This window comes from Arthrobacter ruber, assembly GCF_002954225.1.
Lineage (GTDB): Bacteria > Actinomycetota > Actinomycetes > Actinomycetales > Micrococcaceae > Arthrobacter_D > Arthrobacter_D ruber.
Genome location: NZ_PPTH01000014.1, coordinates 1 through 55,639 on the forward strand (window position 1 = coordinate 1; position 55,639 = coordinate 55,639).

54 protein-coding genes and 1 pseudogene (1 of these 55 cut by a window edge) are annotated in these 55,639 nt (G+C 70.8%); 29 read left to right on the plus strand and 26 right to left on the minus strand.

Translation table 11 applies throughout. The annotated features are described in order from the left end of the window. From CI785_RS05140 to purH, 4 genes and pseudogenes are all read right to left on the minus strand, one after another. Positions 1–435 (minus strand): annotated as a pseudogene (locus CI785_RS05140) (hypothetical protein); the annotation flags it as partial. Positions 436–522: 87 nt separating this feature from the next. After that, complete coding sequence (locus CI785_RS05145; RefSeq protein ID WP_105031028.1) at positions 523–1,605, minus strand: hypothetical protein; 1,083 nt, start codon at positions 1,603–1,605, stop codon at positions 523–525. Between the two features lie 164 nt (positions 1,606–1,769). Continuing rightward, positions 1,770–3,992, minus strand: a complete 2,223-nt coding sequence (locus CI785_RS05150; protein ID WP_105031029.1) for an NADP-dependent isocitrate dehydrogenase — start codon at positions 3,990–3,992, stop codon at positions 1,770–1,772. A 186-nt stretch (positions 3,993–4,178) separates the two neighbouring features. Next, complete coding sequence (purH, locus tag CI785_RS05155) at positions 4,179–5,816, minus strand: bifunctional phosphoribosylaminoimidazolecarboxamide formyltransferase/IMP cyclohydrolase (protein ID WP_105031030.1); 1,638 nt, start codon at positions 5,814–5,816, stop codon at positions 4,179–4,181. 129 nt (positions 5,817–5,945) lie between these two features. Here purH and CI785_RS05160 point away from each other — a divergent pair, with 129 nt between their 5' ends. Continuing rightward, positions 5,946–7,298 (plus strand): MFS transporter, encoded by a 1,353-nt coding sequence (locus CI785_RS05160; RefSeq protein WP_105031287.1) that lies wholly within the window; start codon positions 5,946–5,948, stop codon positions 7,296–7,298. Positions 7,299–7,426: 128 nt separating this feature from the next. Here the strand turns inward: CI785_RS05160 and corA are convergent, their stop codons facing one another. Both corA and purN read right to left on the minus strand, forming a co-directional pair. Further along, a complete protein-coding gene (gene corA, locus CI785_RS05165) occupies positions 7,427–8,491 on the minus strand; it encodes a magnesium/cobalt transporter CorA (protein WP_420808210.1) in 1,065 nt (354 codons plus the stop codon). Continuing rightward, positions 8,445–9,053, minus strand: a complete 609-nt coding sequence (purN, locus tag CI785_RS05170; protein ID WP_105031032.1) for a phosphoribosylglycinamide formyltransferase — start codon at positions 9,051–9,053, stop codon at positions 8,445–8,447. Before purN ends, corA begins: the two co-directional genes overlap by 47 nt. Positions 9,054–9,108: 55 nt before the next feature. On the opposite strand from purN, the gene CI785_RS05175 reads away from it, so the two are divergent. Further along, positions 9,109–9,546, plus strand: coding sequence for a hypothetical protein (locus CI785_RS05175; protein WP_105031033.1), 438 nt, complete (start codon positions 9,109–9,111; stop codon positions 9,544–9,546). 17 nt (positions 9,547–9,563) lie between these two features. Here the strand turns inward: CI785_RS05175 and CI785_RS05180 are convergent, their stop codons facing one another. Together CI785_RS05180 and CI785_RS05185 are read right to left on the minus strand one after the other, a co-directional pair. After that, positions 9,564–10,811 (minus strand): cell division protein PerM, encoded by a 1,248-nt coding sequence (locus CI785_RS05180; RefSeq protein ID WP_105031034.1) that lies wholly within the window; start codon positions 10,809–10,811, stop codon positions 9,564–9,566. A gap of 80 nt (positions 10,812–10,891) precedes the next feature. Next, positions 10,892–11,644, minus strand: a complete 753-nt coding sequence (locus tag CI785_RS05185; protein ID WP_105031035.1) for a sulfite exporter TauE/SafE family protein — start codon at positions 11,642–11,644, stop codon at positions 10,892–10,894. 87 nt (positions 11,645–11,731) lie between these two features. Here CI785_RS05185 and CI785_RS05190 point away from each other — a divergent pair, with 87 nt between their 5' ends. The 5 genes from CI785_RS05190 to CI785_RS05210 all read left to right on the plus strand — a co-directional run bounded on the left by CI785_RS05190 (position 11,732) and on the right by CI785_RS05210 (position 17,068). Further along, the gene (locus tag CI785_RS05190; protein WP_105031036.1) at positions 11,732–12,367 is read left to right on the plus strand and encodes a DUF1684 domain-containing protein; all 636 of its coding nucleotides are present in this window, start codon (positions 11,732–11,734) and stop codon (positions 12,365–12,367) included. Positions 12,368–12,468: 101 nt separating this feature from the next. Further along, complete coding sequence (locus CI785_RS05195) at positions 12,469–13,251, plus strand: potassium channel family protein (RefSeq protein ID WP_105031037.1); 783 nt, start codon at positions 12,469–12,471, stop codon at positions 13,249–13,251. Positions 13,252–13,339: 88 nt separating this feature from the next. Continuing rightward, on the plus strand, positions 13,340–14,512 hold the full coding sequence (locus tag CI785_RS05200) for a glycosyltransferase family 4 protein (protein ID WP_105031038.1): 1,173 nt from the start codon (positions 13,340–13,342) through the stop codon (positions 14,510–14,512). Positions 14,513–14,809: 297 nt separating this feature from the next. Further along, a complete protein-coding gene (locus tag CI785_RS05205; RefSeq protein WP_338064879.1) occupies positions 14,810–16,225 on the plus strand; it encodes a stealth family protein in 1,416 nt (471 codons plus the stop codon). 42 nt (positions 16,226–16,267) lie between these two features. After that, positions 16,268–17,068, plus strand: a complete 801-nt coding sequence (locus tag CI785_RS05210; RefSeq protein WP_105031039.1) for an MSMEG_6728 family protein — start codon at positions 16,268–16,270, stop codon at positions 17,066–17,068. 21 nt (positions 17,069–17,089) lie between these two features. On the opposite strand, the gene CI785_RS05215 is transcribed toward CI785_RS05210, so the two are convergent. Further along, positions 17,090–17,956 (minus strand): phosphodiesterase, encoded by an 867-nt coding sequence (locus tag CI785_RS05215; protein WP_420808212.1) that lies wholly within the window; start codon positions 17,954–17,956, stop codon positions 17,090–17,092. Between the two features lie 247 nt (positions 17,957–18,203). Between CI785_RS05215 and CI785_RS05220 the strand changes: the two genes are divergently transcribed. Together CI785_RS05220 and CI785_RS05225 are read left to right on the plus strand one after the other, a co-directional pair. After that, positions 18,204–18,614 carry a DoxX family membrane protein gene (locus CI785_RS05220; protein WP_105031041.1) on the plus strand — a complete coding sequence of 137 codons (411 nt, stop codon included), beginning with the start codon at positions 18,204–18,206 and terminating at the stop codon, positions 18,612–18,614. Between the two features lie 20 nt (positions 18,615–18,634). Beyond that, a complete protein-coding gene (locus CI785_RS05225; protein WP_105031042.1) occupies positions 18,635–19,360 on the plus strand; it encodes an SOS response-associated peptidase in 726 nt (241 codons plus the stop codon). Between the two features lie 46 nt (positions 19,361–19,406). Here CI785_RS05225 and CI785_RS05230 read toward each other — a convergent pair whose 3' ends face one another. Beyond that, positions 19,407–20,147, minus strand: a complete 741-nt coding sequence (locus CI785_RS05230) for an alpha/beta fold hydrolase (protein ID WP_105031043.1) — start codon at positions 20,145–20,147, stop codon at positions 19,407–19,409. A 73-nt stretch (positions 20,148–20,220) separates the two neighbouring features. Here CI785_RS05230 and CI785_RS05235 point away from each other — a divergent pair, with 73 nt between their 5' ends. The 3 genes from CI785_RS05235 (at position 20,221) to CI785_RS05245 (ending at position 23,290) form a co-directional block, all read left to right on the plus strand. Continuing rightward, entirely contained in the window at positions 20,221–20,919 is a 699-nt protein-coding gene (locus tag CI785_RS05235; RefSeq protein WP_105031044.1) for a helix-turn-helix transcriptional regulator, read from the plus strand. Between the two features lie 320 nt (positions 20,920–21,239). Next, complete coding sequence (locus CI785_RS05240; protein WP_105031045.1) at positions 21,240–21,983, plus strand: MBL fold metallo-hydrolase; 744 nt, start codon at positions 21,240–21,242, stop codon at positions 21,981–21,983. Positions 21,984–22,033: 50 nt separating this feature from the next. Then, positions 22,034–23,290 (plus strand): phospholipase D-like domain-containing protein, encoded by a 1,257-nt coding sequence (locus CI785_RS05245; protein ID WP_105031046.1) that lies wholly within the window; start codon positions 22,034–22,036, stop codon positions 23,288–23,290. Here the strand turns inward: CI785_RS05245 and CI785_RS05250 are convergent. Together CI785_RS05250 and CI785_RS05255 are read right to left on the minus strand one after the other, a co-directional pair. Continuing rightward, positions 23,262–23,984: a GntR family transcriptional regulator gene (locus CI785_RS05250; RefSeq protein WP_105031047.1), complete on the minus strand. Its 723-nt coding sequence runs from the start codon at positions 23,982–23,984 to the stop codon at positions 23,262–23,264. The two genes, CI785_RS05245 and CI785_RS05250, sit on opposite strands and share 29 nt — an antisense overlap. Continuing rightward, the gene (locus tag CI785_RS05255) at positions 23,984–25,732 is read right to left on the minus strand and encodes a gamma-glutamyltransferase family protein (RefSeq protein WP_105031289.1); all 1,749 of its coding nucleotides are present in this window, start codon (positions 25,730–25,732) and stop codon (positions 23,984–23,986) included. Before CI785_RS05255 ends, CI785_RS05250 begins: the two co-directional genes overlap by 1 nt. Positions 25,733–25,840: 108 nt before the next feature. Between CI785_RS05255 and CI785_RS05260 the strand changes: the two genes are divergently transcribed. Next, positions 25,841–26,566, plus strand: coding sequence for a YoaK family protein (locus CI785_RS05260; RefSeq protein ID WP_105031048.1), 726 nt, complete (start codon positions 25,841–25,843; stop codon positions 26,564–26,566). Positions 26,567–26,570: 4 nt separating this feature from the next. Beyond that, positions 26,571–27,932, plus strand: coding sequence for a CPBP family intramembrane glutamic endopeptidase (locus tag CI785_RS05265; RefSeq protein ID WP_105031049.1), 1,362 nt, complete (start codon positions 26,571–26,573; stop codon positions 27,930–27,932). A gap of 86 nt (positions 27,933–28,018) precedes the next feature. On the opposite strand, the gene CI785_RS05270 is transcribed toward CI785_RS05265, so the two are convergent. Beyond that, positions 28,019–28,690, minus strand: a complete 672-nt coding sequence (locus tag CI785_RS05270) for a pentapeptide repeat-containing protein (RefSeq protein WP_157940165.1) — start codon at positions 28,688–28,690, stop codon at positions 28,019–28,021. Positions 28,691–28,788: 98 nt separating this feature from the next. Here CI785_RS05270 and CI785_RS05275 point away from each other — a divergent pair, with 98 nt between their 5' ends. The 4 genes from CI785_RS05275 to CI785_RS05290 all read left to right on the plus strand — a co-directional run bounded on the left by CI785_RS05275 (position 28,789) and on the right by CI785_RS05290 (position 33,586). Then, positions 28,789–30,240 (plus strand): APC family permease, encoded by a 1,452-nt coding sequence (locus tag CI785_RS05275; RefSeq protein WP_105031051.1) that lies wholly within the window; start codon positions 28,789–28,791, stop codon positions 30,238–30,240. 75 nt (positions 30,241–30,315) lie between these two features. Continuing rightward, a complete protein-coding gene (locus CI785_RS05280) occupies positions 30,316–30,813 on the plus strand; it encodes a hypothetical protein (protein ID WP_157940166.1) in 498 nt (165 codons plus the stop codon). A gap of 42 nt (positions 30,814–30,855) precedes the next feature. Beyond that, the gene (gene glsA / locus CI785_RS05285) at positions 30,856–32,670 is read left to right on the plus strand and encodes a glutaminase A (RefSeq protein ID WP_105031053.1); all 1,815 of its coding nucleotides are present in this window, start codon (positions 30,856–30,858) and stop codon (positions 32,668–32,670) included. A gap of 70 nt (positions 32,671–32,740) precedes the next feature. Further along, positions 32,741–33,586 (plus strand): NAD-dependent epimerase/dehydratase family protein, encoded by an 846-nt coding sequence (locus tag CI785_RS05290; protein ID WP_105031054.1) that lies wholly within the window; start codon positions 32,741–32,743, stop codon positions 33,584–33,586. On the opposite strand, the gene CI785_RS05295 is transcribed toward CI785_RS05290, so the two are convergent. Beyond that, positions 33,573–34,823, minus strand: a complete 1,251-nt coding sequence (locus CI785_RS05295) for a glycosyltransferase 87 family protein (RefSeq protein ID WP_105031055.1) — start codon at positions 34,821–34,823, stop codon at positions 33,573–33,575. The genes CI785_RS05290 and CI785_RS05295 overlap by 14 nt on opposite strands. A 72-nt stretch (positions 34,824–34,895) precedes the next feature. After that, complete coding sequence (locus CI785_RS05300) at positions 34,896–35,612, minus strand: VOC family protein (protein ID WP_205753566.1); 717 nt, start codon at positions 35,610–35,612, stop codon at positions 34,896–34,898. Positions 35,613–35,665: 53 nt separating this feature from the next. Here CI785_RS05300 and CI785_RS05305 point away from each other — a divergent pair, with 53 nt between their 5' ends. After that, positions 35,666–36,055, plus strand: coding sequence for a VOC family protein (locus CI785_RS05305; RefSeq protein ID WP_105031056.1), 390 nt, complete (start codon positions 35,666–35,668; stop codon positions 36,053–36,055). Positions 36,056–36,060: 5 nt separating this feature from the next. Here CI785_RS05305 and CI785_RS05310 read toward each other — a convergent pair whose 3' ends face one another. Further along, positions 36,061–37,032 carry a D-2-hydroxyacid dehydrogenase gene (locus CI785_RS05310; protein ID WP_105031057.1) on the minus strand — a complete coding sequence of 324 codons (972 nt, stop codon included), beginning with the start codon at positions 37,030–37,032 and terminating at the stop codon, positions 36,061–36,063. Continuing rightward, entirely contained in the window at positions 37,025–38,335 is a 1,311-nt protein-coding gene (locus CI785_RS05315) for an AI-2E family transporter (RefSeq protein ID WP_105031058.1), read from the minus strand. Before CI785_RS05315 ends, CI785_RS05310 begins: the two co-directional genes overlap by 8 nt. A gap of 60 nt (positions 38,336–38,395) precedes the next feature. Between CI785_RS05315 and CI785_RS05320 the strand changes: the two genes are divergently transcribed. From CI785_RS05320 to CI785_RS05340, 5 genes are all read left to right on the plus strand, one after another. Beyond that, positions 38,396–39,040, plus strand: coding sequence for a ScbR family autoregulator-binding transcription factor (locus CI785_RS05320; protein ID WP_105031059.1), 645 nt, complete (start codon positions 38,396–38,398; stop codon positions 39,038–39,040). Positions 39,041–39,237: 197 nt separating this feature from the next. Next, positions 39,238–40,212, plus strand: a complete 975-nt coding sequence (locus tag CI785_RS05325) for an aldo/keto reductase (protein WP_105031060.1) — start codon at positions 39,238–39,240, stop codon at positions 40,210–40,212. 104 nt (positions 40,213–40,316) lie between these two features. Beyond that, positions 40,317–41,627 (plus strand): ABC transporter substrate-binding protein, encoded by a 1,311-nt coding sequence (locus CI785_RS05330; RefSeq protein ID WP_105031061.1) that lies wholly within the window; start codon positions 40,317–40,319, stop codon positions 41,625–41,627. Then, positions 41,627–42,595 carry a carbohydrate ABC transporter permease gene (locus CI785_RS05335; protein WP_105031062.1) on the plus strand — a complete coding sequence of 323 codons (969 nt, stop codon included), beginning with the start codon at positions 41,627–41,629 and terminating at the stop codon, positions 42,593–42,595. Before CI785_RS05330 ends, CI785_RS05335 begins: the two co-directional genes overlap by 1 nt. 49 nt (positions 42,596–42,644) lie before the next feature. Next, entirely contained in the window at positions 42,645–43,520 is an 876-nt protein-coding gene (locus CI785_RS05340; RefSeq protein ID WP_105031063.1) for a carbohydrate ABC transporter permease, read from the plus strand. Between the two features lie 17 nt (positions 43,521–43,537). On the opposite strand, the gene CI785_RS05345 is transcribed toward CI785_RS05340, so the two are convergent. Beyond that, entirely contained in the window at positions 43,538–44,344 is an 807-nt protein-coding gene (locus CI785_RS05345; RefSeq protein ID WP_105031064.1) for an SDR family oxidoreductase, read from the minus strand. A gap of 72 nt (positions 44,345–44,416) precedes the next feature. Here CI785_RS05345 and CI785_RS05350 point away from each other — a divergent pair, with 72 nt between their 5' ends. Both CI785_RS05350 and CI785_RS05355 read left to right on the plus strand, forming a co-directional pair. Continuing rightward, positions 44,417–44,863, plus strand: coding sequence for a hypothetical protein (locus CI785_RS05350; protein ID WP_105031065.1), 447 nt, complete (start codon positions 44,417–44,419; stop codon positions 44,861–44,863). A 33-nt stretch (positions 44,864–44,896) separates the two neighbouring features. Continuing rightward, on the plus strand, positions 44,897–45,124 hold the full coding sequence (locus tag CI785_RS05355; RefSeq protein WP_105031066.1) for a hypothetical protein: 228 nt from the start codon (positions 44,897–44,899) through the stop codon (positions 45,122–45,124). Here CI785_RS05355 and CI785_RS17255 read toward each other — a convergent pair. Together CI785_RS17255 and CI785_RS05360 are read right to left on the minus strand one after the other, a co-directional pair. Further along, positions 45,121–45,276 carry a hypothetical protein gene (locus CI785_RS17255; RefSeq protein WP_170068212.1) on the minus strand — a complete coding sequence of 52 codons (156 nt, stop codon included), beginning with the start codon at positions 45,274–45,276 and terminating at the stop codon, positions 45,121–45,123. The genes CI785_RS05355 and CI785_RS17255 overlap by 4 nt on opposite strands. A 123-nt stretch (positions 45,277–45,399) precedes the next feature. Then, entirely contained in the window at positions 45,400–46,209 is an 810-nt protein-coding gene (locus CI785_RS05360) for a hemerythrin domain-containing protein (protein ID WP_105031067.1), read from the minus strand. Positions 46,210–46,337: 128 nt separating this feature from the next. Here CI785_RS05360 and CI785_RS05365 point away from each other — a divergent pair, with 128 nt between their 5' ends. The 3 genes from CI785_RS05365 to CI785_RS05375 all read left to right on the plus strand — a co-directional run bounded on the left by CI785_RS05365 (position 46,338) and on the right by CI785_RS05375 (position 47,938). After that, a complete protein-coding gene (locus tag CI785_RS05365; RefSeq protein WP_105031068.1) occupies positions 46,338–46,637 on the plus strand; it encodes a hypothetical protein in 300 nt (99 codons plus the stop codon). A 37-nt stretch (positions 46,638–46,674) separates the two neighbouring features. Then, positions 46,675–47,556: a transposase gene (locus tag CI785_RS05370; RefSeq protein ID WP_105031069.1), complete on the plus strand. Its 882-nt coding sequence runs from the start codon at positions 46,675–46,677 to the stop codon at positions 47,554–47,556. Between the two features lie 88 nt (positions 47,557–47,644). Further along, positions 47,645–47,938, plus strand: a complete 294-nt coding sequence (locus tag CI785_RS05375; RefSeq protein ID WP_157940167.1) for a hypothetical protein — start codon at positions 47,645–47,647, stop codon at positions 47,936–47,938. Between the two features lie 2 nt (positions 47,939–47,940). Here CI785_RS05375 and CI785_RS05380 read toward each other — a convergent pair whose 3' ends face one another. The 6 genes from CI785_RS05380 to CI785_RS05415 all read right to left on the minus strand — a co-directional run. Next, the gene (locus CI785_RS05380) at positions 47,941–48,960 is read right to left on the minus strand and encodes an LLM class flavin-dependent oxidoreductase (RefSeq protein ID WP_105031071.1); all 1,020 of its coding nucleotides are present in this window, start codon (positions 48,958–48,960) and stop codon (positions 47,941–47,943) included. Positions 48,961–49,025: 65 nt separating this feature from the next. After that, positions 49,026–50,195 carry a LysM peptidoglycan-binding domain-containing protein gene (locus CI785_RS05385; protein WP_105031072.1) on the minus strand — a complete coding sequence of 390 codons (1,170 nt, stop codon included), beginning with the start codon at positions 50,193–50,195 and terminating at the stop codon, positions 49,026–49,028. A 50-nt stretch (positions 50,196–50,245) separates the two neighbouring features. Then, positions 50,246–50,776 carry a hypothetical protein gene (locus CI785_RS05390; RefSeq protein WP_157940168.1) on the minus strand — a complete coding sequence of 177 codons (531 nt, stop codon included), beginning with the start codon at positions 50,774–50,776 and terminating at the stop codon, positions 50,246–50,248. Further along, positions 50,773–53,529 carry a galactose oxidase early set domain-containing protein gene (locus CI785_RS16995; RefSeq protein ID WP_157940169.1) on the minus strand — a complete coding sequence of 919 codons (2,757 nt, stop codon included), beginning with the start codon at positions 53,527–53,529 and terminating at the stop codon, positions 50,773–50,775. The genes CI785_RS05390 and CI785_RS16995 overlap by 4 nt, the downstream gene beginning before the upstream one ends. 27 nt (positions 53,530–53,556) lie before the next feature. Further along, positions 53,557–55,023, minus strand: coding sequence for an ArnT family glycosyltransferase (locus CI785_RS05410; protein ID WP_105031077.1), 1,467 nt, complete (start codon positions 55,021–55,023; stop codon positions 53,557–53,559). Further along, positions 55,020–55,639: the 3' portion of a polysaccharide deacetylase family protein gene (locus CI785_RS05415; RefSeq protein ID WP_105031078.1), read on the minus strand. Its footprint extends 169 nt past the window's final position; 620 of the gene's 789 nt are visible here — the last part of the coding sequence; the start codon falls outside the window, past its right edge; the stop codon is at positions 55,020–55,022. Before CI785_RS05415 ends, CI785_RS05410 begins: the two co-directional genes overlap by 4 nt.

The window sequence follows — 55,639 nt, forward strand, 5'->3', positions numbered from 1 at the left end:
CCCGTTCAGCAGACCGCCGTCCAGCAGCCCGCCCTGGGCCGGCGCGGGAGCCGGTGCAGGAGCTGTGCCGCCGGTCGAACCGGTCGCACCGGACCCGCCAGTCGAGGACGAATCCCCGATCACCGACACCGAGTTACCTGACACATTCACCGGCACCACGGCCTCGGGCGAGACCACATTCCCGATGAGCAGACCGCCATCCAACAGCCCGCCGTCGAGCAGCCCGCCGTCGAGCGACACCACGGTCTCCTCGATGATCGAACTGCTCGTGGTACCGGACGCCAGGGGTGCGGTGATGATGGTTCCGAGACCCGATCCGAGCTCGATTTCGGCTGCTGCCGACAGGTCCGCGGCTGATGCCGACCCTGCTCCGAGGGCCACGACGCCCCCGGCTAGAAGGACCCCGTAGAGCCCTCGCTGAACGCATGTACGCATGATGTTCTCCTGTAGATCGAAGTGGTGTGGAGGTGCCCTAGGCACCAGAAGCCCTCAGCCGCGCGCAGGAGCGCGGCGGGGCCACCACTAGTCAGGAGACGAGCCGGGATCGAAGCTGGGAGCTGCCGGAAGACCTGCCGCCGCAGCGCGGGCGGCCTGGTCCATGAGAGGGACGAAGAGGAGAAGGGCCGCTGCGCCGAGTGCGGCGAGCGGCGCTGCGGCCCCGCCACTGGTCATGGACGCGAGGGCCGACGACGAGGATGCGAAGGGCGCAGCGGGGGGTTCCGGTGCCTCGGGAGCGAGCTGCGCGAGTGCCGCCGCTGCGGCCGGCGCGAAGGCGTCGAAGAAGGAGTCGGCACGCACCGACAGGAGCGTCACGGCCTCGACCCCAGAACCACGGCCGGCCTCGGACACCCCGCCGAGCGAGGGCACCATGGCATCCTGCGCAGGAACGGCGTCAGCGACGGCGTCCGAAAGGTCGGAGGCGTCGGCGTCGGACCGCACTGCGGGCCGGTCGGAATCCCCTGCCGAGGAAGCGGTGGGCGCCACCTCGACGCCGGGAGCGGCGTCGGCCACGGTCGGCGGAACCGGCACGGCCACAGGAACAACCACCTCAGGAGCAGCGACCTCAGGAGCAGCGGCTTCCGGAGCGACGAGCTCCGGAAGGGGGACGACGACGTCGACCACGGGATCGACGACGTTCGTCACGGGCTCCACGACCTCGAGCACAGGCGCCGTGACGACGCCCGCGGCTCCATCGACGACGCCGACGACCGGTGCGGTCACTCCTGTGACGGTCCCCTCGGGCACGACTGAGCGGACGATCGGCACCTGCGCGACCAGCCCGTCGACCGCGGAGGTCACCGGGACGAGAACCGTCCCGGCCGGCTGCGCCACGAGCTGGGGCACCTGGGCCACCAGGTCGGGAACGACGGGGAGCTGGAGGGACGGGGGCGCGACCGACGCCGACGAGGCGGGGAGGATCGCGGCCGGAAGCGGATCGGCGACGGCACCCACCGCGGACACCGCGGGTGCGCTCACTGAGCTGACGATGCCCACCGCCGAATCGAGAAGACCGGCCTCACGGGGTGTTTCCGCAGCTGAGGCGCCTGTCGCGCCCAGCGCCATCCAGCCGAGGGCGCCGGCACCGGCGAGGAAGGAAAGGCGCACTGAAGTGGCGAGAGACCGATGCATTGGCATCTTCATCGCGAAACCACCCCCAGGCTGAGACCTGGGGCAACCATAATCCGGCGCGAGCGCGGATGTAAAGAGCAATCCTTAAATGGAGGAACCGGTGTACCGCCGCGGCGGTACACCGGTTCCTCCATGCGGTGCTAGACGGCGAGGATCGCGAGGACCTCGGAGAGCTTCGCGGAGGGCCGCATCACCTGCGTCACCTTGGCGACGTCGGGGTGGAAATAGCCCCCGATGTCCGCGGGTGAACCCTGCACGGCGAGCAGCTCGGACACGATGGTGTCCTCGTTGCCCGTCAGGGCCTCCGCAACCCGGGCGAAGGCGGCGGCGAGCTCGGCGTCCTGCTCCTGCTTGGCCAGCTCCTCCGCCCAGTAGCGGGCGAGGAAGTAGTGGCTGCCACGGTTGTCGATCTCACCCACGCGGCGGCTGGGCGACTTGTTCTCGAGGAGGAACGTCCCGGTGGCGCGATCGAGCGTGGTGGCGAGGATCTGCGCCCGGGCGTTGCCGGTCGACGTCGCCAGGTGCTCGAAGCTGACCGCGAGGGCGAGGAATTCACCCAGGCTGTCCCACCGGAGATGGTTCTCCTTGACCAGCTGCTGCACGTGCTTCGGCGCTGACCCGCCGGCACCGGTCTCGAAGAGCCCGCCACCGTTCATCAGCGGGACCACCGAGAGCATCTTGGCGCTCGTGCCGAGTTCGAGGATCGGGAAGAGATCGGTCAGGTAGTCGCGCAGTACGTTGCCGGTCACCGAGATGGTGTCGGCGCCCTCGCGGATGCGCTTGAGCGTGAAGGCCGTGGCATCGACGGGCGTCATGATCTCGAGCTCGACATCGTCCGTGGCGTTCTCGGCCAGGTACGTCTTGACCTTCGCGATCAGGTGCGCGTCGTGGGCGCGGCTCTCGTCGAGCCAGAAGACGGCGGGCGTTGCCGAGGCGCGGGCACGCGTGACCGCGAGCTTCACCCAGTCGGTGATGGCGGCGTCCTTGGTCTGGCATGCGCGCCAGATGTCGCCCGGCGCGACGTCGTGCTCGATCAACACGGTGCCGTCGGCGTCGACCACCTGCACCTTGCCCTCGGTCTGGATCTCGAAGGTCTTGTCGTGGCTGCCGTACTCCTCGGCCGCCTGGGCCATCAGGCCGACGTTCGGGACGGTACCCATGGTGGTCGGGTCGAAGGCGCCGTTGGCGCGGCAGTCGTCGAGGACCACCTGGTAGATGCCGGCGTAGCTGCTGTCCGGGATGACGGCGAGCGTGTCGGCTTCCTTGCCGTCCGGTCCCCACATGTGGCCGGAGGAACGGATCATCGCAGGCATCGACGCGTCCACGATGACGTCGCTCGGGACGTGCAGGTTGGTGATGCCCTTGTCGGAATCGACCATGGCGATCGCCGGACCGTCCTCCATGCCCTTGGCGATGGCTGCCTGGACGCCCTCGCGGACGTCCTCGGACAGCTTGTCCAGGCCGCCGAGGATCGATGCGAGGCCGTTGTTCGGGCTCAGGCCCGCGGCGGTGAGCTGCTCGCCGTAGGTCTCGAAGAGCTCGGGCAGGAACGCCCGCACCACGTGGCCGAAGATGATCGGGTCGGAGACCTTCATCATGGTGGCCTTGAGGTGCGCGGAGAAGAGCACGCCCTCCTCCTTGGCACGAGCCACCTGCGCCTTCAGGAACGCGTTCAGCGCGTCGGCGCGCATCACGGTGCCGTCGACGACCTCACCCGCGAGGACGGGGATCGATTCCTTGAGCACGGTGACGGAGCCGTCGGCCCCAACCTGCTGGATGGTGACGGTCCCGCCCGCCGGGATGACGACGGACTGCTCGTTCGAGCGGAAGTCGTCGCTCGTCATGTGCGCCACGTTCGTCTTCGACTCAGGCGTCCATGCACCCATGCTGTGCGGGTTCTGGCGTGCGTAGTTCTTGACCGAGGCCGGTGCGCGGCGGTCCGAGTTGCCCTCGCGGAGGACGGGGTTCACCGCGCTGCCCTTGACCTTGTCGTACCGGGCGCGGATCTCCCTCTCCTCGTCCGTGGACGGGTGGTCGGGGTAGTCCGGGAGGGCATAGCCCTGGGCCTGGAGCTCGGCGACGGCCGCCTTGAGCTGCGGGATGGATGCGCTGATGTTGGGCAGCTTGATGATGTTCGCTTCCGGCGTCTTCGCCAGGGCGCCGAGTTCCGCGAGGGCGTCGGCCATCTGCTGGTCCTCGGTCAGGTGGTCGCCGAACAGGGCGATGATGCGCCCCGACAGCGAGATGTCCCGAACCTCCACCTCGACGCCCGCCGTGGACGCGAACGCCTCGATGATCGGCAGGAACGAGTAGGTGGCCAGCATCGGCGCTTCGTCGGTATGGGTGTAGATGATCTTGGCCATGGGTGGCGTCTCCCTGGTGCTCTGCGGTGGTCTATTGGGGGTTGCCCATCGGCTCCAACATACCGAGGTCTCAGGTCTTCGCCTAACGGCGGACACCGGAGGAACAACGGCGTTGACGGGCGGCGTGCGCCGAGGGCCGCGGGCTCCGACAGCGGGGCGGCGCCAGGTACCGCCCCCGGCGCTGCCTCAGTGGAAGAAGTGCCGCGCGCCCGTCAGGTACAGGGTCACGCCGGCGGCGTTCGCGGCGTCGATGACCTCCTGGTCGCGCACCGACCCGCCCGGCTGGACGACGGCGCGCACACCGGCGTCGAGCAGGATCTGCAGTCCGTCGGCGAAGGGGAAGAAGGCGTCCGACGCCGCGACGGACCCGCGGGCCCGCTCTGTGTCGGCGAGCGTGTTGGCCCGCTCCACGGCGAGGCGGCACGAGTCCACGCGGTTGACCTGGCCCATGCCCACGCCCACCGACGCACCGTCCTTCGCCAGGAGGATCGCGTTCGACTTCGCGGCCCGGCAGGCCGTCCAGGCGAACCGGAGGTCGGCGAGCGTGGCGTCGTCGGCGGCGTCACCCGCGGCGAGTGTCCAGCCCGCCGGGTCGTCCCCGTCGGCGTCGAGCGTGTCCGCGACCTGCATGAGCACTCCCCCGGACACCTGGCGGAGCTCCACCGGGTTCCGCCCGTAGCCCTCGGGGAGGGTCAGGAGCCGGATGTTCTTCTTCTGCGAGAGGATCTCCACCGCCTCGGCGGAGAACGACGGCGCGATCACCACCTCCGTGAAGATGTCCTTCACGGTCCCCGCCATGCGGGCGGTGACCTCGCGGTTCGCGGCGATCACCCCGCCGAAGGCGGAGACGGGGTCGCAGGCGTGCGCCTTGGCGTGGGCGTCGGCGATCGGGTCCTCGGCGTCGGCCGATCCGACGGCGACGCCGCACGGGTTGGCGTGCTTGATGATCGCGACGGCGGGCTCGTCGAAGTCGAAGGCCGCGCGGAGGGCGGCATCGGCGTCGACGAAGTTGTTGTAGCTCATGGCCTTGCCGTGGAGCTGGTCCGCCTGGGCTATGCCCGGCGTGGCGCTCTTGTCCACGTAGAGGGCCGCCTGCTGGTGCGGGTTCTCGCCGTAGCGGAGCACCTCGGAGCGCTCGAGCGCGAGGCCCGCGTACCCGGGCCAGGAGAAGTCGTCGTCGGTGTCGAACTGCTCGGCGGTCCAGGAGGCGACGGCGGCGTCGTACGCAGCGGTGTGCGCGAAGGCGAGCGCGGCGAGGCGTCGTCGTGCGGTGAGGTCGAATCCGCCCTCGGCCGCAGCCGTGACGACGTCCCCGTAGCGGGCCGGATCGACGACGACGGCGACCGACGGGTGGTTCTTGGCGGCGGACCGGACCATCGCGGGGCCACCGATGTCGATCTGCTCGACGACGGCGTCCGGCTCCGCACCGGAACGCACCGTCTCGACGAACGGGTAGAGGTTCACGACCACGAGGTCGAAGGCCTCGATGTCGAGTTCGGCCAGCTGGTCCACGTGCTCCTGGCGGCGGCGGTCGGCGAGGATGCCGGCGTGGACCTTCGGGTGCAGGGTCTTGACGCGTCCGTCGAGGGTCTCCTGGAAGCCGGTCACCTCGGAGACCTCGGTGACGGGGACGCCGGTGGCGGCGATGCGCTGCGCCGTCGACCCGGTGGAGACGATCGAGACGCCCGCGCTGTGCAGGCCCTGCGCCAACTCCTCCAGCCCGGTCTTGTCGAACACCGAGATCAGTGCTCGGCGGAGGGGGACACGGTCGAGGTGGGGGCTCACGCAGTTCTCCGTCGGTTCAGGGGTGGGGTCGCGCACCATTCTATAGGGGCGGGACGCGGCGCCCCTCGGCGGGCGACGACGCACCCCGGCGGACACCTGCCGCAGGGATCCGGCGGGGTGCCTGCCGTAAAGTTCTCCCAGTACCCGGTCCCCTTCCACGAAGGCATCATGAGCATCGACACGCAACTCCCCACCGGCGACCAGGTGGTGCAGGACCTCCCCTGGCGCTGGAAGGTGCAGGGGAAGATCTTCCTCATCGGCGGCCTCGGCTTCATGTTCGACGCCTGGGACGTCACCCTCAACGCGTACCTGATCCCCCTCCTGATCGACGACTGGAGCCTCTCCTCCGGCCAGGCGGCATGGGTCGCGACGTCGAACCTGATCGGCATGGCCGTCGGGGCGTTCGCCTGGGGCTCGGTGGCGGACATCATCGGCCGCAAGCGGGCGTTCACCCTCACCCTGCTCGTCTTCTCGCTCTTCACGGTGCTGGGGGCGTTCTCCCCCGACATCGTCTGGTTCTGCGTGTTCCGCTTCCTCGCCGGCTTCGGACTGGGCGGGTGCATCCCCGTGGACTACGCCCTCGTGGGCGAGTTCACCCCCCGCCGCCAGCGCGGCCGCGTGCTCACGGCGATGGATGCCTGGTGGCCCATCGGCGCGTTCCTGTGCGGGGTGGTCACGACGGCGATCGTGGCGCAGACCGGCAGTTGGCGCTTGACCATGCTCGTCATGGTGCTCCCGGCGCTCCTCGTGTTCTGGGTGCGGCGCGGTGTCCCCGAGTCGCCGCTCTACCTCGTGCAGCGCGGACGCCGAGAGGAGGCGCGTGCGGTCATCGACAGCCTGGTGGAGCGCACCGGCGCAACGCGGCGGCAGTGGCGCCTGCCGGTCCCCGAAGAGACCCCGCGCCTGTCCCTCGGCAGCATCTCGGGGCAGCTCACAGGGCTGTGGCGCTACAACTGGCGGATCACGCTGACCGCGTGGAGCCTCTTCCTCACCATCCTGCTCGTGTACTACGGCGCACTGACGTGGATGCCGCGCATCCTCATCGCCTCCGGCTACGGGCAGTCGGTCGCGTTCATCACCACCACGTTCATGACCGGCGTCGGCTTCCTCGGCGTGATCGCCGCCGCCCTGCTCGTGGAGCGCGTGGGCCGCAAGTGGCTCCTCGCGATCACGGGACCAGGGTCCGCCGTGCTCCTCGTGGTCTTCGCCCTGACCCTGGACCTTCCCGCGGTCGCCACGGCCTGGCTGCTGGGCTTCGGCTTCGTGGTGCAGGTGGCCATCCCCGTGCTCTACACGTACGTCTCCGAGCTGTACCCCACGGAGCTCCGGGGCAGCGGCTTCGGCTGGGCGTCGACCATCTCCCGGGTGGGCGCGGGCCTGGTGCCGCTCATCTTCGGCACCCTGCTGTGGCCCCTCCTCGGCCTGCCGCTCACCTTCGCCCTTACGGGCGGACTCGTGGTCCTCGCCGTCGTCTTCATGGCCTTCAACGCACCCGAGACGAGGAACGCCCGGCTGCACTGACGGTGGGGGTCCCGTGACGTCCGCCTTACGACCATCGGGCGCGTGGATCGCCTCGCGCCGGGCTCGGGCCGAGCGTCCGCACGCCACGGCGACCGATGTACCCCGGCCGCCGTCGTGTCGTGCGCGTCCTACAGCCAGCCCTTGCGCTTGAACGCCAGGTACAGGCCGAACCCCATACCGACCATGAGGAACAGGGCGAACGGGTACCCGAGGTGCCAGTGCAGCTCCGGCATGGCGTCGAAGTTCATGCCGTAGATCGAGGCGATCAGGGTCGGTGCGAAGAGGATCGCCGCCCAGGAGGAGATGCGCTTGACCTCCTCGCCCTGCGTCAGCGATGTCTCGGTGAGCCGCGTCATCTCCTCGTTCTGCCGCTGCGCCACGAGCGTCGCGTGCACCGTCAGGGCGTTCTCCAGCAGGGTGCGGAACGTATTGACGCGCTCGACGACGCGGATCACGTGGTCCTGCACGTCGCGGAGGTTCCGGGACAGCTCGGGATCCATCCGGTACTTCTCGGAGCCGCGCAGGAGGTCGTCCATCATGGCTTCCAGGGGGTGCGTGGCGCGCTGGAACTCGATGACCTCGCGGTGCAGTTCGTAGATCCGCCGCGAGACGTCGGGGGCGCCGCTGAACAGCTCGTCCTCGATCTCGTCGATGTCGTTCTCGAGCCCCCGCACCACGGGACCGTACTCGTCCACCACCTGGTCCAGCAGGGCGTAGAGCACGGCCTGCGGCCCGGTGCAGAGCAGCGCGGGGTCTGCCTCGAGCCTGCGCCGTACGATCCCGAGGTCGGGCGACTCGGCGTGCCGGATGGTCACCACGAAGTCGTGCCCGATGAAGATGTGGACCTCGCCGAACTCCACCTTCTCCTCGACGTCGACATAGCGGGCGGGCCGCAGCACCACGAAGAGGGTGTCTCCGTACCGCTCGAGCTTCGCGCGCTGGTGCCCGTTCGTGGCGTCCTCGACGGCGAGGGGGTGCAGCCCGAACTCCGTCTCGACGGCGCCGAGCTCCGCGTGGTCGGGCCGGTACAGGCCGATCCAGCCCATACCGCCGCTCTCACGCATGAGTTCGAACGTCCGGTCCAGGTTCTCGGGGTTGATGCGCTTCTTGCCGTCGACATAGACGGCGTTCGCCACGAGGGGCACGTCAGGCACCCGCCCGTGTGCCGTCGGCCCTGGACCCGGCGCCGGCATCCGCCGACGCGAGCCCCGCGAGGGTCTCGATCAGCAGCCGGCGTTCCTCGACCTTGACGCGTTCGTGCAGGGTCTCCTCGGTGTCTCCGGGCAGGACGACGACCGGAGCCTGAGCGAGGATGGGCCCGGTGTCCACACCGGCGTCGGCGATCATCACGGTGCAGCCGGTGACCTTCACGCCGTGGGCCAGGGCGTCGCGGACGCCGTGGGCGCCGGGGAAGCTCGGCAGCAGCGCCGGATGGGTGTTGAGGTAGCGGCCGGGGAAGCGGTCGAGGAAGTGCTGGTCGACGATGCGCATGAAGCCGGAGGACACCACCCAGTCCGGCTCGTGGGCGGCGACGGCGTCGGTCAGCGCTGCGTTCCACACGGCCCGGTCCGGGTACTGCCGGAAGTCCACCTCGAAGGTGGCGATCCCGGCCTCGGCCGCGCGCCGCACCCCTCCGGTGCCGGGGCGGTCCGCACCGACGGCGGCGATGGTCAGGGGCAGGGTGCCGTCGGCGACGGCGTCCATCACGGCCTGGAGGTTGGACCCGGTCCCGGACACGAGTACTACGATGCGCATGAATCCACCTTAGGTCGCTCCTCGCCTAGGGTTGAACCATGCCGAAGGAGAAGCGATGAGCCAGCAGGGCGCCGGACGGGGTGGGCCGGCCACCGCCGGGACCGGGCGGAACGGGCCGGATGACACCGCCGCGCGGGCCGCCTCGGCGCGTACGTGGCTGCGCCTGTTCCTGCTGGGGCTGCTCTTCGCCCTGCTGACGAGCAGCCTGGTGCTGCCGTGGAAGGTGCTCACGCTCGTGCTGGGGCTCCTCGCGCTGGCGGCCGGCGTCGTCGCGCTCGTGAAGGCGATCAGCGCGAAGCTCCCCCGGCTCGTGCTGCTCGCCACCGCACTGGGCCTCGCGGCGACGCTCTTCCTCGTGACGGGCACGGCCGCGTCGGTGCTGCTCTGGGGCGTCACCCGGACCTACGAGGACTGCATGTCCCGCGCCCTGACCCTGCAGGCGCAGGGCGAGTGCGAGGAGGGGCTCCGGCAGCTGGAGGGACTGGGCGGCTGATCCGGTCGGGCCGCTGCTCAGCGGCGGCGCGGCTCCCGCTCGATCAGCGGTCCGACGGCGTGCCCGAGGAGTGCCCCGACGGCTACCTCGGCGGCCAGCCACAGCCCCACCGCGAGTGGGTCCGGCCCGAGGTCGGTGAACCGGCCCAGGCCCAGCGAGGCACGCGAGACGAGGGCGACGGCGGCGCCGGCGAGACCCGCGGTGATGCCGATCAGCCCCGCGAGCGCGAGCGTCGACGCCGTCGAGGTGAGCCACCGCCGCGGGCTGTGCAGGACGAGCCACTCGTCGAAGTGGTTCTCCCCCTCGCGGAAGAACCACCAGCCGGCGAGGAGCCCGGCGAGGACGGGGATGGCCAGCGCGGCGTAGCCGTACTCGAGCGTGCCGGCCGGCAGGGCACCGAGGACGGGCAGGGCGGGCAGGGGGCCCACGGTGCTGGCCAGCGGAGTCAGGGAACTGCCCGTGCCGAGTGCGAAACCGGCGCCCGTGGACCAGGCCATGGTCCAGACCGCGAGATTGGGCAGGAATCCGAGCTGGAGCAGGGTCACCACGGAGGCACCGGCGATCCCGCCGTCGATCCGCTCGTAGATCGCACTGATGCCGGCCCAGTTGAGCCCGATCGCCACGGCGAGCAGCGCGGCCGAGAGGCACAGGGCCACCATCACGGCGAGGAAGCCCGAGCGGAGGATCGACCACGCGTAGGACCCAGCCCAGCGGGAGTGCTGGCTCGTACGGCCCACCCAGGCGGCGAAGTCCACCCCGACCAGGCGGCTCCAGGCCCCTGCCTCCCGGTAGGCGCCAGTGATGAGCCCGATGCCGGCCGAGACCGGGGGGATCAGCGCCCCCGCCACGAGGGGCGCCGCGGTATCGGGGCCCGTGGAGAGGTAGGCCACGGCCGCGCCGATCAGCGCGTAGGTGAGCAGGGCTCCGAGCAGGGCCTGCCACAGCTGGTCGGTGTAGGAGGCGCGCGCGAGGCGCCTACCCGCACGCCACGCGAGCAGCAGCGGGACGAGGATCAGCCCGAGCGGGATCCCGTGCAGCAGGCCCGTGCCGTGCGCCACCGGGACCCCGTGCATGACGAGCCACCCCTGACCGGCGAGCCGGGCCGCCGATTCCGGCGAGCCGTCCGCGAATCCGCCCGTGAGCCAGACCGCCGCAACCGGCAGGACCACGAGCAACGCCGAGATCAGGGCGGCCTGGCCGAGTTCGAACACCCCCTGCAGCCACAGGGGCATGGGAAGGGCACGGGGTTTGGTGGGGAGTTTCATCCCTTCCATGGTGCCACCGGCGGCGGCCGCGGGAACCGAGCGACGCGGACGCGCGGGCCGTCGGTGTGCCGTGGCGCGCGTCACCCCAGGAGGTCGAGCACACCCTTCACGACGGCGAACGTCGCGCCGACGAACGCGATCACGATGACGAACAGCCGCGCCTGGTCGTCGCGGACGAACCGGCCGAGCTTCTCACCCGCGTAGATGCCGGCGACGATGGCCAGCCCGATCGCGATCCACATCCACGGCGCGAGGACCGGGGCCTGGGACGGGTCGAGGAGCAGCTTGGCCACCAGCGTCACGAGACCGATGCAGACGAAGAACGGCTGGAGGGTCGCGGCGAACGGGCGTTGCGGCCAGCGGGACAGTACGGCGTACGCGCTGACCGCCGGGCCGCCCACCCCTGCCATGGAATTGGTGAGACCCGCGGTGAAGCCCGCGATCACCTTCGGCGGGTTGCCACGCACCACGACGTCGGACCGCTGGAGCACGAGGGAGACGGTCAGGGCCACGAGGACGATGCCGCCGACCGTCACCGACAGGGGCGCTGACGGCACCACCACGGCGAGGAAGGATCCGGGGATGGAGCCGAAGACCGAGGGCACCACGAGCCAGCGGAACGCGCTCCAGTCGATGTCCTTCCACACGCGGCCCACGATGATGGCCGAGGACACCACGCCGCAGATGTTCACGAGCAGCACGCCGGCGTGGGGGCCGAGGATGATCACGAGGAACGGCGCGATCAGCAGCGCGAACCCGAGGCCCGCGATACGCTGCGCGACGGCCCCCACGAGGATGGAGGCCAGCACGATGCAGAAGATGCCGAGGGTCACCCCGCTACAGTACGCCGGGGCAACCAGCGCGTCCTGCCCGTCCTGCCCGTCCTGCGGGAGGACGCGCGCCGGAGGTAGCCTGACTCCATGACGGCCCTCACCACCGCCCTAGCCACGGCTGACTGGCGCCGGCGCGTCTTCGGCCTCTACGACGACGTGCGCGGGTCCGCCGCCGCGGAGTCGCCCGAAGCCGCCCACGGTCTGTGGCGGCGCGGCCGCGACGAACTCTTCCGCACCCACCCCGCGTCGGCGCTCGCCGACCGCGCGAAGGCGTCCTTCCCCGGACTCGCCGTCGCCCCCTACGATCCGGCCTTCCGCTTCGAGGCGCTGCTGGACGACGACGGCGCGGGCCAGGTGATGGATGTCGAGACCGGGACCGACGGCGTCGTGCCGTTCCGGCGCCTGGGCACCCTCGCGCTGCCGGGACTCGGGAAGCTCGCGCTGTGGAAGCTCGCCTCCTACGGCGGCGGCCTCTTCCTGCCGCTGAGGGACGGCACGGCGGGAACACCGGGCGGCACCTACGGCGGCGGTCGCTACGTCCTGGACACCGTCAAGGGTGCGCACCTCGGCGAGGGGCGCGCGCCCGGCAGCCTCGTGGTGGATCTCAACTTCGCGTACAACCCGTCCTGCGCCTACGACGAGGCGTGGGCGTGCCCCCTGCCCGGGCCCGACAACCGGCTCGCCGGCGACGTCCCCGTGGGCGAGCTCTACCGCGAGTACTGAGCGGTCGGGCATGCGGCCTGCGCCGACGCGCGATAGTACGTAGGCTTATGAAATCCGGGGCCCGCCGGACCAGGAAGCCTACGGAAGATACGGACGTGCCGATGGAGCCCATGGAGCCGACGAAGCAGGCGCAGTGGCGCCGCCGCTCCGAGATACCGCTCATGGTCGCCGCCGTCGTGTACCTCGCGGCGTACTCGGTCCAGGTCACGAGCGAACCCGATCCGATGACGGCCCGGCTCCTCGAGGCCGTCATCTGGGCCGTGTGGGCGCTCTTCCTCCTCGACTACCTCGTGAGCCTGGTGCTGGCGCCGGCCCGGGGCCGCTGGTTCGTCCGGCACCTGCACGAACTCGTCATCCTCCTGCTGCCCATGCTGCGCCCGCTCCGGCTGCTGCGGCTCATCCCCCTGCTGCGCGTCCTCAACCGGTCCGGCGGGGACGCCCTGCGCGGGCACATCGTCCTCTACGTAATCTCGGCCATGACGGTGCTCGGCTATGCCGGGGCGCTCGCAGTGCTCGACGTCGAACAGGACGCCCCGGACGCCACCATCCTCACCCTCCCGGACGCCCTCTGGTGGGCCCTGACCACCGTCACCTCGGTGGGCTACGGCGACTACTACCCCGTCACCGCCGCCGGACGGCTCGTGGCGGCCGGCCTCATGCTCGGCGGGATCGGGGTGCTCAGCGCGGTCACGGCGGCGTTCGCCTCCTGGCTCGTGGAGAACGTGGCGACGGCGCGAGCGGCGGAGGAGCAGGCGGCCGGGGCGGGATCGGAGAGTCAGGTCCAGGACCAGCTGAGGAGCGTCAGCCTGCAGATCGACACCCTGACCCGTCAGCTCGCCCACGGTTCCCACAGCGGACAGGGCGGGCACAGCGGGCAGGAGTAGCCGCGGCCGGCGGCGAGTTCTCCCGCCGTTCACCCGGGTTCCATGCGGTGGTGGCCCGCTCTCCGCCTCCGCGCGCGACGGTTGAGGGGTGAGGATCGCCGTAGTCGCAGAATCTTTCCTGCCCCACATGAACGGGGTCACCCACTCGCTGCTCAAGGTGCTCGCGCATCTGCGCAGCCGCGGGGACGAGGTGCTGGTGATCGCGCCGTCGTCGTCCTGGCTCGACGACGAGGCACCCGCCTCGGTGGAGGGCTTCCCCGTCCACTGCCTGCCGTCCATGCCGCTCTCCGGCTACTCCTCCGTGCGCCTGGCCGCGGGGACCGTGGCCCGCGTGCGCCGGATCCTCGCGGAGTTCGAACCTGACGTCGTCCACATCGCCTCCCCGTTCGTGCTCGGCTGGCGGGCCGTGCAGGCCTCCGCCCAGCTCGGTGTCCCCACGGTGTCCGTCTACCAGACGGAGGTGCCCGCGTACGCCTCCCGCTACGGGTTCCCCTGGCTGGAGTCCCTGCTGTGGCAGCGCGTGGAGAACATCCACGACGCCTCGACGCTCACGCTGGTCCCCTCCTCCTTCGCCCTGGCGCAGCTGCGCTCCCACGGCATCCAGCGGCTCAACCTGTGGCGTCGGGGCGTGGACACGTCACGCTTCTCCCCCACCCGGTACGACGCGGGCTGGCGGGCCACCGTCGCGGAGCCCGGCGAGCGCATCATCGGCTACGTGGGCCGCCTCGCAGCGGAGAAGCAGGTCGAGGACCTCGCCGTCCTCGATGCCCTCCCGGGGACGCGGCTCGTGATCATCGGCTCCGGACCGCAGAAGGAGAGCCTGCGCGCACGGTTGCCCCGGGCGCACTTCGCGGGCTTCCAGACCGGGCTGGACCTCGCGCGCATGGTCGCGACGTTCGACGTCTTCGTGCATCCGGGCGAGTCCGAGACCTTCTGCCAGACCATCCAGGAGGCCATGGCCTCCGGGGTCCCCGTGGTCGCCGTCGGCCGGGGCGGGCCCCTGGACCTCGTGGACTCCTCGCGGACGGGATGGCTCTACGAGCCCGGCGACCTCGAGGGACTGCGTGCAGCCGTCGCGGACCTGGCCGGCGACGACGCCAAGCGCCGCGCGTTCGGCCGCGCCGCCCACGCCTCGGTGCAGGGGCGCACCTGGCCGGTGCTGTGCGAGCAGCTCGTCGCCTACTACGCGAAGGCCATCGCGGTACAGGCGCGCCGGGCCGAGGTGGCCTCGGGCGTGCGTCAGGTCCCGCCGCAATCCTGAACCGACCGGCCAGGGCTCTGGACCGCGGCACCGGAAGGCGGTAGGGTGCGCGATCGCACCTGTGCCGCCCGGCAGGCCCTATCATGGGAGCAATCCCACCCACCTCCGGAGGTTCCGATTACAGACACGGCTGCCCAACACGACGTCTACTTCGGCGCGCCGGAGCCGGAGAACGAGGCCGAGATCCTCGAGTCGGCGTCCCGGGCGGCGGTAGCCCGGTTCGACGGCCGCTCCGACATCACCACGGTCAAGCGGCGCTTCACCCTCATCAACCAGGACCGCACCCCGCATCAGGCCATGGTGGAGGACCTGCTCTTCATCCGCGAGGCCCTCGATCGTGCGGGCATCGAGTTCCTCCTGGTGCGCGGCAACGACGAGCGGCCCGTCATCGCCGTCGACCTCGCCGACCGCGGCAGGCTGCGCGCCGCGCTCGTCGAGGCCTGCCGTGACGAGCCCTTCTACTCCCGGACGGTCGACACCAAGCGCCGCACCACACTCCTGGTCGGCGACGGCGAGCTGTCCAAGAGCAGGAACGCGCGCATCTTCCGCCTGTTCCGCCCGCGCATCGAACCCCTCGGGGGTCTGGCCTACGGTCCGTCCGCCGGCGTGCAGATCGAGCTCTGGACCCTCGGCGAGACGGCGATCGAACTGCCCGTCGAGAACTCCCTGACGCGCCGCACCCTGCCTGCCGCCGAGGTGGTGCGTGGCGAGGTCAAGCGCCACGGCCTCGTCTGGCCCACCATCGACAACATGTTCGCGGACCACGCGACGGACATCGACTTCGAGATCGACCTCGTCTTCTCCTGGGTGGACGGCAGCAGCCCCGAGTTCCAGGCGGCCCGGGCGGCCCGCATGCAGGGCGTCGTCGTGGGTGAGGGCGACGACCACGAGGCCCGCTTCCGCCAGATCGACGAGCTCAAGTACGCGCTGCGCTCGGTCTACATGTTCGCGCCGTGGGTGCGCCGCATCTTCATCGCCACCGACTCCGACCGACCCGCCTGGCTCGCCGAGCACCCCTCCGTGACGCTCGTGCGCTCGGAGGAGCACTTCAGGGACCCTTCCGTCCTGCCGACGCACAACTCGCAGGCCGTCGAGTCCCAGCTGCAGCACATCCCCGGCCTGTCCGAGTACTTCCTCTACTCCAACGACGACATGTTCTTCGGGCGCCCCGTGGCACCCGACATGTTCTTCTCCCCCGGCGGGATCACCAAGTTCATCCAGGCGGACACGCGCATCGGGCTCGGCGAGAACGACGCCGAGCGCAGCGGGTTCGAGAACGCGGCCCGCGTCAACCGGCGCCTGCTGCACGAACGCTTCGGCCGTATCACCACGAGGCACCTCGAGCACACCGCCGCTCCCCTGCGCAAGAGCGTCCTGCACGAGATGGAGGCGGAGTTCGCCGCGGAGTTCCAGGCCACCGCGGCATCGCGCTTCCGTGCGAAGGACAACATCTCCGTCACCAACTCGCTCTACCACTACTACGCGCTGCTGACCGGCCGGGCCGTGACGCAGGAGATGGCCCGCGTGAAGTACGTGGACACCACCATGCGCTCGGGGCTCAAGAGTCTCAACAAGATGCTCGACAAGCGCAACCAGGACTTCTTCTGCCTCAACGACGGCAGCTTCCCCGAGGTCCCGGCGGACGAGCGGGCGCGGCTCGTGACGGACTTCCTCGAGAAGTACTTCCCGGTCAAGGCTCCCTGGGAGATCTAGGGCGCCCCGTGGCGCGTCGGCGCCGCGTGCAAGACTGGCGCCATGCAGACCTTCCTGCCGTATCCCGACTTCGCGGCCAGTGCCCGCGTGCTCGACCAGGCGCGGCTGGGCAAGCAGCGCGTCGAGACCCTGCAGGCCCTGCGCGCCCTCGTGATTCCCGACTACGGGTGGCGGCAGCACCCGGCCATCCGGATGTGGATGGGCTACGTCCCGGCCCTGACCGTGTACGGCCTGGCGATGGTCTCCGAGTGGGTGTCACGCGGCCACGCCGACTCGACGCATCGACAGATCCTGGAGTTCGCCCCGCACGTGCTCGATGACCCGGACGTGCCCATGCCGCCGTGGCTGGGGAAGTCCGAGTTCCATGTGAGCCACCGGTCCAACCTGATCCAGAAGGCGCCGGAGATCTACCGCAGCAGGTTCCCCGGAATCCCCGAGGACCTCCCCTACTACTGGCCGGAACCCGAGCAGGAGCGGATCCCCACGGAGCCGACGGGTCGGCGCCTGTGGGTGTGGCGGGCCGCGTCCCAGCCTCCCGCGGGGGACGCGGTGCTGCTCATGCCGCCCGAGCCGCCCGGTGGCAAGGCGGCACCGAAGTGGGAGCGGCAGCTCCACGTGTTCGAGGAGGCCGTGGCCGACGGCGACGCCGTGGCGATCGCCGATCCCGACGGCGAGCACTTCCGTACCGGCCGGGTGGGCCCCGTCCTCATGCACGAGGACGGGCTGATGCGGCCGGCGGACCTGCACGGCTGGCTGCGCAGATCCGACTTCGATCCGCCCGCGCTGCTGCAGGACCCCCGGACGCTGTTCAGCGTGGGCCTGCCGGACGCCCTGACCGCCTGAGCCTGCCGGGACCTTCCCCTGTCAGGCGGATGCGAGCGCTCGCGCGTGACGCCCGTCCGCGATCGTCACCCCCGAGGCCTCGAGCCGGCGCCGGGTCTCCTCGCGCGGCACCACCTCGCCCACGGACGCGTGGCGGCCCGCCGGCACCACCGAGTGCACGATCGTCTCCTCGTACACGTGCACGAGGTTGTAGGACTGCGCGCCGTCCCGTCCCCGGGCGCCGCCGTCGTACAGCAGGTCCTGCGTGTAGCAGGTGGCGCTCGCCACCGAGACCGGCACGCCGGCGAACATCGCCGTCGTCGAGTAGTGCAGGTGCCCGGCGAGGATGGTGCGGACCTCGGAGCCGCGGACGACGTCGGCGAGTGAGCGCTGGTCGCGCAGCTCCACGAGCACCGCGAGGTCCTGGACGCTGGGTACGGGCGGGTGGTGAAGGGCGAGGATGGTCCCGTGGGGAGCCGGGACGCTCAGCTCGCGGGCGAGCCAGTGGAGCTGCCCGGGCGTGAACTCCCCGTGATGATGGCCCGGCACGGTGGAATCCAGGGTGATGATCCTCAGCCCGTCCACGAAGTGCACGGCGTCGACCGGCGCCTGGGGTCCGTCCGCGGCAGGGTCATCGAGCAGGCCGGCCCGGAAGGCGGCGCGGTCGTCGTGGTTGCCCATGGCCCAGATGACCTCGGCGCCCAGCCGGGCGGCGGCCGGGTCGACGATCGCCCGGAGCTTCGCGTACGCCCCGGGCTCCCCCTTGTCGGCGAGGTCGCCGGTGAAGACGATGGCCTGCGGCCGCGCACCGGAGGCCTCGAGATCGTCGAACACCTCACGGAGCCGCTGTTCGCTGTCCACGGCGCCGTACAGCGGACCGTCGCCGGCGAGGAGGTGGGTGTCGCTCATGTGCAGGATGAAGTGCTGCGGCCGAGGGTGTTCTGCTGTCCGGGGGACCATGGAACCTACTCCGATAGCTGATGGGACTTCGCTGGCGTGCCCCCATCCAATCAGGGGCTCCTGCGGACTTCGTGAACGCGCCACGGCACGTCGAGAAACATTGAGGAAACAGGCCCGCCGGCGGAGGGGCTGGCGGGGCGGCACCACGCGCCGTAGGCTCACAGGCGACGACGTTCCCCCACCGAAAGGCACGACCATGGGATTCCGCCTCAGTCACATCCCCCTCCGCCTCGCCACGGGGGCGTTCATCCTCAACTCCGGTCTGGGGAAGACCGCCCTGGACGAGGGCTCGGCGGCCTACCTGCAGGCGATGGCCTCCAGGGCCTTCCCGCAGATCAGCCAGCTCGAGCCGCAGCAGTTCGGCAAGGCCCTGGCGGCCTGCGAGATCACCCTCGGCTCGGCCCTGCTGGCACCCTTCGTCCCGAGCAGGGTCGCCGCCCTCGGCCTCCTCGCGTTCTCGGCGGGGATGATGACCATGTACCTGCGGACCCCGGAGCTCACCATGGAGGACGGCATCCGCCCCACCCAGGACGGCGTGGCCACCGCGAAGGACAGCTGGATGCTGGGGATCGCCCTGTCGCTCCTGCTCGACCGCAAGAAGAAGTAGGAGCCGGAGGACCCTGCCCCATGTGCGGACGCTTCGTCATCGCCGGCAACAAGGCCGACCTCATCGACGCCTTCGAGGTGGACGAGTCCGTCGAGGACGAGGTGGAACCCTCGTGGAACGTGGCTCCCACCAGCACCGTGCAGATCGTCGTCGAGCGGGTGGACCCGGAGACCGGGGAGCTGACGCGGCGGCTCGAGCTCGCCCGCTGGGGCCTCATCCCGTCGTGGGCGAAGTCGGCGTCCGTCGGCGCCCGCATGATCAACGCCCGAAGCGAGACCGTGCTGGAGAAGCCGTCCTTCCGGGCCGCCGCCCTCAAGCGCCGCGCGATCGTGCCTGCTGACGGGTACTACGAGTGGCGGAAGAACGCGGACGGGTCCAAGACCCCCATCTACCTGCACGGCCCCGACGGCTCGCACCTGGGCTTCGCCGGGCTGTACGAGTTCTGGCGCGACCCCTCGACGGCGTCCGGCGAGAACCCGCCGGGATCCTGGGTGGTCAGCTGCACCATCATCACGCGGACGGCGAGCGACGCCCTCGGGGAGATCCATGACCGCACGCCCGTGATCGTGCCACCGGACCTGCGCGGGGACTGGCTCGATCCGCGGAACGACACCCGCCCGGCCGTCCAGGGACTGCTCGACGCCATCCCCGACCCGGAGCTGGTCCCGCGCCTGGTCGGTAGCCGCGTGGGCTCGGTGCGCAACGACGGACCGGACCTCATCGAGCCCCTGCCGGAGCACGCCTAGGTGTACTGGCCGGATCCGGCTGCTCCCTTCCGGTCGTCCCTGCAGTTCAATCGGTTCGAGAAGCCGCTGACCGGATGGCCTCGGCGAGGTCGCGGGGGCGGCTCCACATCGGCCAGTGCCCCGTCGGGAGGTCGATGACGTCGAGGTGCTCGAGATGCGCGACTTCGGCGAACACGGCATGGCCTGCATGGGCCAGCTCCAGCACCTGCGCGCTCGGGATCGAGCAGCACACCAGGGTGGTCCGGACCTTACGGCGGGCATCGTTCGTGAGCTCGACGGGCTGACGGAGCACGGGGCCGGGCTCAGGGACGGCCCGGGCGCGGAAACGCTCGAGAACCTCTGCGCTCAGGCCCTCGAGACTCGCCTGCTGGGCGAGGACGTCGAAGGACGGCAGCGGGAACTCCCCCGATCCCTCGGGGAGGCCCGGTGCGACGACGCTTCCCGTCGCCACAGGGCCGGAGTCGATCCAGACCACCCGATCCACAAGCTCGGGGTGCCGGTCGAGGACGAGGCTGACGGGTGCATTCGCCCCACTGTGAGCGACGAGAGTCGCGGTCCGACCCTCCGGGACTCCGAGTCGGGCGAGGACGTCCAGGACCGCTGCGGCTTGATCGTCGAGAGTCCGCGCCGCACGCTCAGGATCGTTTCCGTCGAGACCAGGGAGCGTCATCGCGATTGTCCGGGAGCGGTCGGTTCCGAGGTGTTCGAGGACTTCATCCCATGCCCAGGCACCCAGCCAGTGGCCGGCGATGAGAAGAATGGTCGGGCTGCTCGTCGTGGTTGTCATGTCACCACCTTCCTGGGCGCTGCGGGCAGCTGTGTGTCACCATTTATGTCATGAATTCGATGCGTGCTGAACGGTGAAGCGAGCAGAACGGCTTCATGCCCTGTCCGAGATGCTGCGCCGCAGCGGCTCCCGGGGCTCCTCCGCCGAGCGGCTGGCCAGGGAGTTCGGCGTGTCCGTGCGCACGGTCAAGAGAGACCTCGCTGCGCTCGAGAACAGCGGCGCGCCTATTTGGTCGCGGCCCGGTCCTGGCGGTGGCTACGGCTTGGCCGCGGGCGCGTCCCTGCCGCCCGTGAGCCTGTCCCCGGCGCAGGCCGTCGCGCTCCTGGCGGCGGTGTCGGCTGCACCCGATGCACCCTATGGCGATCTGGCAGCAGCTGGGATCCGGAAGATCCTGGACGTCCTCGATCCCAGGACCCGTGCACGAGCCGATGAGCTGGCCGGCCGCGTCTGGGTCGACGCGCTCCCGTCCTCGTCGCGCGTGATCAGGTCGGCACTGGAGGAGGCGATGGCCGAGCAGCGGGTGATCCGCATCCGCTACACATCGGGAGACGGGGTCACGACCACCCGCGACGTCGAACCCGTGCTGTTCGCCTCCAGGAACGGCCAGTGGTACCTCGTCGGGTGGTGCCGACTGCGCGATGCGATCCGATGGTTCGCCGTGTCGCGGATCGAGCGAGCCGGCGTCACCAGGACGGCATGCGGCGGCCATACCGTCCACGAGGTCGGAGAACCCCCGGTGAATGCCAGGCCCGTGCACGGTCGGGACGAGTGAGTACCTCGATCAACCACTCCGTTCGTCGCCCCTGGGCCTCGGGCTACTCCGTGTCGCCGTATGGGGCGCGCGGGGCGGGCGGCGACTCCGCGCACGTACGGCGCTGCTGCTCCTGCTGGTTCACGCCCATCGAGGATCCGTGCCTTCCGGGGACCACCGGCGCCTGCCGGAGGGGTACGCCGTCGATCCCTGTCCCCGTGACCGTCCACCGTAACGGTGCCCGATGCCGATGGGAAGCCGCCGGGAGGTACGCCCGGCCCCTTGTCCCGGCGCACTCCGGGTGCCTAGGGTCGGTGCAGGTCACGAGCGCAGGGAGAGGCATGATCAGGACGGACATCGCCCCGGGGATCCACTTCATCGAACACGCCAGGACCAACGTCTACCTCGTCGAGGACGACGACGGCCTGCTGCTGGTGGACACGGGCCTGCCCCGGTCCAAGACCCTGCTGCTCGAGGCGCTCAGCCGGATCGGCCGGTCCGTGCAGGACATCCGCGCCGTGATCCTCACGCACGGGCACTTCGACCACGTGGGCACCGCCGAGCATCTGCGCTCGCGCTACGGCATCCCCGTGTACTGCCACCCCGACGACGCCTTCATCGCGGCGCACCCCTACCGCTACGAGCGGGAACGGACCCCCTTCGTCTACCCGCTGCGCCACGCGCGGTCCGTCCCGGGCCTGCTGCACATGGCCGTCGCCGGCGCCGTCGCCGTCAAGGGTGTGGAGGACACGCTCCCGCTGACGCCCGAGGCCGCCGCGGCCCTGCCCGGCGCACCCCTGCTGGTCCCGACGCCGGGCCACACCAAGGGCCACTGCGGCCTGCACTTCCCGGACCGCGATGCCGTGATCAGCGGCGACGCCCTCGTGACGCGCGACCCCTACACGGGCCGCCCCGGACCGCAGGTCGTGGCGATGGCCGCGACCGCGGACTTCGACACGGCCCTGCGTTCGCTCGAGGCGCTGCGTTCCACCGCCGCGGGCACGGTCCTGCCGGGGCACGGTTTCCCCTGGCTCGCCGGCGTGGACTCAGCGGTGGCCCAGGCCGCCGAGGTGGGCCGCCACTAGGACCAGCACGGGTCGCCGGCCGGGTGCACACGGGGCGATACGCTGGGCTCATGAGCTGGAGCAAGCGTCGGACCGTCATGGGATTCGCCCGCGTCACGGTGAAGCGGGCGGTGATCTCGGTGGTCGCGGCGCAGGCCGTGGTGATCGGCGGGCTCGTGGGCGTGGACACCTACCAGAAGCGCCGGCGCACCCGGCGTCCCGGCTTCCCCCAGCCGGGGACCTTCTCCACCAGGATCGGCACCACGGACACCACGGTGTACACGTTCGGTGAGGACCTCTTCGAGGCGATGATCGCCGCCATCGACGGCGCCCGGCACCAGGTGCTGCTCGAGACGTACATCTGGAAGGGCGACGACGTCGGTGCACGGTTCCGCGATGCGGTGAACCGGGCCGCCGAGCGGGGCGTGAAGGTCTTCGTCATCTACGACGGCTTCGCGAACCTCGTGGTCAACCCGTTCTTCTACTCCTTCCACCCCCTCGTCAACGTCTACCGCTTCCCCGTCCTCCGCCCCTCGATCATCTTCACCAACATCCGCGGCACGGGCTTCGACCACCGCAAGGTACTCGTGGTCGACGACGAGGTGGGCTTCGTGGGCGGGTACAACATCGGCTCGCTCTACGCGACGAAGTGGCGTGACACGCACCTCGAGCTCCGCGGCCCGTCGGTCTGGGAGCTCCGCGAGGCGTTCGTCAGCCTCTGGAACCTGCGCAGCTTCCCGCGCCGGCCGGAGCTGCCCGACCTCAGCGCGTCGTTCTGGGAACCCCGCATCCGCGCGGTCAACAACATCCCGGCCAACCTGGTGTTCCCCATCCGGGGCGTGTACCTCGATGCGATCAACCGTGCCCAGAAGCACATCTTCATCACCACCGCGTACTTCATCCCCGACCGGCAGATCCACGAGGCCCTGCTGCGGGCGAGCCGCCGGGGTGTGGACGTCCGCGTGATCCTCCCCGAGGACTCCAACCACGTGGTCTCCGACTGGCTGTCCCGCGGGTTCTACTCCTCGCTGATCGGCGCCGGTGTGCAGATCCTGCTGTACCAGAACTCGATGATCCACGCGAAGACCGCGACGATCGACGGCGAGTGGAGCACGGTGGGCACGGCCAACATCGACCGTCTGAGCCTCACCGGCAACTACGAGATCAACCTCGAGATCTTCGACCGCGACCTCGCGGCCACGATGGAGAGGATCTTCGAGGTGGACTCCTCCAACAGCCGCGTGCTGACCCGGGAGGAATGGGACAGCCGACACCTCGTGGCCCGCGCCAGCGAGGCGATCATCGCGCCGCTGCGTCCGTTCCTGTAGGGCCCGGGGTGAAGCGCTCGAGGTAGCCACGCTGCGAGGAGAGCACGTGCCCGGCCATCAGGCGCTCGGCCTCGGCCTCGTCCCCGGCGTCGATCGCCCCGAGGATCAGGCGGTGCTCGCCCCACGAGTGCCTGCCGCGGCTGTCCACGTCGGCCGCGTAGAGCCACTCGATCTTGCCGGAGATCTGCCGCAGCAGGGCTGCGAGGGACGCGCTGCCGCTGAGCGACGCGACGCCCAGATGGAAGCGGTTGTTCAGCTCGGGCAGGTCCGCGAGGGCGTCCGCCGCTACGGCGCGATCGCCGTCGTCCAGGACGCCGGCCAGGGTCCTGCGCGCCTCCCACCACCCGCGTCCGGGCGGCTGGCCGGCGGAGTGCGTCGCCGCCCGCCGGGCCGCGCGGCGGGCGATGGTGGCCTCGATGATGCCGCGGACGGCGAAGAGGTCCTCGGCGTCGTCGAGCGGGATCTCCGCCACGGTGGAGCCGGCGTAGGGCCTGGACTCGACGAACCCCTCCGCCTCCAGCGCACGCAGCGCCTCCCGCACCGGCACGCGCGAGACACCGTACGCGGTGGACAGCGCCGCCTCCGTCACGCGGGCGCCGGGCCGCAGGGCACCGAGGATGATGTCCCGCCGGATGGCGTCGAGGACGCGCTGCGGCGCCGGGTCCTGTCCGGGCTGCGGCGCCGGGTCAGCCATCAGCGTCCCGCAGCATAGCCCTGTGCTCCTCGCGGGTTGGCGGCCGCGGAGAGCACGCCGGTCCCGTGGTCCTTCGTCACCGAGGACAGCCTTCCGAGCGACCAGTCCCCCGCGCGCGTGACGACATGGCCCCGGCGTTCGAGCTCCGCGATGACGTCCTCGCCGAGCCGGTCCTCCACCACGGCGCCCCCGGGCTCCCAGGTGCGCGGCCAGAAGGAGCCGGGGATGGAGGTGGTGTGCAGTGACGGCGCGTCGATGGCCTGCTGCGGCGTGTATCCGCCCACGATGGTGCGGAGGATGTAGAGCAGCTGCCACTGGTCCTGCTGGTCGCCGCCCGGCGAGCCGAGAGCCACGACGGTCTTGCCGTCCTCGAGGATCAGCGTGGGCGTGAGGGTGGTGCGGGGGCGCTTGCCGGCCGTCAGGGTGGACGGGCCGCCGTCCTCCAGCCAGGTCATCTGCAGCCGCGAGCCGAGGCAGAAGCCCAGCTCGGGGATGGTCGGGGAGGACTGCAGCCACCCGCCGCTGGGCGTCGCGGACACCATGTTGCCGTGCGCGTCGACCACGTCGATGTGGCACGTGTCGCCGCGCGTCTCGCCGCTGCTGGACACCGTGGGCTCACCCACTCCGGCGAAACCGCCGCCGCCCACGAGGGCGGGCGGCGTGTACTCGGTGCGCAGCGGCGGGATGAACGGCTCGACGCCGGGCACGGTCCCGGGCCGGAAGTCCAGGGACGCCTCGTCGGTGATCAGGGCGCGGCGCTCGGCGGCGTACTCGGCCGAGAGCAGGTACTCCAGGGGCACCTCGGCGTCACCGTAGTACGCCTCGCGGTCCGCGATGGCGAGTTTCTGCGCCTCGAGGATGGTGTGTGCGCCGAGGGCGGTGGACGGGTCGAGCCGTTCGTCGTCGAACCCGTCGAGGATCGCGAGGGTCTGCAGCAGCGCCGGTCCCTGGCCCCACGGGCCCGTCTTGGCGATGGTGTGACCACGGAACTCGAGGGTGGCCGCTTCCTCGTAACCCGCCTCGAAGGCGGCGAAGTCCTCGACCGTGATGACGCCGGCGTGGTCGAGCCCGGAGGAGTGCCGGTGCGGCACGGCCACGAACGCGGCGGAGGCCTGCGCCACGAGCCCCGTGCGCCACTCGCGCCGTGCGGCGTCGATGCGCTCCTCGCGGCTGGCACCGTCGGCGGCCGCGCCGACGAGTGACTCGAGGACGCGCGCGTAGGCCTCGTTGCGGATCACCTCGCCCTCGCGCGGCGGCCTGCCCTCGGGCATCCAGAGGGCCGCCGACGTAGGCCAGTGCTCCGTGAAGAGGTCCGCGACTGCGGCGATGGTCGCCCCGACGCGCCCCACGACCGGGTGGCCGTCCCGCGCGTACCCGATCGCGAAGTCGAGCACCTCCCCCACCTCCCACGTCCCGTGGTCACGCAGCAGGAGGAGCCAGGCGTCCACGGCGGCGGGGACGGCGGCGGCGAGGGCGCCGGCACCCGGGACGAGCTCGAGACCCTCGGCGAGGTAGTGCTCCCGCGTGGCGGCGGCCGGTGCCGGGCCCTGGCCCATGAGGACGGTCGCCCGGCCGGGATCCGCGGCGGTCGCGAACACGCCGGTCATGTCGCCCCCGGGTCCGTTGAGGTGCGGTTCGACGACGTGCAGCACGAACGCCCCGGCGACGGCGGCGTCGAAGGCGTTGCCGTCGCGCTCGAGCACGGCCTGGGCGGAGGCGGTGGCCAGCCAGTGCGTGGACGCGCTCATGCCGAAGGTGCCCTGGAGCGTGGGCCGTGTGGTGAAGGTGGGAGGGGGGGTATACACGGTACGACGATATGCTTCGTATACATTCGCGGCAAGGGACCGAGGGAGATCATGGCGAAGAAGAACCGGGTGGACACGGACCGCCTCCACCTGTGGCTCATGCTCGTGCTGACGTTCTCGACGGGGGTGATCGACGCCGTCGGCTACCTGGGGCTCGACCGCGTCTTCACGGGCAACATGACCGGCAACGTGGTGCTCCTCGGCATGGCGTTCGCAGGCGGCGACGGACTCCCGATCCTCCGGCCGGCGCTCGCCCTCGTGTTCTTCATGGTGGGGGCGGCCCTCGCCGGACGGGTGCTGCGGAAGGGTCCCGAGGGCTGGTCCGGGCGTACCTCGAGCACCCTCCTCGCGGTGACCGCGGGTCTGACGGCCCTCGCCGTCTACGTCGCGCTGGTCGACGTGCACGCCGACGAGGTGCTGGGCAGCATCACGACGTCGGTGCTCGCCACGGTGATGGGCATCCAGGCCGCGACGGCCAAGCGCCTGAAGGTCGCCGAGATCACCACGGTGGTGGTGACGTCGACCATCACGGGCCTCGCCTCGGACTCGCGCCTCGCCGGCGGCACGAGCATCCACTGGGCCCGCCGCGCCTCGGCCATCGCGCTCATCATGGCCGGCGCCGTCGTGGGCGCCCTGGCCCTGACGGTGGGGCTCTGGCTCGGGGTGGCGGTCTCCGCGGCGCTGTCCGCCGTCGTCACCCTCCTCGGGCACCTGCGCCACCGCCGGGACAAGGAGGAGATGATCGCAGGGAGCGCCAAGGTAGCCGCACTACGGTAGGACCATGGAACAGGTCGACCGGCAGTACGAATTCCACCGCCTCGCTCTTGCGTGGCCGCAGCACCGCTGGTGGAGGCCGCTGCTCACGGCGCTGCTCGGGTTCGTGTTCTACACCGTCTTCGTGCTGGTGGTCCTGGTGACCGGCGTGGTCCTCGCCGCCCTCTCCCCCACCGGCATCGAGCCCTATTCCGACGCCCTGACCGTGCTGGACCTCGGCAACCCGGTGACGTTCGCCTTCACCCTGGTGTCGCTGATCCTGATGATCCCGGCCCTGGCGCTCGCCGTGCTGATCACGGGACCGCGGCCCATCGGCCTGCTCTCCTCCGTGGCCGGGCGCATCCGCTGGCGCTGGCTCGCCGTCTGTGCCGGCGCCGCGCTGGCGGTGTCCCTGGCGGGTCTCGCGGTCTCGGTCGGGATCGGTCTCCTGTTCCCTGCGGAGGCGGCGCCCGAACCCGTCCAGCAGGACACCACGTATCTGCCCCTCATGCTGGCCCTGACCCTTCTGGCCGTTCCGTTCCAGGCTGCCGCGGAGGAGTACGTGTTCCGGGGCTTCCTCATGCAGGCCATCGGCACCTGGCTGCGGCACCCCGCCTTCGCGATCCTGCTCCCGGTGCCGCTCTTCGTCCTCGGCCACACCTACGATCCGTTCGGCCAGATCACCGTCGCGCTCTTCGCCGTCGTCTTCGGATGGCTCAGCTGGCGCACCGGGGGGTTGGAGGCGGCGATCGCAGCCCACGCGATCAACAACATGACCGTCTTCGGGCTCGGCGCCCTGGGACTGGTGGACGTGAACTCCTCCGAGGGCTCGGTGGGCGGGCTCGTCGTGTCGGCACTCACCATGGGTGCGACGGCCGCCGTCATCGTGCGGCTCGCGGACCGCCGCGGGATCGAGCGCACGCGCACGGTGGCACCGCAGCCGCTGCTGCAGCCGGTCGGTCCGTCGCCGGTGTACGCACAGGCCGGGGTGGGAGGCCAGGGACCGGCATGGGCCCCGTTCCAGGTCCCGGCCACGTCTTGGTCCGGTGCCTACGATTCGTCGCAGTACGACTCCTCACGCTATGCGCCCGCACCAGGAACGGCACCGGCACCGTCGTACGCACGCCCGACGGCGCCGCCGGAACCGCAACCGGAACCGCAACCGCAACCGCAACCGCAACCGCAACCGCAACCGCAACCATATCGCCAGCCGAAGCCCCAGCCGACCGCAGGTGCGCACGCACCCGCTGCGCCCGGGACCGGACGGGACCACAGCACCGACCGCCACCCCTCCGGTCCGGCGCACCCGGCGGGTCCCGGCCATCCCTCCGGCACCCCACACCCCGCCGGACCGGGCCACCCCGGGGCTGCGGGCCACCGGGCGGACTGACCGGCACCCCGCACCCCGCCGGACCGAGCCACCCCGGGGCTGCGGGCCACCGGGCGGACTGACCGGCACCCGGACACGCCGGGCGTTCAGCCCTCGACCCGCAGGCCCATGCTCTCCGCGAGGAAGGGCGCCAGCAGCTGCAGCTGGTACTCGTCGACCGTCACACCCCGCAGGCCGTCGATCCCCTGGATACCCCGGAAGCTGCTGGTACGCAGGTCGGTGTCCCTGAGCTGCGCACCGTCGAGGGTGAGCGTCCCGATGGTGCAGTCCGTCAGGGCCAGGCGCGTAGCGCGTACGCCCGTGAGGTCCAGCTCGCCGATGATGCAGCCGCTCACCAGGACATCCGTGAGCCGGGCAGCGCGGAGATTGACGTAGTCGAGCTTCCCGCCGTCGAGGTGGACGCCGTCGAGCGTGCTGTCGTACAGCTCCGCGGAGCCCCACCGCGTACTGCGCAGCGACGTCTCGCGCCAGCTGCTGCGCGGGGCCCGGAAGACCGGGGCGAAGAGGTCCTGGAACGCGCACTCGATGAAGCGGGCTCCGCGCAGGTCCGTGTCGTTCAGGGACACGCCCTCGAGGACGCACTCCTGCAGAGTGATGCCGGCGAGCTCCCCACCGTCCAGATCCGCGCGCTCGTAGCGCTCACCTTCGCGATGGTCGCCGTCGAGCAGGCGGGGCTCCGCCACGAGGGTCGCACCCCGCGGAGCCCTGAGGGACAGGCGCGGTGCGGTGGTCGTGCTGCGTGCTGGTGGCCGTGGCATTACTTCATCAAACCATCCGCCGGAGTCGAACGGTTCACCTTCCATCATCCATCCCCTACAGTGGGCACCCCCTGTACCGCACGAGGATGGGAGTCGCCATGAAGACATCGGACAGCACGCCGGGCCCCGAGGGCGGACAGGAGGCCTCCCTCCTCAAGGTCCTGGGGAACTGGGATGCCCTCGCCCTCGGGTTCGGAGCGATGATCGGCTTCGGGTGGGTGGTCCTCACCGGCGGCTGGATCGCTTCCGCGGGTACCGGCGGCGCCGTCCTCGCGATGATCACCGGCGGCGTGATCATGGGCGTCGTCGGCCTGACCTACGCGGAGCTGACGGCGGCGATGCCGAAGGCGGGCGGTGAGCACAACTTCCTGCTCAGGGGCATGGGCCCGCACTGGTCCTTCATCGGATCCTGGGCCATCACCGGCGGCTACGTGACGATCGTCGCCTTCGAGGCCGTGGCGCTGCCGCGAACCGCCGAATACATCTTCCCGGGCCTCAGCCGCATTCCCCTCTGGACCGTCGCCGGGGACGAGGTACACCTCACCTGGGCGCTCATCGGCGCCGTCGCGGCCGTCGTGATCACGCTGATCAACATCCGCGGCGTCAAGATCGCCGGCACCGCGCAGACCTTCGTGGTCGTGTTCCTGCTGGTCATCGGGCTGATCCTGGTCGTCGGCAGCTTCACGGGTGGTTCGACGGCGAACATGCAGCCCTTCTTCACGGGCGGGTCCGCGGGCTTCTTCGCCGTCCTCGTGGTGGTGCCGTTCCTGTTCGTCGGTTTCGACGTCATCCCGCAGTCCGCGGAGGAGGTGGACATCCCCGCCCGGCAGATCGGCCGGCTCGTGGTCGTCGCCGTCGTCCTCGCGACCATCTGGTACGTGATGACCATTCTGACGACGTCCTCCGCCATGCCCGCGGACGAGCTCGCCACCGCGGACATCGCGACCGCGGACGCCATGGGTGCTATGTTCGGCACCGACATCATGGCGAACATCCTCATAGCAGGCGGGATCGCGGGAATCCTCACCTCCTGGAACTCGCTGCTGCTGGGCGCGTCCCGCCTCATGTACTCCATGTCCCGCTCCGGGATGCTCCCCCGCTGGTTCGGTGTGCTGCACCCCCGTTACCGGACGCCGGTGAACGCCCTGATCTTCATCGGCGCCCTGTCGTTCGCGGCCCCGTTCTTCGGCACGCAGATGCTCGGCTGGCTGGTGGACTCCGGCGCACCGAGCATCGTGCTCGCCTACATCCTCGTGGCGCTCGTCTTCGTGATCCTCCGCCGGCGCGAACCGAACATGGACCGTCCCCTGCGCGTCGGCGGAGCAGGCAGCGGAGGGACCGTGATCGGCTGGATCGCCGTGGTTCTCTGCGTGGGGCTGCTGAGCCTCTACCTGCCGGGGATGCCCGCGGCCCTGACACCGCCCCCGTGGATCCTGTTCGGCCTGTGGTGGGTCCTCGGGATCGTGTTCCTGCTGCGCATCCCGCGCGGGGTGGCACCGGGGCACGACGCCGAGGAGCGGCTGCTCGACCGTCTCGCGCAGCGCCGCTGACGGCCCGACCATCGGAGGATCGCCCCGGACACCGTGGTTTACTGGGGAGCAGTTCAGCCAGGGGGAGGAGAACCGATGAGCAGTGATCGCCTGCAGTCCACCTACGACCCGCGCTACGACGGCATCTACCAGCGCGGCGGCGGCGCGGAGACGTCCCCGGCGTCCCCGGCGTCCCCGGCGTCCCCGGCGTCGCACCGGGTGGAGCCTGCGGCACCGCAGGCTCCCGCCCTGCCGGTGCCGGAGGCGGCCGCGGACCCCTCGGCGATCCGCGAGGTGGTCCCGGAAACCCCCACGAGGCAGGATCACCGGGCTCCGCGCAACCCCTACGACCGGTGGGTATGGATCCTCGCAGGCGTCCTCGTGGCGTCCGGGATGTTCTTCCTCCTGGCTCCCATCCTGTACGAGCGGCAGTACCTGGAAGCCATGAACACCGCGCAGACGGGTGGCGGCTACGTCAACCCCTGGTACAACTACACGAGCCTGGCCGCCCCGGTCCTGCTGCTCCTCGGCGTCTCCACCGCCGTCGCCCAGCTCTTCGTGCTGTCGATCCGCCACACGCTCGGCCACCGCTGACCGACGATTCCCGCCACCCTCCCGCCCCGTAGGGTGGAGAGCATGGAATCACCGATCGAGAGCTACCTGCGGACCATCCACCGGGAGATCTCCGATCTCAGGGACGGCAAGCCCTACAGCACCATCCCCGCCATGGCGAACGTCGACCCCGACAACTTCGGCATCTGCCTGACTACCGTGGACGGATACATGTACGAGGTGGGTGACACGCGCGAGGAATTCACCATCCAGTCCATCTCCAAGCCCTTCACGTACGGGCTGGCGCTCGCCGATCTCGGCATGGAGGCCGTGGACGCGAAGGTGGACGTGGAACCCTCCGGGGACACCTTCAACGAGATCTCGCTCGCACCCGGCAGCGGCCGTCCCTCCAACGCGATGATCAACGCCGGCGCGCTCACGGCCACCTCCCTCGTCCGGTCGCGCGGCGGCAACACGCGCTTCAAGCGCATCCTCGGCACCTACTCGCAGTTCGCGGGACGCCAGCTCGGCGTCGACGAGGAGATCTTCCGCTCGGAACTGGAGCACGGGCACCGCAACCGCGCACTGGCGTACCTGCTGCGGTCCTTCGACATCATCGAGGACGATCCCACCCCGGTGATCGAGGACTACTTCCGGCAGTGCTCCGTGAAGGTCAACTGCATCGACCTCTCGGTCATGGCGGCCACGCTCGCGAACTCCGGGCGCAACCCGCTCACCGGCGTGGAGGTGATGGACCTGCTCGCCGTCGAACGGGTGCTGTCCGTGATGACCACGTGCGGGATGTACGACGACGCCGGCTCCTGGATCAGCACCGTGGGCATGCCCGCCAAGAGCGGCGTGGGCGGCGGGACCATCGCGGTCCTGCCGGGCCAGGTGGGCCTCGCCATCTACTCGCCGCCCCTGGACGAGCACGGCAGCAGCGTGCGCGGGATGGCCGCGAGCCAGCGCCTGTCCCGGGACATGGAGCTGCACTTCGTGCGGGCCGCCCGGGCCGGGAAGTCGGCCATCCGCGCCACCTACGACATCCTCGCGGCGCCGTCGGGCATCCGGCGGACCGACGAGGCCATGGACGTCCTGCGTGAGCACGGGCACCAGGCCATGGTGATCGAGCTCAACGGCGACCTCCTGTTCGCGGGCACCGAGTCCATGGTGCGCGAGCTGAGCGGGCTCGACGACGACGTCGACTTCGTGATCCTCGACCTGCGCCGCGTCGACGAGGTGGCCGACGTCTCCCTGCGACTGCTGGGCGAGGTGCGCGAGAACCTGTCCGTCGTGGACTGCGACCTCGTGCTCATCGACGGCGAGGGCACCCTCGCGGAGACCTTCAAGGACGTCGACCGGCCCGTGCCCACCTTCGACACGCGCACCGCCGCCGTCGAATGGTGCGAGAACGAACTCATCACCCGCTACGGCGGGGACATCATGCTCCCCGCGGAGGTCGAGGTGGCGCAGTGCCCGGCCCTCGGCCCCCTCACGGACGAGGACGTGGCAGCCCTGACGCTGCGGATGGAGGACCGCAGCTACGAGAAGGGTCACGTGGTGCGGCGCGTGGGGCAGAGCTTCGGCGGCGTGTACTTCATCCTCTCCGGCAGGATCGTCACGTCGGTGCCCGGGCCCACCGGCGAGCGCCTCAAGCTGACCACCCTGAGCGCCGGCATGACGTTCGGCGAGCTGGCCCTCGGCAGCGACAACCGCCAGGAGACCACGGTGAAGGCCCTCGAGGACGTGCACGTGAAGGTGCTGACGGCGCGGGCCATCGAGACGATCGAGCGGGAGGACCCGCGGCTCGGCGTCGAACTGTGGAAGGCGCTGACGCGGGATGCCTACACGCGCGTGGACCTGTACCTGCGGGAGACCGCGGTGCGGATCCGCGACTAGCGGGGACCCCGCCGCCCATAGACTGGCGACGGACGTGGCCGATCGGGCCGCCGGGAGGACGGGAGCCGCGATGACGGTGCTGATAGCGGGCTGCGGCGACCTCGGGACCGAGGTGGGACTGCGGCTGGCCGCCCGCGGCGAGCGCGTGGTCGGTTGGCGCCGCTCCCCCGGGCGCCTGCCGGAGGGCATCGAGGGCGTGGCCGCGGACCTGACGCAGCAGCTGCCGGCCGTGCCGCGGGACACCGACGTCGTCGTGATCGCCACCGCGGCCGGGGAGCGCAGCGAGGCCGCGTACCGCAGCGCCTACGTGGACGCGACACGCAACGTGCTCGACGCCCTCGAGCGCGACGGCGTCTCCCCGCGGCGGGTCCTGTTCGTCTCCTCCACCGCGGTGTACGGCGACTTCGGCGGCGCCCTCGTCACCGAGGGGTCACCGGCGGAGAGCAGCGCACCGACCGCGCGCCTGATCCGCGAGGCCGAGCAGGTGCTCCTGGACCGCTCGGAGCACGGCATCGTCCTGAGGCTCTCCGGGATCTACGGGCCGGGACGGACGCGCCTGATCGACCAGGTGACCTCCGGTACCGCGGTGCTGCCGGCGGCTCCGCAGTGGACCAACAGGATCCATCGCGACGATGCCGCGGCGGCGATCGTGCATCTCGTGACCGCGGTCGGGTCCCCCGCCCCCATCTACCTCGGCAGCGACGAACTGCCGGTGGACCTCGCGGAGGTGCTGGCGTTCCTCGCCGCCGAACTCGGGCTGCCCGAGCCGCCGCGTGGCGAGGCCGGCTCCACGCGCGGCGGCGCGCGCCGCATGGACAGCGGCCTGCTGCGCTCCACGGGGTTCTCCTTCACCTACCCGACGTACCGGGAGGGGTACCGGGCCGTCCTCGCGGGGAAGGGCGTCAGGCACCCGTAGCTGCGACGGCGGTGCGGGCCCGGGCCGTCAGGCGCCCCAGCCGCACGAGCGACCAGACGAAGATGCTCACCACGAGCAGGTTGCGCAGCGTGAGCAGGACGGCGACGGCGGGGCTGAGCTCGTAGCGCAGGGCGTCGTAGAACACGGGGTACACGAGGGTGGTGAGGCCGGCGGTCGCCAGCATCGCGAGCGCCGGGTAGCGCCACTCGGCTGCCCGGTCGAGCACGAGGCCCGCGGCGATCACGGCCGCGATCCACAGCATGAACTGCGGGGAGCCCACCTTGTTGAACACCACGAGGGTGCTCACGAGGGCGAGTGATCCCGCGGCCAGCAGGGCGCCGGCCTGCGCGCCGCGATGCAGCGCGATCGCGAGGAACGCGGCGACCAGCACCACGGTGAGCACCAGTAGCGGCGTCATCAGGTCCCCCACGAGCCCGCTCAGCGCACCCCGGACCTCCATGGTGTTGATGACCTCGTCCTCGAAGAAGTAGGCGCCCGACTTCCCCGTGATCGCCTGCCACACCCCCGGTGTGCTGAGCGGCGCCTCGAGCTGCATGCCGCGCGCCCCCTGGGCGCTGAGGAAACCCGTGAGGTTGCGGAGGTCGCCGAAGACCGCGACCACGCCTGCGATCCCGGCGGTGAGGGCTGCCCCGGCGCCGAGGATGCGCAGTCTCCCCGTCCGGACGACCACGAGCGCCGCGAGCACGACGGCGGCCGGCCACACCTTCATCCACGTGGCGGCGCTGAGGAGGAGGGACGCGGCGAACGGGCGCGCGCCGACCAGCAGCAGCGCCGTGATGACCAGCGGCGCCGTCAGGCCGTCGATCCTGCCCACGGCCACCGGCCCGAGCAGCGCCGTGGCCGCCAGCCACCAGTAGGCGGCGGTGAACGACGACGGCGTCCCGCGCCGCACCAGGGCGGCCGTGCCGACGGCGTTGAGCCCGGCGAAGAGCAGGAACCAGGTGAACTGGTAGAGGGAGGGGCCGAACACGGTGGCGAGGACCATGGGGGCCAGCGCACCCACCGGGTACACCCAGGCCGTGTCGATGCCTTGCCAGGTGCCGCCGTCGAGGGCGAGGTACGCCCATTCCCGGTAGAAGCGGACGTCGCTGAGCACGCCGCCGCCGAGGATGAAGGGCACCAGCCGCGCGAGGAACCCGACGTGGACGAGGCCGTAGAACAACCAGACCGAGCGGGCAGTGTTGCGCGTCTCCGGTCGGGGCAGGCGGATGCGCACGGGTGGCTCCTGGTCGGCGTGGATGGCGGCAGCCGCCAGTGTCTCACCCGTCGCGCGGCGGGCGCCAATTCCCTAGGGTGCCCCGGGCTCCGCGCCGGCCAGGACCTCCCGGGCGTGAGCGACGTCCTCGGCGAGCGCTGCGGCCTCCGTCGCGCCGACCAGGGACTCGGCGCGCTCGAGGGCGGCCCGGGCGAGTGCGTGGTCGCCGAGTCGGGCCAGGAGCTCCGCGCGGTACAGCCCGGCCCGTACCCGATCGGCGGCGGGCGCCTCGGGGTGGCGGGCGAGACCGCGGTCGAGGACGTCGAGGGCCACGCGATGGTCCCCGCGGGCGTCCCCCTGCCGGGCGGCCACCTCCAGGACCCGGGCCAGGCCCGTGACCCGCTCGGGTCCGTCGTCCTCGGTGTCGCCGATCCGTGAGATGCGCAGCCAGTTGCCGCCGACGTCGACCACGCTGAACCCGCTCGTGGTCCCCTGTTTGCGCCGGGGGCGCAGCAGGCGCGGGATGCCCGCGGAGGGGATCCGCCCGCGGGTGCGTCGGAGCCCGTCGGCGAACGTCCGATACAGGGCCTCCGCGTCCGGGACGGTGATGATCACGCTGCCCAGGGACGCGGCGGGGTCGATGCCGGGCACCGCGGAGAGGTGGATGCCGATGTCCTCGAGTTCGACGACGGCGTGCGGATTCGGGCGCACCTGCCGGTAGGTGCGCCGGAAGCCCAGGTCCTCGTAGAACCGGATGGCCTCGTCGAGGTCGGGGACCGTCAGGATCGGGTACATGCGTTCGCCGGCCACGCATCAATGCTGCACCCCGAGGGGCCCGCGGTCCATGGGCGTAGCCTGAAGCGATGCTGCGACGCGAGGTGTTCCCGATCATCAACTGCAGCGGGCTGGCGCGGACGGTCGCCTTCTACGAGCGCGTGTTCTCGGCCACCGAGCTCTACCGCTTCCCCGAGGAGGGAGAAGCGGTGTACGTGACGCTGCGGATCGGGGACGGCCAGCTCGCCCTGGGCTCCGGCACCGAGCCGGCGCTGTACGGCGCGACGCCCCGGCCCGCCACCGGCCACGCAGTGGACGTGTGCCTGTACGTGGACGACCTCCCCGCCGTCGTCTCCGCAGCCCGGGAGGCGGGTGCGGAGGTACCGTTGCAGCCGGCGCCGATGCCGTGGGGCGAGACCGTGGCGTACGTCCGCGACCCCGAGGGCACGATGCTGCTCGTCATCCAGGCTCCCGCGTAGGCGGATCAGCCGTTCGAGGGTACGTACCCCAGCGCCTTGTCGACGACGCCGGGCAGCGGCCGCCCGTCCAGCCACAGCAGGAGGTTCCGCTCGAACTGGGCCGCGAGGTCGTCCGGCCAGGAGTCGGCGTTGCTGGCCATGTGGGGCGTGACGAGCACCGAGGGCAGCGACCACAGCGGGTGCTCCCGCGGCAGCGGCTCGACGGCGAACGTGTCCAGCACCGCCCCGGCGAGCGTCCCGGCGCTGAGGCGGGCCACGAGGGCGGCCTCGTCCACGAGCCGCCCGCGCCCGGCGTTGATGAGCACGGCCCCGGCCTTCAGCGCGCCGATGACCTCGGCGCTCACGAGGTTCTCGGTGGCGGGCGTCAGCGGGGCCAGGAGGATGACGTAGTCGAACGCGCCGGCCACGCGTGCCAGGTCCGCGGCCGCGTGCACCCGCCCGAAGTCGTCGTCGTCCTCCCGTGCAGTGCGCCCGGCGCCCTCCACGCGCACCCCGACGGCCCGCAGGAGCCGCGCCGTGCAGCGGCCGATGCTGCCGGTCCCCACCACCAGGGCGGTGCTGCCGGCGATGTTGCGGCCCTCCCGCCAGGCCCAGCGCGCCTCGAGCTGCTGGTCCCTCAAGGGGCCGAACCCCTTGGCGGAGTACAGCATGGCGCCCAGCACGTACTCGGCCATCGGCCGGTCGAAGACACCGTGCGCGTTGGTCACGACGACGTCGGAGGCCGCCAGCGCGGGGAACAGCAGTTTGTCCACGCCCGCGGCGGCGACGTGGAGCCAGCGCAGTGAGCCGGCGGCGTGCCACGCGGCGGGCAGTGCGCCGGAGAAGTAGTCCCACAGGTAAAGGACCTCCGCGCCGTCGAGCGCCGCGGCGAGCCCGTCCGCCTGCGTCACCCGCACCTCGGCCAGTTCCTCGATCCGCTCGAGCCCCCGCACGGGCCGGGTCCCCTCGAGCACGGCGATCACGGGGCGCCTAGTCACCGGGCTGCTCCGCCCGGTGGCCCACGGGTCCGGGTTCGGCAGGTGCGTCCGTGGCCGCTCCGTCGGTTCCCCCGGCAGCGGCGGCCCCGGCCGGTACCGCCTCGGGGTTGCCGGAGGCCACGCCGGTCTCCGGGCGGTTCTCGATGGACAGGTCCCGCAGGTAGCGCAGGAGCACGATCGCCACGGCCGTCGTCGGCACGGCGAGGAACGCTCCGATGACGCCGAAGAGCGTACCGCCCACGGTGACGGATGCCAGGACGACGGCGGGGTGGATCTCGAGCGTGCGGCCCACGAGCAGGGGCTGGATGAAGTTGCTCTCGAGCTGTTGCACGAGCACCACCAGGCCGAGGACGATCAGAGCCGTCACCCAGCCGTAGGCGAGGAACGCGACGAGCGTCGCCACGAGCCCGGACACGATGGCCCCGACCACGGGGATGAATGCGGAGAAGAACACGAGCACGGCCAGGGGGATGGCGAGCGGGATGTCCAGCAGCACGAGGCCCAGACCGATGAACACGGCGTCCACGAGCGCCACGGTGGCCTGCGCGAAGATGTAGGAGGACAGCGTCTTCCAGGTGCCCCCGGCGATCGTCGAGGCGTGGGCGAACGCGGCGGAGTTGGTCCAGCGGGACGCCCACGGCAGGAAGCGGTCGCCGTCCTTCAGGCAGAAGAACGTGAAGACCAGTGCGAGCAGCACCACGACGGTCCCCGAGGTCAGCTCGCCCAGTCCCGCCGTGATACCGGAGACGACGTTCCCGACGTTCGCCTGCAGCTGGGCCAGGCCCGTATCCACGATGCCGTCGAGGTTCGCCGCGTCGAGGTTCAGCGGCGGACCGGCCACGAAGGCCGCCAGGTCCGCGACGTTGTCCCGTGCCAGGCTCGAGAGGTCTGCGACGCCGCTCGCGATGGCCGGGACGGTCAGCGCGCCGATCCCGGCGACGGCTCCGAGGAATCCGAACAGCGTCACGAGGGCGGCGAGCACCTTCGGCAGCCCTCTGCGCAGGAACCGGTTGACCGGCCAGAGGACCGAGGCGAGGAGCAGCGCGAACAGCGTGGGCAGGACGATGGACCACAGCATCCCGGTCACGTACCAGAGGATGACGAGCCCTGCGAGGACGATGATGCTGCGGGCCGTCCACACCGCGCTCACCCTGAGTCCGTCGGCGAAGGCGTGCGGCCGGAACCGGCGGGCCACCGAGGAGCCGTGCGGCTGCGCGGCCGGGACCGCCCGGGGCCGCCACCGCTTCCCGGGACGTGCGGCGGAGGTCTGGTCGTCCGGATTGCCGGACTCTTCGCGTGTCACACAGCCATCCTGCCCTAGTCTTCAGGGCATGAGTTGCGCATCCCGACCCGGGGGACACTGATGGTGCAGCAGGAGCGCGCCCGGTCCACACGCGCGGCCATCATCGGCGCCGCCTCACGGATCTTCGAGGAGAACGGCTACGGAGGAACCGCGCTGGCGGCGGTCGCCACGAGTGCGGGGGTCACCAAGGGTGCGCTGTACTTCCATTTCCCGGCCAAGGACGCCCTCGCCGTGGCCGTCATCGAGGAACAGCACGCCATCGCCTCCGCGGACGGCGAGCGGGTGCTGGCCCTGGGCCGGCCCGCCCTGGAGACACTGGTCCTCATCAGCCGGGGCTTCGCCGTGCAGCTCGTCGAGCAGCCCGTCACGCGGGCCGGCATCCGCCTGACCTTCGAGGCCTCCGCCTTCGGGCATGACGTCCGGAAGCCCTACCTCGACTGGTCGGAGCGCTCCGCCGCGCTCGCGCGGTCGGCGCAGGACGACGGCGACCTGCGCCCGGACCTGGATCCCGAGGCGTTCGCCCGCCTGGTCGTGGGCTGCTACACGGGCGTCCAGATGGTCTCCGGGATCCTCACGGGCCGGCAGGACGTGCTCGCCCGGCTCGGTGACTTGTGGGCGATGCTGCTGCCCGGCGTGGTGGCCGCGGACCGGCAGGAGCTCGCGCCCCGCCTCTCGCACCTCTTCCTGCACGGGACGACGACATGAGGGGGTGAAACCGGTCGTGTGGTTTGTTTTTGCCGCCGGCCCGGCTACTGTGATTCCTGGCACTGCAGGGGCTCCGTGGGGGAAGCCCTCTGCCTGACCTGCGAGGGTCGTGCCTGCGGGCGCCCGCGGTTGCGAACGGCCCGGCGGGGCGCCCGCTCCTCCTCCGCTCGAGGCCGGCCCTGACTAGAGTGGCACCCATGCACTACGTGAAACTCGGATCCACAGGCCTCGACATCTCGCCGATCGCCCTCGGCTGCATGAGCTACGGCACCCCGGACCGGGGGAACCACGCCTGGACGCTGCCCGAGGAGGAGAGCCGCCCCCTGATCCGCGCCGCCGTGGACGCCGGTATCAACTTCTTCGACACCGCGAACGTCTACTCGGACGGCTCGAGCGAGGAGATCGTGGGCCGGGCGTTGGCCGAGTTCACGCGGCGCGAGGAGACGGTGATCGCCACGAAGGTCCACGGGCGCATGCACGAGGGGCCCAACGGGGCGGGCCTGTCCCGCAAGGTGATCCTCGCGGAACTCGACAACAGCCTCCGCCGGCTCGGCACGGACTACGTCGACCTCTACCAGATCCACCGCTTCGACCCGGTGACCCCGTTCGAGGAGACCCTCGAGGCGCTGCACGACGTCGTGAAGGCCGGCAAGGTCCGCTACATCGGTGCGTCGTCCATGTACGCCTGGCAGTTCTCGAAGGCGCTCTACCTGCAGCGCATGAACGGCTGGACCCGCTTCGTGACGATGCAGGATCACTACAACCTCATCAACCGCGAGGAGGAACGCGAGATGTACGGCCTCTGCGCGGACCAGGGCGTCGGCGTCCTCCCCTGGAGCCCGCTCGCCCGCGGCAAGCTCGCCCGCGCCTGGGACGAGACGACGTCGCGCTCCGAGACCGACCAGTTCGGCAAGACCCTCTACGGCACCCTCGACGCCGACCGGCGCGTCTCCGAGGCCGTCGGCGTCGTGGCGGAGTCCCGGGGCGTGACCCGCGCCCAGGTGGCCCTCGCCTGGGTGTCCCGCAACCCCGTGGTGTCGGCGCCCATCGTCGGGGTCGGCAAGCCGCACCACCTCGAGGACGCCCTCGCCTCCCTGGACCTCGAGCTGACGCCGGACGAGATCGCCGCCCTCGAGGAGCACTACGTGCCGCACGCCGTCGTCGGCTTCTGACGCCCGCGGAGCGCCCTACCGTCATCGCCGCCGGGTAGCAAGGGCCTTCGCCCTGTGGGCGGTGTGTTGTACGTTGTGACCACCCTCACCCGGAAGGCACAACCATGACCATCTCCAGACGGCAGATCCTCGGCGGCGCAGGCTTCCTCGCAGCGGCAGCAGCACTCAACGGCTGTGCCGGTTTCTCGGGCAGCGGCGGTAACGACAGCGGCGGCGACGGCGACCAGAACACCCTCACGTTCACCACCTGGGGCAGCCCGGCCGAGGAGGAGGGCTTCCGGAAGGGCATCGCCGCCTTCGAAGCCGCCAATTCCGGCACGAAGGTGGAGCTCAACCTCGTCCCGTACGAACAGATCTTCACGAACATCGACGCGCAGCTGCAGGCCGGCACCGCACCGGATCTCTTCCGCGTGGACTACGGCACCATCGGCGCCTACAGCAGCCAGGACCAGCTCCTCGACCTCAGCAGCTACTTCGACACCGCGGCCGCCGAGGAGTTCCTCCCCGCGATGTGGCAGGCGGTGCAGTTCGACGGCAAGCCGTACGGCGTCCCCCACCAGACCGACACCTCGGCCCTGGTGTACCGCACCGATCTCTTCGAACAGGCCGGGATCACGAGCGTCCCCGACAGCCTCGACTCCGCCTGGACATGGGACGAGTTCCGACAGGTGGCCGAGCAGCTGCGCGGCTCCATCCCCGGCGACCTCTACCCCTTCGTGTACAACTGGCAGCTCGGCGGCTCCACCCGGTGGCTGAGCTGGCTGTTCCAGGCGGGCGGACGACTCTTCGACGAGGACCTCACCGGCTCGGCCATCGAGTCCGACGCCGGCAGGAAGGCGCTCGAGTTCACGCAGGGCTTCTTCACCGACGGCCTCGTGCCGCCGAGCAGTTCGGTGAAGTCCTCGACCTACGCCGACGACGCCTTCTCCGCGGGCACGACGGCGATGGCCTTCGTCGGGAACTTCGTGCTGCCCGGTCTCGAGGAGAACATCAAGGGCTTCGAGTGGGGCGCCACCTACCTCCCGCGCGACGAGCGCGGCGCGTGCGACCTCGGCGGGAATGCCCTCGTCGCCACCAAGAGCGCCCGCAATCCCGAGCTCGCGGCCGACTTCCTGAAGTTCATGACGCAGCCCGACCAGATGTCCGACTTCTGCGCCCGCGCCATGGAGCTGCCCACCCTGAACAGCCTCGTCGGCACCGAGCTGGACTACCAGACGCGGCCCGACATCGCGGGCATCTTCGTGGAGCAGGCCACCACCCTGGAGCCGGGCGACGTCCAGCAGCTCACCTCGCCGGCCATGGCGGCCATCAACCCGAAGCTGCGGGACGAGCTCGAGCTCGCCTTCACCCAGGGCCAGCCGGTGGAGCAGACACTCGCGAACATCGCCGCCGCCGTCGACGCAGCAGCCGGCTGATGTCCGCCGACACCTCGGCCCGCGAGGAGTCGACCGGCAGCACCGGCCCGCCACCGTCCCCCGCGGCGACCTATGCGGCGGGACCGGCCAGGGCCTCGCGGCAGCAGCGCTCCACCGGCGCCGCCGCGGGGTTCCTCGGCCCCAACATGATCCTGCTCGGCCTCTTCCTCTTCCTCCCGCTGGGCTGGGCGTTCCTCATCAGCTTCCAGGAGTCCAACGGCTTCGGGGCCAGCGGCTGGGTGGGCCTCGAGAACTACCGGCGCCTCGTCACGGACCCCACGTTCTGGCAGTCGGCGCTCAACACGGCCGTCTTCACCCTCATCACCGTGCCGTTGAGCCTGGCCCTCGGGCTCGGCCTCGCGGTGCTCATGAACTCGGTCCTGCCGGGCCGGAAGCTGTTCCGCACCCTGATCTACCTGCCGATGGTCATCTCCGGGATCGCCACAGCCCTCATGGGGGTCCTCCTGTTCGACGAGGCCACGGGCATCGTCAACAAGCTTCTCCGCGAGGGCGGGCTCGCCACCATCCCGTGGCAGTCGCAGGGCACGGCGGCCTTCGCCTCGATCGTCCTCGTGACCCTGTGGATCCGGGTGGGCTTCAACATGGTCATCTACCTGGCCGGCCTGCAGGGCATCTCCCCCGAGCTGTACGAGGCAGCCCGCCTCGAGGGGGCCAGCTCCTGGCAGCAGTTCCGCTACCTCACCGTGCCACTCGTCGGCCCGTCCACGTTCTTCCTGCTGATCATGGACGTCATCTACTCGTTCCAGGTCTTCGACACCATCTTCGTGATGACGGGCGGGGGCCCCGGCCGGTCAACGTCGGTCCTCGTCACCTACGCCTACGAGAACGGCTTCGTGACCCGCGACCAGAGCTACGCCGCGGCCATCGGGATCGTGATCTTCCTGATCACGCTCGTCTTCACGGCGATCCAGTGGAAGGGCAACCGGTCGAGGGACACGGTCGGCTAGTGGCAGGACCATCGGACGGTTCCCGGAACCCCATCAGACAAGGATCACCATGGCTCATCCACTGACCACCCAGGGCGGCGCGGCGACCCGCGTCCGGCGCGTGTCACCGGCCGAACGCGTGTCCACGATCGTCCGGCTGGTGACCGCCGTCGTCGTCGGCCTGGTGATGATGTTCCCGCTGTACTGGATGATCACCATCGCCTTCTCGCCGAGCGCCGACGTCGTCAGCCGTGAGCTGCACATCTGGCCGTCGGAGTGGACCCTCGAGAACTTCCGGACCATCTTCGGGAACTTCCCCACGGTCACCTGGTTCGGCAACTCCGTCGTGGTCACGGCGATCATCACGGCGCTCACCGTCTCGGTGAACCTGCTCGCCGGCTATGCCTTCGCCAAGCTCGACTTCAAGGGGAAGGGGTTCGTGTTCCTGCTGGTGCTCAGCACCATGATGGTGCCCGTCCAGGTGCTGATGGTGGCTCAGTTCCGCCTCGTGACCCAGCTCGGGATCTACGGCACGTTCTGGGCGGTCATCTTCCCGTCGGCGGCGTCGGCCTTCGGGATCTTCCTCGCCCGGCAGTTCATCATCGCCATCCCCGACGAACTCCTGGAAGCGGCCAAGATGGACGGCGCGGGGACCATCCGCATCTTCCTGCAGATCATCCTTCCCCTCTGCAAACCGCTCATCGCGGTTCTGGTGCTGCTCACCGTGATGTACCAGTGGAACGACTTCGCGTGGCCGCTCATCGCCCTGAAGGACGCCGAACTGTTCACCCTGCCCATCGGGCTGCTGTACCTGCAGGGTCAGTACGGGGCCGACTACGGCGCCATCATGGCACTGGCCCTGCTCTCCATCACGCCGATCATCATCATGTTCCTCGCGTTCCAGAAGTACTTCGTGCAGGGCCTCGCGCGCAGCGGCATCCGCTGACCATGGAGGAGGAAGCCTCACCAGCGGCGGAAGCCGCCCTCCGTGCTCAGCACCTGGCCCACCATCCACCGGCCCTCGTCGCCCAGCAGCCATGTGATGAGCCGTGCAGGGTCGTCGGGTTCACCGAAGCGCCCCGACGGGCAGTGCGCGAGAACGTCCTGCAGGGTCTCGAGCCGGCGGTCCGCCGTGGCGTCGTCGAGGTACCCCGTGTTCACAGGCCCGGGGTTCACGGTGTTGAGCAGGATGCGCCGGTCCACGAGGTGGTCGGCGACCGACGCCGTCAACCCGGCGAGCGCCGCCTTGGACGCGGCGTAGGCGATCTCCCCTGTCATCGGGCCGGCGACCTGCCCGGACGTCATCCAGATCACGCGCCCGCCCTCCCGTCCGTCGTGCTGCTCGGCGAAGTGTTTCGTCGCCAGGATGGTGGAACGCGTATTGACCTGCCAGTGGGCGTCCAGGTCCTTCCAGGAGATCTCGTCGAGCCGCCCGTCGCCCCCGCTCCTCGCGTGGTTGCAGACCAGTCCGTCGAGATGGCCGAGCGCGGAGCGCGCCTCGACGACGAGCCGCTCTGCACCGTCGTGCTGCGCGAGGTCGATGCTCGCATCGGCGAGTGGGGCGCCGTCCCGCAGCCGACCGCGGAGGGAGGCGACGACGTCGTCGACGCTGTCCGCGCCCCACGGCTGGTCGGCGTCGTGCGGGGCGTAGTGGTGCAGGAAGAGGCCGGCACCGAGGTCGGCGAGGCGCGCGGCGACGGCGTAACCGATGCCCCTGCGCCGGCTGACCCCGGTGACCACGAACGTGCGCCCTGCCAGGGAGGGTTCCATGCCCACCACCCTAGGACGCCGCACCTCGCTGGGCTGGAACCGCCACCGACCGTCCGCCTCCCGAGGAGATCCGTGCGCCGCCCGACGTCCCGCGTCCTCCTCCTGGCGGCCTGGAGCAGCGCGGTCCTCGCGCTCACGGCGTGCGCGGGTCCGGTGCTCGGCGTGCTCGATGAGGAGCAGGCGCAACAGGACGTCCTGACCATCCAGACGGACCTCGACGGCATCGACCTCGCCAGCACCCGTTTCCTGGCCGAGCGCGACGGCGTCGAGTACTTCGCGGCCACCCCTCTGGACGGCACGGGCGCTCAGGGCACCGTCTGCCTCCTCGTCGAGGAGGGTATCGGGGTGGGGCTGGAATGCACTCCGCTCGTGCGCGGTGCGGCCGGCGCCACGATCCGCGACAGCAGGGTCACCGCGGTGCTGCTCCCGGACGAGTTCGACAGGGACGCCCTGACGGCGGACGGCTTCGAACTGCCGCACCCCAATCTCGCGCTGCGCCCGGCGGATGCCGGCGCCTAGCATGGGAGATGCAGGAGGACTCTAGGAGGAGCCATGGCCATTGCAGAGGACGACGGCGGCGAACTGATCGTCGGGGACGTCACGCGGACCGGGGGGCGGGCGCTCGCCGTCGGGCTGTCCCACACCGCGGACGGGCAGGGACGGCCGATGGTCAGCGTCGGCTGGGTGGAGCAGGACCAGCACCTCGAGATCACGGTGGACGAGGCCCGGGCGCTGCGGGACGAGCTGTCGCGCATCATCGAGGATGCGGACGACGCCTAGGCCGAGACCTGCGTCTGTCCCACGGTGACGCGGTGGTTCTGCTCGCACTGGAAGACGGCGATCGTCCCGGCCGGGACAGGCCCTTCGGCCGGCCACTGGTCCTCGTCGAGTTCGATCAGGGCCGACCCGCAGCTGGGGCATCGGGTTTCCATCGGGTACGTCCTCTCCTGGCAGGGCGGCGGCTGGAGGCCGCTGCGTCCAGTACACACCGCACCGCCGTCACGGACCACCCGGCACCGTCCTGACCTGCAGCTGGACCGGCGCCCTCCCCCGCGCTAGTCGGCGCGGTGCGCCGTCCACCGTGCGCCCACGACCACGAGGCCTGCGCCCGCCGCGCACAGTGCAGCCGTCCCCCAGGGGAACGGCTGCGCACCGGCGATCAGGCGCGTGGAGGGGTCCTCGCCGGAGCGCATGATGGGTAGCAGTTCGACGGCGTGCGAGGCGTCGGCGAGCACCGAGCTGATCCGGTGGAGTGCGGGCACTGCCGGGCCGTCGGCGCCGAGGAGCGCCCGGTCCACGAGGTCGCGGCACCGATCGAGGACCGACAGCGGGAGGGCTGCTGCGACATTGCCCGGGGGCCGTCGCGTGACGACGGGGTGGGCGCGCGTCGGGGCGATCCGCCGCACCAGTTCCCACAGCACGCCCAGGACCTGCAGCTCCCGGCGGCCGACACGAGCCTGGAGCCGAGGGAAGAGGGCGTCCTCCTCGTCGCGGACGTCGTCGTCGAGCACCTCCGTGAGGCGGCCGAGCACCTGGGCGCGCTCGGGTGATCCGCCGTCGAGCCCTTCGAGCTTCTTCACCAGCTCGTTGACCTCCTGGTGCTCGCGCTCCACCTCGAGGGTCAGCTCCTCGCCGTCGGGCAGGACACGACGCAGCACGGGCCACAGCACGGACTCCTCCGCGAAGGCATGGGGGAACACCAGACGGTAGATGTCCAGCAGGACCGCGGCCTGGTCCTCGCCGGTGCTCCCCTTAAGCCGCTCCATGAGCGCACTCAGCCTCACGTGGTCCCGCTTCTGCCGCACGAGCACGCTGAGGGGGCCGCCGAGCTGATCGGTGGTCTGGTCTGCTACCGAGGTGTACAAGAGATCTCCTGGAACGGGTGGGACATCGGAACGGTGCCGGGCGCCTCTTCCATCTGTACCCGTCGGCGGACGATCCACACAGGCCGGATTGTTGTGGTCCCCCGAGGCATCGGTGCCTATAATCGGGCGTGCTCACCGCAGGAGTGGACCTTGCCGCCGCGTCGAAGGGCACAGCCCTTGCCGTCCTGGACCGGGAGATCACCGGGCGGTGGCCGCTGAGCGTCGCCACGGACCGGCTGGGGCTGACCGCGATGCACTGCGCTGTCCTGCTCGACACGATCGGCGACGAACTGGGAATCCCTGTGGATCGCTCGGGAGGCGGTACCGCCATCGAGGTGGACGAGCCCGCCCGACACCACGACCAGGCGCGCCGGGAGGGATGGATCGCACTGCCCGTGGGACGGTTGGGGGACCTCGCTCCCCGGTGAGGAGTGCCGAGCATGCCGACGGAAGGACACAGCACCCATGGACCTCGCGGAACAGGCGGCTACCCTCTACGTCCTGCCGCTCGACGAGTTCACCGACGCCCGGAACGCCGCCGCGAAGGAGGCAGCCCAGGCGGGTGACAGGGACCTCGCCGCCGCGCTGCGCAAGCTCCCCAAACCGGCGTCGGCCGCGTGGCTCGTCAACCTGCTCGTCAGCCGCCGCCGGGACGAGGTGCAGCAGGTCCTGGAACTCGGCGCCTCCCTCAAGGAGGCGCAGGCCGGTCTGGACAGGGCGCAGCTCCACGCGCTCGGCCAGCAGCGCCAGCGGCTCCTGGCCGCCGTCGCCCGGCAGTCCCTCGAGGCGGCGGCGGAAGTGGGGTACGACGTCGGATCCGGTGCCCTGCCCGGCGTCGAACAGACGCTGCGTGCCGCCCTCGCGGACCCGGCGGCAGCCGCGGCGGTGCTGACAGGGCGGCTCGTCCGCACCCTGGAGGCGTCGGGCTGGGACCCGGTGGACCTGACGGGCGCCGTGGGTGGCCCGTTCACCGCGCCCGGGCAGGAGGGCGACGGCGGGGACGACGCGACCTCGGACCGCGGGCGGAGCCCGAGGAAGCCGGGGGCCCACGAGCGCAGGGAGGCCGAGGCACGTGTTGCAGCGGCACGTGACGCACTCGCGGAGGCCGAGGACTCCGCCGCGGACCTGCGGCGGAGGTCGCAGCGTCTGGCGGTGCGGCGTGACGGGGTGGCCGCGTCGATCGAGGATCTCGAGGAGAGGCTGGAGGCGCTGCGCAGGGAACACGCCGACATCGACTCGGAGGCGGCCGATCTGGAACGGGCAGCCCGCGAGGCGGACGCAATTGTCCAGGGGGCGCAGGAGGAAATGGACCACGCCGCGGCGGACCGCGCAACCCTCGGTGACTGAGCCGGGCGGGGCACGCGCAGGACCCGCACTGGCCCACCTATCTCGGCAGGCTCGACACGGGCGCGTCCGGTCGATCCTCGGGGTCCCCATGAACCTCGGGGACGAAAGGCAGGCGGCGTTGAACGTCCATGCGGCCCAGCCCCGTGCCTTCGACCGCGCGGGTATCGAGGCGGCCGAGGCGCGCGCAGGGTCCGCCTCAGCCTCCCTGCGGTTCGCCGTGCGCGCAGCGTACCTGGACGACCGGCAGAAGGACCTCGAGACGGCCCTGACCTCACGCCGCGTCATCACCACCGCCGTCGGCATCATCATGTTCCAGAGAAACGTGAACTCCCCCGCTTCCCAGGCTGATGTCACCCGGCCCGCCTTGCGACGGGCCGGGTGACATCAGCGCAGACCGGCTGCCGGGCCCACCAGCCTGACGATGTTCCCCAGGAGCGCTGCGTTGAACTCGACGCCGAGCTGGTTGGGGATCGTCACCAGCAGCGTGTCGGCGGCCTGCACCGCTGCGTCTGCCGCGAGCTGGTCGGCGATGACGTCGGGGGGCCCGATGTAGCTTCGTCCGAAGCGGGACCGTGCACCGTCGAGGATCCCCACCTGGTCCGTCGACTCCCGCTGGGCGCGGACACCGAAGTAGTACTCGTCCGTCTCGCTGACGATGGGCAGGATACTGCGGCTCACGGAGACCCTTCCCGTCCCCTTGTGGCCTGCCTGCGCCCACGCCTTCCGGAAGACGTCGATCTGCTCGGCCTGCAGTTCGTCGAACGGCACGCCCGTGTCCTCGGTCAGCAGCGTCGAGCTCATCAGGTTCATACCCTGCTCCCCCGTCCACCGCGCCGTCGCCCTGGTGCCGGAGCCCCACCAGATGCGCTCGGAGAGTCCGGGCGAGAGCGGGTCGACGGGCAGCTTCCCGGTGCTGCCCGTCATGCGGGGGTTGGCCTCCGCGATACCGTGCCCGGCGATCGCGGCGCGGAACAGGGCCGTCTTGTCACGGGCGAGATCGGCGTCGGTGGAGCCGTCCCCGGGTACGTAGCCGAAGCTGCGGAAGCCCTCGAGGGCCGTCTCGGGCGAGCCGCGGCTGATACCGAGCTGCAGCCGCCTGTTGCTGATGAGGTCGGTGACCGCGGCTTCCTCGGCCATGTAGAGCGGGTTCTCATACCGCATGTCGATCACGCCGGTGCCGAGCTCGATCGTCTTCGTCCGTGCGGCCATCGCCGCCAGCAGCGGGAAGGGCGCTGAGTACTGCGGGGCGAAGTGGTGCACGCGCATGTAGGCGCCGTCGACGCCGAGCTCCTCCGCGGCCACGGCGAGTTCCACCGCCTGGACGAGGGCCTCGCGGGCCGTGGGGACGAGGGAGCCGCGCACGTCCTGGTAGTGGCCGAAGGACAGGAATCCGATCTTCTTCATGCCCCCTGTAGCACTGGGGAGCGTGCCCCCATTCCCGGGACCGGTGACTGCCCCTGCCGCAGCGTTCACGCGGGTGGATGCGGCGCGGCAGGGTCCGGGACGGCTGGCTCTCTCGCGGCGTCGGGCAGCGTCAGTCGCTGGCCAGGGCGCAGGCCCTCGGGCTCGACGTCGTCGTTGAGATCGGCGATCTCCTTCCAGTCGGCGATGCCGAGCCGCGTCGCGATACCGGACAGGGTGTCCCCCGCGACCACGGTGTGGATACGCCGCGGGGTGGGCAGCGGAATCGGGAAGACGGGCGGCAGGGTGGCCACCGGAGCACCGAGCCTCACGAGCGGGCCGATGTCGGTTGCGAACGGCCAGCCCAGGCTCTCGTCGATGGCCACGTTCCAGTTGAACGCACCCCGGAGTCCGGGATGGCGGGCTGCCACGGTCTTCCATGCGCCCTCGACGACGGCACTGGTGGAGTAGTTTGCCGCGTTGCTCAGGCCGAACCCGACGCCGACACGGCCGGCGTCGCCCATCCGCACCACCCATTCGTCGACGGACCGCACGATGTAGTTCTCGGCGGCAAGGTCGGGACCGTCGTAGTACTGCGGGTTGACCATGTCCAGGACACCCGCGTCGATCATCGCCCTGCAGTGCGCCATGTCGACCGCACGCCAGGGCGCGGGTGGACTGGTGATCGCGAAGTCCTGCCCGTACAGGGTCTTGAGCTGCTGGGAGACCCAGATCATCTGCTCGGTGTTGGGTTGCTGGTCGCCCTCGTAGTTGTTCCAGTCGAGCCCGTCGAAGCCGCCGAGCTCCCCGTAGATGCGCTCGATGCTGTCCAGGAAGGCCTGGGCACGCGCGCGTGTAGAGATGTCCACGTTCGCCTGTGCGCCCCCGACCGTGAGGATCGCCGTCCGTGTCCTGCGGAACTCGGCCAGGTCCGCCGTGAAGTGGGTGGCCGCTCCGCGTCCGTCGCCGGGATCGTTCCACTGCACGGCACCGGTGGTACCTGGCGCGCCGCCGACGGGAGTCGCGTAGAACAGGAAGACGGTGTTGTAGTGCGCGGGGACGTCCCTGAGACGCACCGGCGACCCCCAATGGGTCCAGTAGCCCGCGACCACGCGGTTCGGCAGTGGGGTCATGACCTTGCTCCTGGGTGTCGGGAGGGGCTTGTCGTAGGGGTGGGTGAGGGTCGGGAGCGCGGCAGCCCAGGCTGCTCCGACGACGAACGAGCGGCGGGTGATCATGTCCTGCCTCCCCGCCGCTCGTCCGTGTGGTCGTCCTGCCTGTCGTCGTCCTACTTGGCGTCGTCCCCCGCGCCGCAGGCGATGCCGTCCCCGTTGGAGTCGAGCCCGAGCGGGTCCTCCTCCGTGGCCAGGCCGTCGGGGATCAGCGCCCGGACATCCTCGCAGGTGTAGAACATGGCCATCTCCGGCCCGTCCATCCCTGCATGTCCTGCATGCTCCGCCGCCAGCCGGGGCGGAACGGGCGGGAGGCACCCCCCGTCCGTGCCGTAGCCCGGGACGCAGCCGCCGGCCAGTGCCGTGTCGGACACATCACCCGCTTCCAGGCCCTTGACCGTGTCGGAGGTCATCGTGATGCCCTCAGCCTGCTCGGGCCCGGGCTCGTTGACGTCCGCGGCCTCGGGGGCGACGTCCGCGATCGGGACCTTGGCCTCGGGGATCTGCGCATCCGGGCGGGCGTCCGCCGCCTGTACCGGGGGCGCCTCCACACCCGGGGCGCCCGGCGCGCCCACGGCGGGCTCGAGTGCGCACCCGCTGAGCAGCAGCAGTCCTGCTGCGGCGGCTGCCATGATCTTTGCTCTCATCGGACGTTCACCATCCTGGCGACGGAGGGGACACCGCTGGCATCAAGGACCGTGAGCATGTACGGGCCGGGCGGCAGCAGCGCGGAGTTGGACGGCACGGATGCACGACGCGTCGTGCCGGTGCCGGTGATGGGCAGGTCGACCAGGCGGGCATTGGTGTCCGTCTGGTGGGTGGCCGACCCGACGGCGGTGAGCGAGGCGCTGACCACGTCGCCGGTGACGCCGAGGTCGAGGCCCGCACCGTAGGTGGTGGACCCCGGAGCTGCCGTGATCGTCGGGCGGGTGCCCTTGAACAGGTAGCCCGGTTCGTAGACCGACACGCGCATCTCGAACGAGCCGTCGGCCGGGTTGGAACCGAAGACCGCCACGCGGCCGTCCATCAGCACCAGCGAGGAGGAGTGGTAGTTGCGGCCCACCGGGTCCGCCGCCACCGTGGTCCAGGCGTTGGTCGCGGGGTTGTACGTCGCCGCCCGCAGCACGTTGCCCGCACGGGGTCCGCTGCTGCCGTTGGAGGCCAGGACGGTGCGGTCGGGCAGCGTCGTGAGGTTCACGTACATCCGGCCTTCCGGCCCGGGCAGCGCCGGTCCGGCAGTCCAGGCGGGGTTGGCCGAGTTGAGGTTGATCAGGTCGACGCTGTTGGTCGCCCCGCCCCGGTCGGTCGAGCCGCCACCGGCGATCATGAAGGTCTGGTTCTGCGCCGGAGGGAGCAGGACCGAGCTGGCCTGGTCACGCAGCTGCCGGTCCCGCAGTCCGGGGACGTCGCCGCTGGTGGCGTTGCGCCAGTTGTGGATGACCGATCCCGTGGCCGACGGCGAGTTGCCGAAGGTGTAGCCACCCGTGAAGAACAGGTTGCCGTTGGCCATGAGGAAGAAGTGCGGGTAGGTACCCCAGTACCGGTTGGTCTGGGGGGTGGCCGCACGGGACTGCCACTGGTTGGTCGTGGCGTTGAACATCTCCACGGCCGTCGATCCCTTGGCCACGCCGTCGCGGTTGTCGTAACCGCCGACCGACCAGATGTTGCCGTTCTCGAGCTTGGTCAGCGTCGGGTACCAGTGTCCCTCGATGGTGTCGTTGACCTTCGTGTAGCTGTCGGTGCCCGGGTCGAAGATGTAGGACTGCTTGGACCCCACGTACCCGACCGCGTTCTTGTGACCGGCATAGCCCTCCGTGCCACCGCTGATGAGCACCCGGCCGTCCGGCAGGGTGACGTGCCCCGCGCAGAACATGTCGTAGGGCACCCGGATCTCCTTGAACGCCCCGGTGGAAGGGTTCCACACGGCGCTCTTGAAGGTGCCGGCGTCGAAGTCCCCGGTGTTGTTGCCGGAGCCCGCGAGCAGCAGGACCCTGCCGTCACGCAGCAGCGTGGAGTGGATCGCCCGGGCGGGCAGTGGGGCATTCGCGATGCTCCAGCGCCCTGTCGCCGCCAGGCCGGTGGCCGGGGGCGGGGTGGTGGGTGGCGGCGTCGTGGGCGTCGTCGTCGGTGGCGGCGTACCGCCCGGCAGGGTGACCGTCGCACCGACCGGCGCGTTGAGTTCCAGCCAGCGCTCTGACTCGCCGTGGCCGGACAGGACGTACCCTCCGCTGGGAATGGCCATGCCGGGCTGGCGCCTGCTGATCGTGGCGACCTTGCCGTCGGCTCCGACCGCGACTTCGAAGCCCCACATGTTGGCCGGGCTCGCGGTGCCGGTGTAGCGCACCAGGAAGTCGGCCTCGCGCGCCACGTTGGTGCCGTTCAGGACGTGCTTCGCCGTCCCGATCTGGATCTCGTTGGCAGCCGGCGGCGGCGTCGTGGGCGTCGTCGGCGATGGCGTCGGCGTCGGCGTCGGCGTCGGTGTCGGGGTGGGTGTCGGGGTGGGTGTCGGCGTCGTCGTTCCACCACCCACCTGGACCGTCGCCCCGACCGGGGCGTTGGCATCCAACCAGGCAGCGGATGCCTCGTGCCCGGACAGCACGTAGCCCCCCGCCGGGATGGCCATGCCGGGCTGGTAGCGCGAGACGGCCGTCACCTTGTTGTCAGGTCCGACGGCCACCTCCACGCCGTACTGGTTGGCCGGGCTCCGGGTGCCGGTGTAGCGCACGAAGGCGCCCGCCGCGCGGTAGATGTTCGTGCCAGTCAGGGTGCGGACGGCGGAGCCGATCCGTACCTCGTTGGCGGCCGGCGGGGTCGTCGTCGGCGGTGGGGTCGTCGTCGGCGGTGGGGTGGTGGTGCCACCGAAGTTGATGGTGACATTGGCCGCGGGACTGCGGCCGGGGGGCCCGCCCCAGGTGCGCACCCACTCCTCGTCGAGCACGTGCGCCTCGATGGAGTACCCGGCCGTATTCGGCAGGGTGTAGGTACGGGTGCCCGGCAGTTCGTAGGCTCCGTCCCTGGTGGTCATCCGGTTGGCGACGACCCAGGAATTACGCCAGGTGCCGTCCGTGCGGGTGCCTGCGGCCGGCGCGGTCGCCTCGGCGAGCAGGATCTTGCCCTCACCGTTCTCGGGGACCTGCCGGGTGAAGTCGGGGTGGTAGAGCCACCACTCGACCTTGACGATCGCACCGCGCGCGGGCTGGGTGACCCGCGCGGTCGCCTCCAGCGGCACGGTGCCGCTGAGGGTTGCCCCGGAGGCGGGTGCGGACATGCTGACGGCGACGCACTGCGTCCCCCAGACACACGGTGCGGCGCTCGCGGGAGAGACACCGACCAGGCCGACCAGGAGCACGGTGGTCAGCACGGCCAGGCCCCGGACGCGTAGAGCCCGTAGAGCGTTCATTCGATCCCTTTCTTTCCCCATGACGGATCAGCCACGGGTGTAGATGAGCCAGTTGTCGCCCGGGGCGGGCGACGCAGGGAATGGCTCGAAGGCCAGGGAATAGGCGGAGCTCTCCTCGAGGGCATCGAGGAGCACGGCCTGTGCGGCGTCCTGCTCGGGGTTGCCCAGAGTGGAGCTGCGGAGGATCACCGCCTGGTAGCGCTCGTCGTCGACGGCCGAGCGGATGCTGCCCTCGCCCTCGAAGTAGAGCTCGAACGTCGTCTCCCAGGCCACACCCGGGAGGTCGCTCGTGTGGTAGTCGAGGGCGTCGGTGGATGAACTGATGTACAGCCCCTCCCGAGGGTCGGACTCGATCGCCGTCACCACGCTCTGGACGTTGGTCCAGCGGTACATGGCATCGGCACGCACCAGGGGGAACAGCGCCATGATCATCACCGTGATCACGACGGGGGTGACCATCAGCGGGTAACGGGAGATGCGCGCGAGGCCCCATCCGACGGGGAGCGCGAGAAGCATGACCGAGTAGGCCAGGTGCTTCTCGAACGAGACCGCCTCACCCAGGATCATCTGCCCGATGGGCAGTGCCATCGAGGCGAGCACCAGGCCCGAGCCCAGGATCGGCAGCCGCCGGTCCCCGGCTCGGAACATGAGCACCAGTGACACCGCTGCGAGCAGCAGGACGACGATCAGGTGGTCACCGGCCAGACCCAGGAGCGCTCCCGTGGTGGTCGGGGACAGGGCGGTCCGATCGGTGGTGGTGAAGGCGACGTCCCGGGCGATGCTCTCCCCCCATACCGCCCACAGGGTGGCCAGGATGCCGAGCGCCACTCCGGCGGCGACGAGTGCCCGGCGCGCTCCGAGAACGCCCAGGACGAGCGTCGCAGCGAGCACGACCGGTACGAAGATGCCGGCCGTGTACTTGGTCATGGCGGCCAGGGCCAGCACGGCGCCGAGGAGGACGGCCGAAGGGTAGCCCTTCCGGGTGAGGCCGATCCACAGACCCGAAGCGAGCAGGAAGATCACCGGGGCATCGAAGGTGCCGAGCCAGCCGGTGAAGATCACCGGGCCGGACAGCATGAAGGTGGCCGCGGCCAGCAGGCCTGCGCGCTTGCCCCACAGGTGCCGCGCCGTGCCGTAGAGGGCCATCGCCGTGCCGAGTACGCACAGCAGGCTGAACGCCCGCACGAGGTAGAGGCCCCCCACGGAGTCCAGCAGCGCTGCCAGCACGGGATAGAGCGCGGGCAGGCCCGAGAAGAAGGCACCGGCGTCTCCGAGTGGACGGCCCTCGGACCAGTAGTCGAGGTAGGCGTTGCCGGCATTGATGTACAGCGCCTCGTCGATGAAGGCGGTGTTGCGCAGGCGGACCGCGAGCGCGACGCCGTAGGCGAGGACGAGGCCCAGGAGCAGCCATTGCCTCTTCGCACGGCTCATGGGCGGGCGGGCCGCGGGAGTGATCTGCGATGCTTCGGAACGCATCAGGGTCGCTGTGGTCATGGCTCCTGCTTGCTTGCTCGTGCCCGGTGGGTCAAGCCGAACCAGGCAGTGGGAAGTTCGATGTCAGCGGTGACGACCTGGCCGAAGCACAGGTTCTGCGCCCAGTAGTGCTCGATGATCAGGGGCAGCGCATCCACGGTGAGGGCCTTGCCGTCGTGCAGCAGGAGGATCCCGCCGTCCGTCATGCCCTTGGATTGCTCGGCGACCTGCTCCGCGGTCGCGGCCTCGAAGTCCTTGGAGTCGACGGTCCACAGGACCTCGATCATTCCCCGGCTCTCGACGGCTGCCCTGAGTTCCGGGCTGGTATTGCCGAACGGCGGGCGGAACATCGTCGGAGGTTCGTGCCCGAGGTCGCGGTGCACGACCGTCGACGCGTCGATGTCGGCGAGGGCCGCCTCCAGGTCCATGGACAGCAGGTCGGGGTGGGTCATGCTGTGGTTGCCCAGCTGATGACCCGCCGCCTTCGTGCGCTCCACTTCGCGGGGGCGTGCCCGCTCCTGGACGCCGTTGTTAAAGAACACCGCAGGGACCTTGTAGTGGTCGAGCACGGCCAGGAGGTCGGAGGTGAACTCCGTGGGGCCGTCGTCGAACGTCAGCGCCACGTATCCGGCGCAGG

Bases quoted from the DNA above. Each gene is read 5' to 3' on its own strand.
- CI785_RS05150 (WP_105031029.1), bottom strand. From the start codon at position 3,992: ATGGCCAAGATCATCTACACCCATACCGACGAAGCGCCGATGCTGGCC.
- purH (WP_105031030.1), bottom strand. From the start codon at position 5,816: ATGGTGCGCGACCCCACCCCTGAACCGACGGAGAACTGCGTGAGCCCC.
- CI785_RS05160 (WP_105031287.1), top strand. From the start codon at position 5,946: ATGAGCATCGACACGCAACTCCCCACCGGCGACCAGGTGGTGCAGGAC.
- corA (WP_420808210.1), bottom strand. From the start codon at position 8,491: ATGCCGGCGCCGGGTCCAGGGCCGACGGCACACGGGCGGGTGCCTGAC.
- purN (WP_105031032.1), bottom strand. From the start codon at position 9,053: ATGCGCATCGTAGTACTCGTGTCCGGGACCGGGTCCAACCTCCAGGCC.
- CI785_RS05175 (WP_105031033.1), top strand. From the start codon at position 9,109: ATGAGCCAGCAGGGCGCCGGACGGGGTGGGCCGGCCACCGCCGGGACC.
- CI785_RS05180 (WP_105031034.1), bottom strand. From the start codon at position 10,811: ATGAAACTCCCCACCAAACCCCGTGCCCTTCCCATGCCCCTGTGGCTG.
- CI785_RS05190 (WP_105031036.1), top strand. From the start codon at position 11,732: ATGACGGCCCTCACCACCGCCCTAGCCACGGCTGACTGGCGCCGGCGC.
- CI785_RS05195 (WP_105031037.1), top strand. From the start codon at position 12,469: ATGGAGCCCATGGAGCCGACGAAGCAGGCGCAGTGGCGCCGCCGCTCC.
- CI785_RS05205 (WP_338064879.1), top strand. From the start codon at position 14,810: ATGGTGGAGGACCTGCTCTTCATCCGCGAGGCCCTCGATCGTGCGGGC.
- CI785_RS05210 (WP_105031039.1), top strand. From the start codon at position 16,268: ATGCAGACCTTCCTGCCGTATCCCGACTTCGCGGCCAGTGCCCGCGTG.
- CI785_RS05215 (WP_420808212.1), bottom strand. From the start codon at position 17,956: ATGAGCGACACCCACCTCCTCGCCGGCGACGGTCCGCTGTACGGCGCC.
- CI785_RS05220 (WP_105031041.1), top strand. From the start codon at position 18,204: ATGGGATTCCGCCTCAGTCACATCCCCCTCCGCCTCGCCACGGGGGCG.
- CI785_RS05225 (WP_105031042.1), top strand. From the start codon at position 18,635: ATGTGCGGACGCTTCGTCATCGCCGGCAACAAGGCCGACCTCATCGAC.
- CI785_RS05230 (WP_105031043.1), bottom strand. From the start codon at position 20,147: ATGACAACCACGACGAGCAGCCCGACCATTCTTCTCATCGCCGGCCAC.
- CI785_RS05240 (WP_105031045.1), top strand. From the start codon at position 21,240: ATGATCAGGACGGACATCGCCCCGGGGATCCACTTCATCGAACACGCC.
- CI785_RS05245 (WP_105031046.1), top strand. From the start codon at position 22,034: ATGAGCTGGAGCAAGCGTCGGACCGTCATGGGATTCGCCCGCGTCACG.
- CI785_RS05250 (WP_105031047.1), bottom strand. From the start codon at position 23,984: ATGGCTGACCCGGCGCCGCAGCCCGGACAGGACCCGGCGCCGCAGCGC.
- CI785_RS05255 (WP_105031289.1), bottom strand. From the start codon at position 25,732: ATGAGCGCGTCCACGCACTGGCTGGCCACCGCCTCCGCCCAGGCCGTG.
- CI785_RS05260 (WP_105031048.1), top strand. From the start codon at position 25,841: ATGGCGAAGAAGAACCGGGTGGACACGGACCGCCTCCACCTGTGGCTC.
- CI785_RS05265 (WP_105031049.1), top strand. From the start codon at position 26,571: ATGGAACAGGTCGACCGGCAGTACGAATTCCACCGCCTCGCTCTTGCG.
- CI785_RS05270 (WP_157940165.1), bottom strand. From the start codon at position 28,690: ATGCCACGGCCACCAGCACGCAGCACGACCACCGCACCGCGCCTGTCC.
- CI785_RS05275 (WP_105031051.1), top strand. From the start codon at position 28,789: ATGAAGACATCGGACAGCACGCCGGGCCCCGAGGGCGGACAGGAGGCC.
- CI785_RS05280 (WP_157940166.1), top strand. From the start codon at position 30,316: ATGAGCAGTGATCGCCTGCAGTCCACCTACGACCCGCGCTACGACGGC.
- glsA (WP_105031053.1), top strand. From the start codon at position 30,856: ATGGAATCACCGATCGAGAGCTACCTGCGGACCATCCACCGGGAGATC.
- CI785_RS05290 (WP_105031054.1), top strand. From the start codon at position 32,741: ATGACGGTGCTGATAGCGGGCTGCGGCGACCTCGGGACCGAGGTGGGA.
- CI785_RS05305 (WP_105031056.1), top strand. From the start codon at position 35,666: ATGCTGCGACGCGAGGTGTTCCCGATCATCAACTGCAGCGGGCTGGCG.
- CI785_RS05320 (WP_105031059.1), top strand. From the start codon at position 38,396: ATGGTGCAGCAGGAGCGCGCCCGGTCCACACGCGCGGCCATCATCGGC.
- CI785_RS05325 (WP_105031060.1), top strand. From the start codon at position 39,238: ATGCACTACGTGAAACTCGGATCCACAGGCCTCGACATCTCGCCGATC.
- CI785_RS05330 (WP_105031061.1), top strand. From the start codon at position 40,317: ATGACCATCTCCAGACGGCAGATCCTCGGCGGCGCAGGCTTCCTCGCA.
- CI785_RS05335 (WP_105031062.1), top strand. From the start codon at position 41,627: ATGTCCGCCGACACCTCGGCCCGCGAGGAGTCGACCGGCAGCACCGGC.
- CI785_RS05340 (WP_105031063.1), top strand. From the start codon at position 42,645: ATGGCTCATCCACTGACCACCCAGGGCGGCGCGGCGACCCGCGTCCGG.
- CI785_RS05345 (WP_105031064.1), bottom strand. From the start codon at position 44,344: ATGGAACCCTCCCTGGCAGGGCGCACGTTCGTGGTCACCGGGGTCAGC.
- CI785_RS05355 (WP_105031066.1), top strand. From the start codon at position 44,897: ATGGCCATTGCAGAGGACGACGGCGGCGAACTGATCGTCGGGGACGTC.
- CI785_RS17255 (WP_170068212.1), bottom strand. From the start codon at position 45,276: ATGGAAACCCGATGCCCCAGCTGCGGGTCGGCCCTGATCGAACTCGAC.
- CI785_RS05370 (WP_105031069.1), top strand. From the start codon at position 46,675: ATGGACCTCGCGGAACAGGCGGCTACCCTCTACGTCCTGCCGCTCGAC.
- CI785_RS05375 (WP_157940167.1), top strand. From the start codon at position 47,645: ATGAACCTCGGGGACGAAAGGCAGGCGGCGTTGAACGTCCATGCGGCC.
- CI785_RS05380 (WP_105031071.1), bottom strand. From the start codon at position 48,960: ATGAAGAAGATCGGATTCCTGTCCTTCGGCCACTACCAGGACGTGCGC.
- CI785_RS05385 (WP_105031072.1), bottom strand. From the start codon at position 50,195: ATGATCACCCGCCGCTCGTTCGTCGTCGGAGCAGCCTGGGCTGCCGCG.
- CI785_RS05390 (WP_157940168.1), bottom strand. From the start codon at position 50,776: ATGAGAGCAAAGATCATGGCAGCCGCCGCAGCAGGACTGCTGCTGCTC.
- CI785_RS16995 (WP_157940169.1), bottom strand. From the start codon at position 53,529: ATGAACGCTCTACGGGCTCTACGCGTCCGGGGCCTGGCCGTGCTGACC.
- CI785_RS05410 (WP_105031077.1), bottom strand. From the start codon at position 55,023: ATGACCACAGCGACCCTGATGCGTTCCGAAGCATCGCAGATCACTCCC.